The sequence below is a fragment of the Sphaerisporangium cinnabarinum genome (assembly GCF_055567015.1).
Genome location: NZ_JBVHRG010000003.1, coordinates 56,350 through 114,020 on the forward strand (window position 1 = coordinate 56,350; position 57,671 = coordinate 114,020).

Annotated in this window: 45 protein-coding genes, 3 tRNA genes, 1 other RNA gene and 1 pseudogene (2 of these 50 only partly in view); 20 read left to right on the forward strand and 30 right to left on the reverse strand. The window is 75.2% G+C overall.

Annotated elements, in window-relative coordinates; all coding sequences use genetic code 11:
- Positions 1-2,556, reverse strand: partial view of a phosphoenolpyruvate carboxylase gene (locus ACZ4MO_RS05855; RefSeq protein WP_499278642.1) — the 5' portion only. Its footprint begins 198 nt before the window's first position; the window shows 2,556 of its 2,754 coding nt (coding positions 1-2,556); the start codon lies at positions 2,554-2,556; its stop codon lies beyond the left edge, outside the window.
- A gap of 116 nt (positions 2,557-2,672) precedes the next feature.
- Entirely contained in the window at positions 2,673-3,491 is an 819-nt protein-coding gene (thiD, locus tag ACZ4MO_RS05860; RefSeq protein WP_021483778.1) for a bifunctional hydroxymethylpyrimidine kinase/phosphomethylpyrimidine kinase, read from the reverse strand.
- Between the two features lie 122 nt (positions 3,492-3,613).
- On the opposite strand from thiD, the pseudogene ACZ4MO_RS05865 reads away from it, so the two are divergent.
- Positions 3,614-3,763 (forward strand): annotated as a pseudogene (locus tag ACZ4MO_RS05865) (ribbon-helix-helix domain-containing protein); the annotation flags it as partial.
- 155 nt (positions 3,764-3,918) lie between these two features.
- On the opposite strand, the gene rnpB reads toward ACZ4MO_RS05865, so the two are convergent.
- Positions 3,919-4,316, reverse strand: an RNA gene (gene rnpB / locus ACZ4MO_RS05870) — RNase P RNA component class A.
- Between the two features lie 118 nt (positions 4,317-4,434).
- Between rnpB and ACZ4MO_RS05875 the strand changes: the two genes are divergently transcribed.
- Entirely contained in the window at positions 4,435-6,513 is a 2,079-nt protein-coding gene (locus tag ACZ4MO_RS05875; protein WP_175008406.1) for a helicase domain-containing protein, read from the forward strand.
- A 68-nt stretch (positions 6,514-6,581) separates the two neighbouring features.
- Positions 6,582-8,423 carry a DNA helicase RecQ gene (recQ, locus tag ACZ4MO_RS05880; protein ID WP_175008405.1) on the forward strand — a complete coding sequence of 614 codons (1,842 nt, stop codon included), beginning with the start codon at positions 6,582-6,584 and terminating at the stop codon, positions 8,421-8,423.
- A 60-nt stretch (positions 8,424-8,483) separates the two neighbouring features.
- Here recQ and ACZ4MO_RS05885 read toward each other — a convergent pair whose 3' ends face one another.
- A complete protein-coding gene (locus ACZ4MO_RS05885) occupies positions 8,484-8,867 on the reverse strand; it encodes a tautomerase family protein (protein WP_175008404.1) in 384 nt (127 codons plus the stop codon).
- Between the two features lie 86 nt (positions 8,868-8,953).
- Between ACZ4MO_RS05885 and ACZ4MO_RS05890 the strand changes: the two genes are divergently transcribed.
- Positions 8,954-9,796: a peroxide stress protein YaaA gene (locus tag ACZ4MO_RS05890; RefSeq protein ID WP_175008403.1), complete on the forward strand. Its 843-nt coding sequence runs from the start codon at positions 8,954-8,956 to the stop codon at positions 9,794-9,796.
- A 103-nt stretch (positions 9,797-9,899) separates the two neighbouring features.
- A complete protein-coding gene (locus ACZ4MO_RS05895; protein WP_175008402.1) occupies positions 9,900-10,235 on the forward strand; it encodes a TfoX/Sxy family protein in 336 nt (111 codons plus the stop codon).
- A 56-nt stretch (positions 10,236-10,291) separates the two neighbouring features.
- Here ACZ4MO_RS05895 and ACZ4MO_RS05900 read toward each other — a convergent pair whose 3' ends face one another.
- The 3 genes from ACZ4MO_RS05900 to ACZ4MO_RS05910 all read right to left on the reverse strand — a co-directional run bounded on the left by ACZ4MO_RS05900 (position 10,292) and on the right by ACZ4MO_RS05910 (position 13,341).
- The gene (locus ACZ4MO_RS05900) at positions 10,292-11,542 is read right to left on the reverse strand and encodes a bifunctional RNase H/acid phosphatase (RefSeq protein WP_175008401.1); all 1,251 of its coding nucleotides are present in this window, start codon (positions 11,540-11,542) and stop codon (positions 10,292-10,294) included.
- Positions 11,539-12,282, reverse strand: coding sequence for a CT398-like coiled coil hairpin domain-containing protein (locus ACZ4MO_RS05905; protein WP_175008400.1), 744 nt, complete (start codon positions 12,280-12,282; stop codon positions 11,539-11,541). The genes ACZ4MO_RS05900 and ACZ4MO_RS05905 overlap by 4 nt, the downstream gene beginning before the upstream one ends.
- A gap of 81 nt (positions 12,283-12,363) precedes the next feature.
- Positions 12,364-13,341 (reverse strand): Nif3-like dinuclear metal center hexameric protein, encoded by a 978-nt coding sequence (locus ACZ4MO_RS05910; RefSeq protein ID WP_175008399.1) that lies wholly within the window; start codon positions 13,339-13,341, stop codon positions 12,364-12,366.
- A 91-nt stretch (positions 13,342-13,432) separates the two neighbouring features.
- Between ACZ4MO_RS05910 and ACZ4MO_RS05915 the strand changes: the two genes are divergently transcribed.
- From ACZ4MO_RS05915 to ACZ4MO_RS05925, 3 genes are read left to right on the forward strand one after another with little or no spacing between them, the layout of a single operon-like run.
- Positions 13,433-13,879 carry an ArsR/SmtB family transcription factor gene (locus tag ACZ4MO_RS05915; RefSeq protein ID WP_209829645.1) on the forward strand — a complete coding sequence of 149 codons (447 nt, stop codon included), beginning with the start codon at positions 13,433-13,435 and terminating at the stop codon, positions 13,877-13,879.
- Entirely contained in the window at positions 13,876-15,588 is a 1,713-nt protein-coding gene (locus ACZ4MO_RS05920) for a SulP family inorganic anion transporter (RefSeq protein WP_114553951.1), read from the forward strand. The genes ACZ4MO_RS05915 and ACZ4MO_RS05920 overlap by 4 nt, the downstream gene beginning before the upstream one ends.
- Positions 15,589-15,605: 17 nt before the next feature.
- Positions 15,606-16,988 (forward strand): helix-turn-helix domain-containing protein, encoded by a 1,383-nt coding sequence (locus ACZ4MO_RS05925; RefSeq protein ID WP_499278643.1) that lies wholly within the window; start codon positions 15,606-15,608, stop codon positions 16,986-16,988.
- A gap of 76 nt (positions 16,989-17,064) precedes the next feature.
- On the opposite strand, the gene ACZ4MO_RS05930 is transcribed toward ACZ4MO_RS05925, so the two are convergent.
- From ACZ4MO_RS05930 to ACZ4MO_RS05975, 10 genes are all read right to left on the reverse strand, one after another.
- The gene (locus tag ACZ4MO_RS05930; RefSeq protein ID WP_175008397.1) at positions 17,065-18,756 is read right to left on the reverse strand and encodes a bifunctional 3'-5' exonuclease/DNA polymerase; all 1,692 of its coding nucleotides are present in this window, start codon (positions 18,754-18,756) and stop codon (positions 17,065-17,067) included.
- Positions 18,753-20,891, reverse strand: coding sequence for a hypothetical protein (locus tag ACZ4MO_RS05935; protein ID WP_499278644.1), 2,139 nt, complete (start codon positions 20,889-20,891; stop codon positions 18,753-18,755). The genes ACZ4MO_RS05930 and ACZ4MO_RS05935 overlap by 4 nt, the downstream gene beginning before the upstream one ends.
- Positions 20,888-22,087 carry a VWA domain-containing protein gene (locus ACZ4MO_RS05940; protein WP_175008462.1) on the reverse strand — a complete coding sequence of 400 codons (1,200 nt, stop codon included), beginning with the start codon at positions 22,085-22,087 and terminating at the stop codon, positions 20,888-20,890. The genes ACZ4MO_RS05935 and ACZ4MO_RS05940 overlap by 4 nt, the downstream gene beginning before the upstream one ends.
- Positions 22,084-24,591, reverse strand: coding sequence for a DUF5682 family protein (locus ACZ4MO_RS05945; protein WP_186810387.1), 2,508 nt, complete (start codon positions 24,589-24,591; stop codon positions 22,084-22,086). The genes ACZ4MO_RS05940 and ACZ4MO_RS05945 overlap by 4 nt, the downstream gene beginning before the upstream one ends.
- Positions 24,582-25,715, reverse strand: coding sequence for an AAA family ATPase (locus ACZ4MO_RS05950; protein ID WP_175008395.1), 1,134 nt, complete (start codon positions 25,713-25,715; stop codon positions 24,582-24,584). Before ACZ4MO_RS05950 ends, ACZ4MO_RS05945 begins: the two co-directional genes overlap by 10 nt.
- The gene (locus ACZ4MO_RS05955; RefSeq protein ID WP_175008394.1) at positions 25,712-27,133 is read right to left on the reverse strand and encodes a YhjD/YihY/BrkB family envelope integrity protein; all 1,422 of its coding nucleotides are present in this window, start codon (positions 27,131-27,133) and stop codon (positions 25,712-25,714) included. The genes ACZ4MO_RS05950 and ACZ4MO_RS05955 overlap by 4 nt, the downstream gene beginning before the upstream one ends.
- A gap of 36 nt (positions 27,134-27,169) precedes the next feature.
- The gene (locus ACZ4MO_RS05960) at positions 27,170-30,898 is read right to left on the reverse strand and encodes a DUF4132 domain-containing protein (RefSeq protein ID WP_175008393.1); all 3,729 of its coding nucleotides are present in this window, start codon (positions 30,896-30,898) and stop codon (positions 27,170-27,172) included.
- A 139-nt stretch (positions 30,899-31,037) separates the two neighbouring features.
- A tRNA-Val gene (locus ACZ4MO_RS05965) sits at positions 31,038-31,114 on the reverse strand.
- A gap of 69 nt (positions 31,115-31,183) precedes the next feature.
- Positions 31,184-31,681, reverse strand: coding sequence for a redoxin domain-containing protein (locus tag ACZ4MO_RS05970; protein WP_175008392.1), 498 nt, complete (start codon positions 31,679-31,681; stop codon positions 31,184-31,186).
- Positions 31,665-32,078: a DUF3052 domain-containing protein gene (locus ACZ4MO_RS05975; protein WP_076405501.1), complete on the reverse strand. Its 414-nt coding sequence runs from the start codon at positions 32,076-32,078 to the stop codon at positions 31,665-31,667. The genes ACZ4MO_RS05970 and ACZ4MO_RS05975 overlap by 17 nt, the downstream gene beginning before the upstream one ends.
- A 430-nt stretch (positions 32,079-32,508) precedes the next feature.
- Here ACZ4MO_RS05975 and aceE point away from each other — a divergent pair, with 430 nt between their 5' ends.
- Complete coding sequence (aceE, locus tag ACZ4MO_RS05980) at positions 32,509-35,271, forward strand: pyruvate dehydrogenase (acetyl-transferring), homodimeric type (RefSeq protein ID WP_171468065.1); 2,763 nt, start codon at positions 32,509-32,511, stop codon at positions 35,269-35,271.
- Positions 35,272-35,353: 82 nt separating this feature from the next.
- On the opposite strand, the gene ACZ4MO_RS05985 is transcribed toward aceE, so the two are convergent.
- Positions 35,354-36,040 carry a hypothetical protein gene (locus ACZ4MO_RS05985; protein WP_034651756.1) on the reverse strand — a complete coding sequence of 229 codons (687 nt, stop codon included), beginning with the start codon at positions 36,038-36,040 and terminating at the stop codon, positions 35,354-35,356.
- Positions 36,041-36,159: 119 nt separating this feature from the next.
- On the opposite strand from ACZ4MO_RS05985, the gene ACZ4MO_RS05990 reads away from it, so the two are divergent.
- From ACZ4MO_RS05990 to ACZ4MO_RS06010, 5 genes are all read left to right on the forward strand, one after another.
- Positions 36,160-37,359, forward strand: coding sequence for a PucR family transcriptional regulator (locus ACZ4MO_RS05990; RefSeq protein WP_074809664.1), 1,200 nt, complete (start codon positions 36,160-36,162; stop codon positions 37,357-37,359).
- Between the two features lie 176 nt (positions 37,360-37,535).
- The gene (locus tag ACZ4MO_RS05995) at positions 37,536-38,477 is read left to right on the forward strand and encodes an ACP S-malonyltransferase (protein WP_499278645.1); all 942 of its coding nucleotides are present in this window, start codon (positions 37,536-37,538) and stop codon (positions 38,475-38,477) included.
- A complete protein-coding gene (locus ACZ4MO_RS06000) occupies positions 38,474-39,481 on the forward strand; it encodes a beta-ketoacyl-ACP synthase 3 (RefSeq protein WP_175008390.1) in 1,008 nt (335 codons plus the stop codon). Before ACZ4MO_RS05995 ends, ACZ4MO_RS06000 begins: the two co-directional genes overlap by 4 nt.
- Before the next feature lie 164 nt (positions 39,482-39,645).
- A complete protein-coding gene (locus ACZ4MO_RS06005; RefSeq protein ID WP_021482065.1) occupies positions 39,646-39,894 on the forward strand; it encodes an acyl carrier protein in 249 nt (82 codons plus the stop codon).
- A 98-nt stretch (positions 39,895-39,992) separates the two neighbouring features.
- On the forward strand, positions 39,993-41,237 hold the full coding sequence (locus tag ACZ4MO_RS06010; RefSeq protein WP_175008389.1) for a beta-ketoacyl-ACP synthase II: 1,245 nt from the start codon (positions 39,993-39,995) through the stop codon (positions 41,235-41,237).
- A gap of 112 nt (positions 41,238-41,349) precedes the next feature.
- Here ACZ4MO_RS06010 and ACZ4MO_RS06015 read toward each other — a convergent pair whose 3' ends face one another.
- From ACZ4MO_RS06015 to ACZ4MO_RS06025, 3 genes are all read right to left on the reverse strand, one after another.
- The gene (locus ACZ4MO_RS06015; protein ID WP_021481145.1) at positions 41,350-41,850 is read right to left on the reverse strand and encodes a DUF3145 domain-containing protein; all 501 of its coding nucleotides are present in this window, start codon (positions 41,848-41,850) and stop codon (positions 41,350-41,352) included.
- Between the two features lie 168 nt (positions 41,851-42,018).
- The gene (gene def, locus ACZ4MO_RS06020; RefSeq protein ID WP_074809896.1) at positions 42,019-42,504 is read right to left on the reverse strand and encodes a peptide deformylase; all 486 of its coding nucleotides are present in this window, start codon (positions 42,502-42,504) and stop codon (positions 42,019-42,021) included.
- Between the two features lie 67 nt (positions 42,505-42,571).
- Positions 42,572-43,378 carry a DUF1206 domain-containing protein gene (locus ACZ4MO_RS06025; RefSeq protein WP_255437085.1) on the reverse strand — a complete coding sequence of 269 codons (807 nt, stop codon included), beginning with the start codon at positions 43,376-43,378 and terminating at the stop codon, positions 42,572-42,574.
- 142 nt (positions 43,379-43,520) lie between these two features.
- Between ACZ4MO_RS06025 and ACZ4MO_RS06030 the strand changes: the two genes are divergently transcribed.
- Positions 43,521-44,639, forward strand: a complete 1,119-nt coding sequence (locus ACZ4MO_RS06030; protein WP_209829654.1) for an acyltransferase family protein — start codon at positions 43,521-43,523, stop codon at positions 44,637-44,639.
- On the opposite strand, the gene ACZ4MO_RS06035 is transcribed toward ACZ4MO_RS06030, so the two are convergent.
- Positions 44,612-44,971, reverse strand: a complete 360-nt coding sequence (locus tag ACZ4MO_RS06035; protein ID WP_175008387.1) for a DUF488 family protein, N3 subclade — start codon at positions 44,969-44,971, stop codon at positions 44,612-44,614. The genes ACZ4MO_RS06030 and ACZ4MO_RS06035 overlap by 28 nt on opposite strands.
- Positions 44,972-45,022: 51 nt before the next feature.
- Positions 45,023-45,096: transfer RNA gene (locus ACZ4MO_RS06040), tRNA-Ile, on the reverse strand.
- 58 nt (positions 45,097-45,154) lie between these two features.
- Here ACZ4MO_RS06040 and ACZ4MO_RS06045 point away from each other — a divergent pair.
- Positions 45,155-45,670: a hypothetical protein gene (locus tag ACZ4MO_RS06045; protein ID WP_175008386.1), complete on the forward strand. Its 516-nt coding sequence runs from the start codon at positions 45,155-45,157 to the stop codon at positions 45,668-45,670.
- A 55-nt stretch (positions 45,671-45,725) separates the two neighbouring features.
- Positions 45,726-45,798: transfer RNA gene (locus tag ACZ4MO_RS06050), tRNA-Asn, on the forward strand.
- A gap of 195 nt (positions 45,799-45,993) precedes the next feature.
- On the opposite strand, the gene dnaG is transcribed toward ACZ4MO_RS06050, so the two are convergent.
- Both dnaG and ACZ4MO_RS06060 read right to left on the reverse strand, forming a co-directional pair.
- Positions 45,994-47,940, reverse strand: a complete 1,947-nt coding sequence (gene dnaG / locus ACZ4MO_RS06055) for a DNA primase (protein ID WP_209829655.1) — start codon at positions 47,938-47,940, stop codon at positions 45,994-45,996.
- Between the two features lie 9 nt (positions 47,941-47,949).
- Positions 47,950-48,912, reverse strand: coding sequence for a helix-turn-helix domain-containing protein (locus tag ACZ4MO_RS06060; RefSeq protein WP_175008384.1), 963 nt, complete (start codon positions 48,910-48,912; stop codon positions 47,950-47,952).
- Between the two features lie 96 nt (positions 48,913-49,008).
- On the opposite strand from ACZ4MO_RS06060, the gene ACZ4MO_RS06065 reads away from it, so the two are divergent.
- On the forward strand, positions 49,009-49,461 hold the full coding sequence (locus tag ACZ4MO_RS06065) for a VOC family protein (RefSeq protein WP_175008383.1): 453 nt from the start codon (positions 49,009-49,011) through the stop codon (positions 49,459-49,461).
- A gap of 21 nt (positions 49,462-49,482) precedes the next feature.
- Here the strand turns inward: ACZ4MO_RS06065 and ACZ4MO_RS06070 are convergent, their stop codons facing one another.
- Positions 49,483-50,772, reverse strand: a complete 1,290-nt coding sequence (locus ACZ4MO_RS06070) for a deoxyguanosinetriphosphate triphosphohydrolase (RefSeq protein ID WP_255437102.1) — start codon at positions 50,770-50,772, stop codon at positions 49,483-49,485.
- 113 nt (positions 50,773-50,885) lie between these two features.
- Here ACZ4MO_RS06070 and ACZ4MO_RS06075 point away from each other — a divergent pair, with 113 nt between their 5' ends.
- Positions 50,886-51,317 (forward strand): hypothetical protein, encoded by a 432-nt coding sequence (locus tag ACZ4MO_RS06075; protein WP_009862091.1) that lies wholly within the window; start codon positions 50,886-50,888, stop codon positions 51,315-51,317.
- A gap of 8 nt (positions 51,318-51,325) precedes the next feature.
- Here the strand turns inward: ACZ4MO_RS06075 and ACZ4MO_RS06080 are convergent, their stop codons facing one another.
- From ACZ4MO_RS06080 to ACZ4MO_RS06095, 4 genes are all read right to left on the reverse strand, one after another.
- The gene (locus ACZ4MO_RS06080; RefSeq protein WP_175008381.1) at positions 51,326-53,176 is read right to left on the reverse strand and encodes a glycoside hydrolase family 13 protein; all 1,851 of its coding nucleotides are present in this window, start codon (positions 53,174-53,176) and stop codon (positions 51,326-51,328) included.
- Between the two features lie 4 nt (positions 53,177-53,180).
- Positions 53,181-54,092, reverse strand: coding sequence for a sugar ABC transporter permease (locus ACZ4MO_RS06085; RefSeq protein ID WP_175008380.1), 912 nt, complete (start codon positions 54,090-54,092; stop codon positions 53,181-53,183).
- Between the two features lies 1 nt (position 54,093).
- A complete protein-coding gene (locus tag ACZ4MO_RS06090; protein WP_074809725.1) occupies positions 54,094-55,740 on the reverse strand; it encodes an ABC transporter permease subunit in 1,647 nt (548 codons plus the stop codon).
- A 150-nt stretch (positions 55,741-55,890) separates the two neighbouring features.
- Positions 55,891-57,123, reverse strand: coding sequence for an extracellular solute-binding protein (locus ACZ4MO_RS06095; RefSeq protein WP_175008379.1), 1,233 nt, complete (start codon positions 57,121-57,123; stop codon positions 55,891-55,893).
- A gap of 264 nt (positions 57,124-57,387) precedes the next feature.
- On the opposite strand from ACZ4MO_RS06095, the gene ACZ4MO_RS06100 reads away from it, so the two are divergent.
- On the forward strand, positions 57,388-57,671 hold the 5' end (the start) of the coding sequence (locus tag ACZ4MO_RS06100) for a substrate-binding domain-containing protein (protein WP_186810386.1). The gene runs 793 nt beyond the window's last position; 284 of the gene's 1,077 nt are visible here — the first part of the coding sequence; its start codon is at positions 57,388-57,390; its stop codon lies beyond the right edge, outside the window.

Genomic DNA, 57,671 nt, shown 5'->3' on the forward strand with positions numbered 1-57,671 from the left:
CGCGTTCTCCGTCACCGCGAGGACCTGCTCGCGCGTGAGCCGCAGCTCGTCGAGGATCGCCTGCGCGAGGTCGTCGCGGTCCCCGAGCGCGAGGTAGCGCTCCGCGATGCGCTCGTCCGTCTTGGCGAGCGACATCTCGACGTTGTCCAGCAGCGTCGCGAAGAGCGGCCACTCGCGGTGCGCCTCGCGCAGCAGCTCGAGGTCGCCGAACTCGCGCAGCGCCGTGCCGAGCCCGTACCAGCCCGCGAGGTTGATGCGCGCCTGCGACCAGGAGAAGACCCACGGGATCGCGCGCAGGTCGTCGAGCGACGAGACCGACAGCCCGCGACGAGCCGGACGGGAGCCGATCGGCAGGAGGCCGACCTCCTCCAGCGGGGTCACCTGCGAGAACCACTGCGGGAACCCGTCCGCGCGCACCAGCTCGTGGAACCGGCGGCGCGACGACTCGTCGAGCGCGGCCGCGAGGTCACGGTAGCGCTCGGTCGCCTCGGCGTTGCGCTTCTCGGTCGACGGCGCCGACGCGAGCAGCGTCGCCGCGGCGACCTGCTCGATGTGGCGCGACGCGATCGTCGGGTCGCCGTAGCGCGCGAGGATGACCTCGCCCTGCTCGGTGAGCTTGAACCGGCCGTCGACCGAGCCCGGGGGCTGGGCGAGCACGGCACGGTTCGCCGGGCCGCCGCCGCGGCCGAGGGCCCCGCCACGGCCGTGGAACAGCGTGAGCGTGATGTCGTGGCGCTCGGCCCACTGCGCGATGCGGCTCTGCGCGTCGTGCAGGGCGAGCGTCGCGGAGACCGGGCCGACGTCCTTCGACGAGTCCGAGTAGCCGAGCATGACCTCGACGCGACGCCCGTTCTCCGCGAGCCGACGCTGCACCTGCGGCAGCGTGAGCATGGACTCGAGGATGTCGACGCTCGCCCGCAGGTCGGCGAAGGTCTCGAACAGCGGGATCGCGTCGACCACGGGCGCCTCGTCGGAGCCCTCGAACGCGAGCTCCGCGAGCTCGTACACCGCCGCCAGGTGCTCCGGCTTCTGCGTGAACGACACGATGTAGCGACGGGCGGCACGGATGCCGTAGCGCTGCTGGACCGCGCCGAGCGCGCGGAACGTGTCGAGCACCTCGCGCGTGCGGTCGGAGAGGTCGCCGTGCAGGCCCTTCTCCGCGATCTCGGCGAGCGCCCCCTCGTGGACCTGGGAGTGCTGGCGCACCTCGAGCTCCGCGAGGTGGAAGCCGAACGTCTCGACCTGCCACACGAGCTGCTGCAGGTCCCCGTACGCCGCGCGGGGCGCGCCCGCTGCGACGAGGGACTCCTGGACGACGCGCAGGTCGGACTCGAGCTGCTCAGCGTTCGGGTAGGCGAGGTCGGCGTTGCGCGCCCGCGTCGCGGCGATGCGGTCCGCGACGACGAGCAGCACCGCGCGGTGCGGCTCGCGCGGCGACGCCTCCGACGCGGCGACGGTGACCGCCTCCGAGAGCCGGCGCTGGCGCTCCCACAGGGCGCGCAGGCCGTCCGACGGCGGCGTGCCGTCCTGGTCGAGCGTGAGCTTGCGCCCGACGGCGCGCGCCTGCTGCTCGAGCGCGGCGAGCGCGTGGTCGGCCGCGATCGCCGCGGCCTGGCGCGTCACGTCGGCGGTGACGTTCGGGTTGCCGTCGCGGTCGCCGCCGATCCACGTGCCCAGGCTGACGAACGGCCGCACGAGCGGCTCCTCGCGCCCCGCCTCGTCACCCAGCAGCCAGTCGTCCAGGCGGCGGTAGACGGTGGGGAACGTGTCGAACATCGTCGCGTCGAACACGCCGAGCGCCGTCTTCACCTCGTCGAGGACCGACGGCTTGTGCTCGCGGATGGGGGCGGTGCGCCACATCGTGTCGATCTCGGCGAGGAGACGACGCTCGTTCTCCGCGAGCGACGTGCCGCCGAGGCGCTGCGCGTCCCGCTCGTCGAGGAGCGTCGCGATGCGCCGCACCGCGCCGGAGACCGCACGACGGCGCGCCTCCGTGGGGTGCGCGGTGAGCACGGGGCGGAACTCGAGGCGACGCAGACGTCGCAGCGCCTCCTCGCGCCCGACCTCGCCGACGAGCTGCTCGAACGCCTCGGGCAGCGAGTCGTCGGGCGTCGTCGCGCGCGTCGCGAACTCCGCCTCGCGCTCCCGCAGGACGCGCACGCGGTGGTACTCCTCGGCGAGGTTCGCGAGGTGGAAGTAGCACGTGAAGGCCCGCGCGACCTGCTCGGCGCGCGCCATGGACAGGCCCTCGACGAGCGCCTCGGCCTCGGCGAGTACCGCGCCCGACCGGTCGTCGTACGCACGGATCGAGAGCTCGCGGAGGCGCTCGACGTCGTCGAGCAGGTCCTGGCCGCCCGTCTCGCGCAGCACGGTGCCGAGGAGGCCGCCGAGCAGGCGGACGTCGTCGCGCAGCGGGCCCGGGACGTCGTGGCGCGCGAGGCCGCGCCCGGCGTGCCCGGTGTCGTCGGGGAGGCCGGAGACGTCGGCGGAGACCCGGTCGGGGCCGTCGGCAGCACCCGGGGACGGGGACAGTTCCGAAGGGGAGAGGTCGTTCACGGTGACGAGAGTATTCCTTGACCGTCAGGGGACGTCGAGACGTCCGAGGGGTGATCGCTGGTCGAGCACGGGTCGGCCCGGGGTCGCGAGGCGCGGCCCGGGCGCACCGCAGGAGGTCAGCGGCGCGCGCCGACCCGTACCGCGTCGAACGGCGCGTTCGACGCCACGCGGTCCTCGATGGAGGCGGTGACGACGTCCTTGGCGACGCGCGCGGCGTCGAGCACCGAGGCGCCCTTGGCGAGCTCCGCGGTGATCGCGGCGGCGAACGTGCAGCCGGCCCCGCTCACGCGCTCCTCGCCGATCTTCGGGGTGCGCAGCACGTGCACCTCATCACCGTCGACCAGGACGTCGACCGCGTCGGGGCCGGGCAGCTCGACGCCGCCCTTCGCGACGACGGCGCGCGGGCCGAGCGCCTGGACCTTGCGCGCCGCCTCGACGAGCTCCTCGACCGTCTCGATCGACTCGACGCCCGCGAGCGTGCGCGTCTCGAAGAGGTTGGGCGTGACGACCGTCGCGAGCGGGAGGACCTGCGCGCGCAGCGCCGTGTCGGTGTCGAGGGCGGCGCCGGGCTCCTGGCCCTTGCAGATGAGCACCGGGTCGAGCACGACGTGCTCCCACGTGCGCGAGCGCAGCGACTCGGCGACGACGTCGATCGTCGCGGGCGTCCCGAGCATGCCGATCTTCACGACCGACGGCTCGTGCGTGACCGTCGCCGCCTCGAACTGGTCGGCGATCACCTGCGGGTCCACGGGGACGAAGCGGTGACCCCAGTCGTTCTTCGGGTCGAACGAGACGATGCACGTGAGCGTCCCGACGCCGTAGGCGCCGAGCTCCTGGAACGTCTTGAGGTCGGCCTGGATACCGGCACCGCCGGTGGCCTCGGAGCCGGCGATGACGTAGGCGAGCGGAGGCGTGTGCGAGTCGTGGTGCGACATGGTGCTCCTCGGCACGAGTAGGACGGGGTCCGTCCTCCCGGTGGTGCCGGGAGAGGCGGACGGACGAGCCGGCGGACCGGCGTCTCCGCGGCGGGCGCGGCACGACAGCCTAACGCCGCACCGTGGCTCGCACGCCGTCCCGCCGTCCCGCGGCCGGCGACGGCCGAGGCAAGCCCGTCACGGTCCGCCTCGACGAGCAGACCCTGACCGCGGCCCGGGAGCGCGCCGAGCAAGAAGGTCTGGCGAACGAGTCGGAGGCGATCCGCGCCGCCGTCCGCGCCTGGGCCCACGTCGCGTGGGCTCCACGAGTCCGCACGGAAGCACGACACGCGGGACCGACCCGCTGGAGAAGACCCCCAGCCGTCTCGTGGCCCTCGTGCGACCGAGGGCAACCCTCCTGCGACGCCGCAGGTCGGGCGGTGGGATGCGGACGAGCCGGTCTGTACGCCGGGTTCTGTTCCCGCGCGAGGTCACCCTCGCGCGGGCGACGGTCATCCATCTAGGCCCTGCGTTACCGCAGGGCTCGAGCGGTCTACCCAGGAGCTCAGGCGGGCAGCCCTCTGACGCTCCCTGTCTGACCTTGCTCCAGGTGGGGTTTACCGAGCCGGACCGGTCACCCGGTCCGCTGGTGGTCTCTTACACCACCGTTTCACCCTTACCGCACCGGTCGGGGCCGGAGCCCTTCCCGACGCGGCGGTCTGTTCTCTGTGGCACTGTCCCGCGGGTCACCCCGGGTGGGCGTTACCCACCACCTTGCCCTTCGGAGCCCGGACGTTCCTCGGCGGGAGGCACGAGGCCTCCCGACGCGACCGTCCGACCGACTCGTCCGCGCCAGCAAGGCTACCGCTCCCGGGCGGCTCGGCGGACCAGCGACCGGCCCGCCGGCGGGTGATGGCCCGTAGGATGTCCCGCCCCCCTCGAAGACTGCTCCCGGAGGTCTGTCGTGCCCGCCACCGCCGTACCGTCCGCCCCCGACGCACCGAGCGCCGCACCCGCCGACGACACGTCGGGCGAGCTCGCCCGGGAGCAGGAGTTCCTGGCCGACGCCCGCACGCAGCTCGCCCGCATGCGCGAGCTGGCCGGGTCGCTCGACGCCCTCGCCGGGGACCGGGTCAGCGCTGAGCATCTCGAGGCCGCGCTCGCCCGTCGGCTCGCCCAGCTCGCCGACGACCCCGAGGTCCCGCTCTTCTTCGGCCGCATCGACCTCGACGGGACCGACCACGAGCCCGCCGAGGTCTTCCACATCGGGCGCCGCCACGTCTCCGACCCCGAGGGCGACCCGCTCGTCGTCGACTGGCGCGCCCCGGTGAGCACGCCCTTCTACCGCGCCACCCGCACCGAGCCGATGGGGGTCGCCGTCCGCCGCCGCTACGGCTTCCAGCGGGGCGCTCTCACCGGCTTCGAGGACGAGACGCTCACCGCCCCGGGTCCCGGTGCCGAGCCCTCCGCGATCCTCGAGGCCGAGATCGAGCGTCCCCGTACCGGGCCGATGCGCGACATCGTCGCCACCATCCAGCCCGAGCAGGACGTCATCGTGCGCAGCGGTCTCGACCGGACCGTCGTCGTGCAGGGCGCGCCCGGCACCGGCAAGACCGCCGTCGGGCTGCACCGCGCCGCATACCTGCTGTACTCCCACCGGGAGCGGGTGAGCCGCGCCGGGATGATCGTCGTCGGGCCCAACGCGAGCTTCCTGCGGTACATCCGCGACGTGCTGCCCGCGCTCGGCGAGGTCGACGCGACCCAGACCACCGTCGAGGAGATCGTCACGGCGCACGGCCGCCTGCGCGGCACGGAGTCCGCAGAGGTCGCGCGGCTCAAGGGCGACGGGCGCCTGGCCGAGGTGCTCCGACGCGCCGTGTGGTCGCACCTCGTCGAGCCGTCCGAGGCGCTCGTGCTGCCGCGCGGCGCGCGCCGCTGGCGCGTCGCCGCGCACGAGGCACGCGAGTGCGTGGCGCAGGTGGTCGGCCGGGAGCCGCGCTTCGACGCCGGTCGCGACCACCTGCGGCACGCGCTCGCGCACCGGATCCTCGTGCAGATCGAGGAGTCCGGGGAGGCCCTCGACGAGCGAGCCTGGGACGCGCTCGCGCGCACGCGCCCGGTCCGGGACTACACCGCCGCGGTGTGGCCGAAGGTCACGCCGACGGCGCTGCTGCACCGGCTCCTCGTCGACCCCGCGTTCCTCGCCGCGAGCGCCGACGGCGTCCTCACCGCCGCCGAGCAGGAGCTGCTGCGCCCGGCCCGACCTTCCCGGACGCCGGGCACGGCCCGCTGGACGCTGGCCGACCTCGTCCTGCTCGACGAGGTCGCGGACCTGCTGGCCCGCGGCGCGTCGGTGGCGCACGTCGTGGTGGACGAGGCGCAGGACCTGTCGCCGATGATGCTGCGCGCTCTCGGGCGCCGGGCGCGCACCGGCTCGCTGACGGTGCTGGGCGACCTGGCCCAGGCGACGACGCCGTGGGGCGTCTCCTCGTGGACCGACGCGCTGACGCACCTCGGCAAGCCCGACGGCCATGTGGAGCAGCTCACCGCGGGCTTCCGCGTCCCCGGCGACGTCATCGAGTACGCGGCCCGACTGCTCCCCTCGATCGCGCCGGACCTCGACCCGCCGGTCGCCGTCCGCCGGGCGCGGGGCGAGCTCGTCCTCACCACGGGGCCGCTCGTGGAGCTGGTCCGCGCGGCGCTCGACCGGGAGGGGTCGGTCGGGCTCATCGTGCCCGACGCCGGCACGGACGTCGCACGCACGGCGCTCACCGCGGCGGGCCTCGCCTTCGCGGTCGTCGGCGAGGCGACGGACGACGCGGGCACGGTCGAGTTCGACGCGCGCCTCGACCTCGTGCCCGCGTCGCTCGCGAAGGGGCTGGAGTTCGACCACGTCGTGCTGGACGACCCGGAGGGCGTGGTCCGGGGCGAGCCCGACCGGGTCACGGGCCTGCGGCGGCTGTACGTCTGCCTGACCCGCGCGGTGACGTCCCTCGCCGTCCGCCACCGGGACGACCTGCCCGCCGAGCTCCGCCGTCCGTGACGGGCGCCCCGGCGCGTGGACGGACGGGCCGGGACCGTCGTGTCGGATCTCCTCGGTAGGGTGCCTGGGTGGCCACAGCGACTGCGACCGACACTGCGACGGACACCGCGCTCGACGTGCTCCGGCGGGTCTTCGGGTACGACGCGTTCCGGGGCGAGCAGGCTGCCATCATCGACACCGTCGTCGGCGGCGGCGACGCCCTGGTGCTCATGCCCACCGGCGGGGGCAAGTCGCTGTGCTACCAGATCCCCGCGCTGGTCCGCGCGGGGACCGGTGTCGTGGTGTCACCGCTCATCGCCCTCATGCAGGACCAGGTGGACGCCCTCGCGGCGCTCGGCGTCCGCGCGGCGTTCCTCAACTCCACGCTGTCCCCCGAGGACCGCCGCGCCGTCGAGCGCGCGCTCGTGGCGGGCGAGCTCGACCTGCTGTACGTGGCACCGGAAGGACTCCGCAGCCGCGCGACCCTCGACCTGCTCGACCGGACGCCGATCGCGCTCTTCGCGATCGACGAGGCGCACTGCGTGTCCCAGTGGGGGCACGACTTCCGGCCCGACTACCTCGAGCTGTCGGTGCTGCACCGGCGCTGGCCCTCCGTCCCGCGCATCGCGCTGACGGCGACGGCGACGGCGGCCACCCGGGCGGAGATCGCCCAGCGCCTCGACCTGGAGGGCGCACGGCACTTCGTCTCCAGCTTCGACCGCCCCAACATCACCTACCGGATCGTGCCCAAGGACCGGCCCGAGAAGCAGCTGCTCGACCTGCTGCGCACCGAGCACGCCGGGGAGGCGGGGATCGTCTACTGCCTCTCGCGCGCGTCGGTGGAGAGGACTGCCGCGTCGCTCGTCGCGAACGGGATCCAGGCGCTGCCCTACCACGCAGGGCTCCCCGCGTCGGTGCGCGCCGCGAACCAGTCCCGGTTCCTGCGCGAGGACGGCCTGGTCATGGTCGCGACGATCGCCTTCGGCATGGGCATCGACAAGCCCGACGTCCGGTTCGTCGCGCACCTCGACCTGCCCAAGTCCGTCGAGGGGTACTACCAGGAGACGGGGCGGGCCGGGCGTGACGGGCTGCCCTCCACCGCCTGGCTGGCCTACGGCCTCGCCGACGTCGTGCAGCAGCGCAAGCTCATCGAGACGTCCGATGGCGATGCCGCGCACCGGCGCAACCTGGGCCAGCACCTGAACGCGATGCTCGCCCTCTGCGAGACCGTCGAGTGCCGTCGCGCCCAGCTCCTCGCCTACTTCGGGCAGGAGCACCCCGGGGGCTGCGGGTCGTGCGACACCTGCCTCGCCCCGCCCGAGGCCTGGGACGGGACGGTCGCCGCGCAGAAGGTGCTCTCGACGGTGTTCCGTCTGGAGCGCGAGCGCGGGCAGAGCTTCGGCGTCGGGCAGGTCGTCGACATCCTCCTCGGCCGGGACACGGAGAAGGTCCGCCGGTTCCGGCACCAGGAGCTGTCGGTGTTCGGGGTCGGCAAGGACCTGTCCGAGGACGAGTGGCGGGCCGTGGTGCGTCAGCTCCTCGCGCAGGGGCTGCTCACCGTCGAGGGCGCGCACGGGACGCTCGTGCTCACTGCGGGGAGCGGGGAGGTCCTGGCCCGGCGACGCGAGGTCCGGATGCGGCACGAGCCGGCTCGTCCGGTGCGGGCGGCGAAGGGACGGAAGGCGGCGGCCGCCGCCGAGCTGGCCGAGGCCGACGTCCCGCTCTTCGAGGCGCTGCGCGCCTGGCGGGCGGGCGAGGCGAAGACCCAGGGCGTGCCCGCGTACATCGTGTTCGGGGATGCGACGCTCCGCGGGATCGCGACCGCCCGGCCCGGCTCGCTCGAGCGGCTCGCGCAGGTGAGCGGCGTCGGCGAGAACAAGCTCGCCCGGTACGGCGACGCGGTGCTGGCCGTCGTCGCCGAGGCGGGTTGAGCGGCCGCGCGCCAGGCTCCGGACCGCCCGCTGCGCCCGAGGCAGGGGACGCGATGCGTGTCAGACGTCGACGCGGTACGACAGCGCGAGCTCGTCGCCGCCGACCCCGCGGATGCCCCAGTTCTCGCGCGGGCTCTCCAGGACCACGAGCTCTACGTCGTCCGCGGTCAGGCCCAGGGCGGGCGCGACGTCGTCGTACAGCGCCGCGACCAGCGCGCGCTTGGCCTCGCGCGTGCGTCCGGTGAAGCAGACGACCTCGACGACGAGGTACGCATCCGAGCGCGGGGCGACGAGGTCGTCGTCGTCCAGGAGCAGGAAGCGGTGGAACCGCTTGTCCGGCGGGAGCTGCCACGTGCGCACGAGCGCGTCGTGCAGCGCGTCGGACACCTCCCGGCGCCGCTCGCCCCACACGCTGCGCCGTCCGTAGATCTTCACCTGGGCCACGGGGCGAGCGTAGCCGTGACGCACCCCACGCCGTCGGTCCCGGTCACCCGCGGCGGCGACGTCGCGCGCGCTCGTAGAGTGACCCGGTGCTCGTGCTGCTCCCCCCGTCCGAGGGCAAGACCCCCGCGCCCGACGGCGCCCCGCCCGTCGACCTCGACGCCCTGACCTCCCCCGCGCTCACCGCGCACCGCGTGACGGTCCTCGACGCGCTCGCCGCCGCGAGCGCCCGGCCGGACGCGCACGACGTCCTGGGCACGACACCGGGGCTCGCCGAGGAGGTGCGGCGCAACACCGTGCTGCGCACGGCCCCCGCCGGTCCGGCGGCCGACGTGTACACGGGCGTGCTGTACGGCGCCGCGGACCTCGCGGGCGCGCTCGCCGCGGGCGGGGAGCCCGCGCGTCGGGCCCGCGAGGACGTGCGCGTCGTGTCGGGGCTGTGGGGCGCGCTCTCCCCCGCCGACCGGGTCCCGGCGTACCGGCTCTCCATGGCGGTGGACCTGCCGGGCGTCGGGAGGCTCGCCACGGCGTGGCGGCCGCACCTCGCCCCCGTGCTCGACGAGCGCGCGGCGGGCGACGTCGTCGTGGACTGCCGGTCCGCGACGTACGTGGGCGCGTGGAAGCCGCGGGCGTCGGGTCCGTCCGCGGCCGAGTGGGTCGCGGTGCGGGTCGTGCGCGAGCACGCCGGGAGGCGCACCGTCGTCTCGCACAACGCCAAGCACACGCGCGGCGTGCTCGCCGGGCACCTCGTGCGCCGGGAGGCGGCGGCGCCGTCGTCCGCGGCCGGGCTGCTGGACGCGGCGCGCGAGCTCGTCGGCACGGTGATCGGGACCGAGGTCGGCTCGGGCCTCACCTACCGGTTGATCGAGGCGACCCTGCACGACGCCACGACCCGCAGCGGGCCGCGCACGCTCGAGCTCGTCATCTCCTGAGCGGTCCGGACGAGCAGTCCGGACGAGCGGTCCGGCGCGGTCGTCGGCCCGGCCGGCGCGGCGCGCCGCTGCGCCGGGACGGGCGGGGGTCCACAGTGGACCCATGGCCGTCAGCCAGGACCTCGCCGACCGCGTCCGCGCGGTGCTGGCGCCCCGCGCCCCGTTCGAGGAGCGGACGATGTTCGGCGGCCTCGCGTTCCTCGTGGACGGGCGCATGGCGGTCGCGATCACCGGGGACGCCCTCATGGTCCGGGTCGGCACGGGCGGACGCACCGCCGCCCTGGAGGACGGTGCCCGGCCGATGACGATGGGCACCCGCACGGTGGCGGGGTGGGTCGTCGTCGACGGTCCGCGCCTGGCGGACCCGCGCGACCTCGACGCCTGGGTGGGTACCGGTCTCCAGGTCGCCCGCACCGCGCCTCCGAGGCCGCCGAGGTAGAGCCGTGGTCGCGACCACGGCTCTACCTCGCGCCACGGGGAGTGTCGCTCGGGGGATCAGAGGTCGCTCGGGACGCCCTGGGCGGTGAGCTCGCTCGTGCCGTCGGCCCACAGCCGCAGGATGCTCACCGACGCCGGAGGGACGCGGACGCGCGACCACTGCTCGGGCGGCGCGCCCACGGCCGTCCCGATCGCGGCCCGCACCTGGACGGCGTGGCCCACGACGACGACGGTGCAGCCCGCGGGTCCGGCGCCCGGCAGCATCGTGTCGACGAGGTCGCGCAGCCCCTGCCGGACGCGCGCGCCGACGTCGGCGGCCGACTCGCCCCCGGGGGCCGGAGTCGTCCCGGTCGTGTACCAGGCGGCCAGCAGGCCGGGCCACCCGGCGTCGACCTCCGCGGCCGTGAGCCCCTCCCACGCGCCGAAGTCCACCTCGGCGAACCGGTCGTCCGTCGTCACGGGCACCCCGAGCCGTCGGCTGACGGCGCGCGCCGTCTCCTGGGCCCGGACCATGGGCGAGGCGACGACGGCCGACGGGCGCGGCAGGTCGGGCCACGCCTGGCGCCCGATCCGGAACACCAGGTCGGCGGCCTGTGCGGCCTGTGTCCGGCCGCGCGCGGTGAGCGACGGTCCCGGCACCGACGAGCCGCTGAACGCGCCCGCGACGGTGAGCGGCGTCTGCCCGTGCCGCACGAGGACGACCGTGAGCGCGGGCGCGTCGTCGAACCGGACGGTGGCGCCCGACGGCCGGGCTGCCGTGTCGAGCGCCGCGCCCTCCGGGACGGCGGGGAGCGTCGTCGGCACGCCCTCGGGGTCGGCCGCGGTGTCCGGCACGGGGTCGGCCGCCGCCCCCGACGGGTCCGCGGGCTCGTGGTCGCGCACGACGGTCCCGCGGGTGTCCATCGCCTCGTTGGCGAGGGCGTCGGCCGCCGCGTTCTGCGCGCGCGGCACCCACTCGTAGGTGACCTGCGCGGCCGGGAGCACCGTCGCGGCCTCGGCCGCCAGGCGGCGCATGTCGTCGTGCTTGATCTGCCAGCGCCCCGACATCTGCTCGACGACGAGCCGCGAGTCCATCCGGACGGTCACGCGCGCGTCGGGGTCGATCTCCGCGGCGGCGCGCAGCCCGGCGACGAGGCCCGAGTACTCGGCGACGTTGTTCGTCGTCGTGCCGAGGTACGCGGCCCGCTCGGCGAGCACCTGGCCGGTCGCGGCGTCGCGGACGAGCGCCCCGAAGCCCGCGGGCCCCGGGTTGCCGCGGGAGCCGCCGTCGGCCTCGACGACGAGCTGCCGACCTCTCGCCCCGCTCACGCGCCGGCGCCCTCCGGCCGCACCACGATGTGACCGTAGTCCTCGAGCCGCACCACCTGGTCGGGCGCGGCCGACGTGATCGCCGCGAGCTCCGCCGGGCTCAGCGAGACGTTGAGCCCGTCGACGTGCTGGCCGCGCAGCGCGACGACGCCACGGCCGCCGTTCTGGTCGCACACGCGCTCGTAGAGCGCGAGCAGGCCCGCGTCGAGGCCGGCGACGGCGTCCGTGCGGCGGGAGGCGACCTGCGCGGCCTCGGCGTCGAGCTCCGCGTACCGGGCGTCGCGCGCGGCCACGACCTCGGCCTTGGCGGACTCGAGCTCGGCGTGCGCCGACTCGAGCTTCGCGAGGGCCTCCTCGTGCGCCTCGAGCCGCTCCATGACGTCGAGCTCGACCTCCTCGAGGACGCCCTGCCGACGCGCGAGCGACTCGAGCTCGGCGACGAGCGCCTGCGCGTCCTTCGCCCCGACCTGGCCGGAGTCCAGCCGCGACTGGTCGCGCGCGGCGCGCGTCCGCACCTGCTCGACGTCGCCCTCGGCCTTGGTCAGCTCGCGCCGGAGGTCGCTCACCGCGGTCCGCGACTCCACGAGCTTGCCGCGCAGGTCCTCGAGCTGGGCGTCGAGCTCGGCGATGCGCGCGTGCTCGGGCAGGTTCTTGCGCTGGTGCGCGAGCTGCTGGGCACGCGTGTCGAGCTCTTGGACGTCCAGCAGGCGGAGCTGGTCGGCGGGCGGTGCAGTGGCCACGGGTGGTTCCTTTCGTGGGCCCCGGGTGGGGGCCGGCGTGCGGGTCGGTGGGGACGGGTGCGGGTCGACGCGCGGCGGGCGTCAGCCCTGCGCGGTGTCGCGGGGCGGTCCGGCGTCGGCTCCGGGGTCGGCGGGTGCGGACGGGAACCGCGCCGTCCACGGGTCGGTGACGAGCGTGCTGACCCGCGTCTCCACGGCGGCGCCGGAGCGCGCGAGGACGCGCACGAGGTCCTCGGCAGCGTAGCGGAGCCACGGCCACTCCGAGGCGTAGTGCGGCACGTCGACGAGGAACGGCGTCCCGGCCCCGCCGCCGTCGAGCCGCGCGCGCTCGCGCAGCTCGGACACGGGGTGGTGGCGCAGGTCGGACGTGAGGTAGACGTCGGCCCCGCTCGCCCGCACGGCGTCGAACAGCGAGTCGCCGGACCCGCCCACGACCGCGACCGACTCGACGCGCGCGTCGAGGTCGCCCGCCACGCGCACGCCCTGCACCGTCGGGGGCAGCACCTGCGCGACGCGCTGCGCGAAGGCGCGCAACGTCGTCGGCTCCGCGAGCCGGCCCACGCGGCCGGTGCCGGTGCGCGCCGCCTCGTGCGGCGACGGCGCGGGGTGCGGCACGAGGGGGACGCGCTGGAGCAGGTCGAGCGCGTCGGCGAGGGCGTCCGCGACCCCGCGCTGCGCGGCGTCGGCGTTCGTGTGCGCGACGTACAGCGCGCACCCGCCCCGGATGAGGCGGTGCACGAGCGAGCCCTTGAAGGTCGTCGCGGCGACGGAGTGCACCGGCCGCAGGAACAGCGGGTGGTGCGTGACGAGCAGGTCGGCGCCCCACGCGAGGGCCTCGTCCGCGACCTCCTCGACGGGGTCGACGGCGAGCAGCACCTTGCGCACGGGCGCGCCCGGGTCGCCGGCGACGAGGCCGACGGCGTCCCAGTCCTCCGCCGTCGACGGCGGGTACAGCTCGTCCAGCGTCCGCACCACGCGGCCGAGCGTCGGGTGCCCCGCGCCCTCGGCCGCCGGGTCCGCAGGAGAGGTGTCGGTGCTCGGGTCGGGCGCGGCGGTCATGGCGGCAGGCTATCCCGGGCGGGCCGCCGCACGCCGCCCGCCATGGTTTGATGGATTGCGCAATCCATCATCCCGCTGCACCGGAGGACCCGTGCCCCGCCCACCCCGACCCGACGACGACGCCCCCGGCACCGACGAGACCGCTCCCCTCTACCGCATCAAGGCCGAGCTCTTCCGGTGCCTCGCGCACCCCACACGCATCCAGGTGCTCGAGGTCCTCGCCGCCGACGCCGACCACACCGCGCCCGTCTCCGTGCTGCTCGACGTCACCGGGTGCGAGGCGTCCCAGCTCTCCCAGCACCTCGCGGTGCTGCGCCGAGCGGGCGTCGTGACCTCCACGCGCAGCGGGAACGCCGTCGAGTACCGCCTCGCCGAGCCGCTCGTCGCCGAGCTCCTCGTCGTGGCGCGAGCGTTCCTGCTGTCGAACCTCGCGGGCGCGTCCGACCAGCTCGAGGCCGCGCGTCGGCTCCCGGCCCTGCCCGGCGCGTCCGCGCGCGCCGTGCTCGACGCGACCACCGCGTCGTCCCCCTCGGCATGAACCGCCTCGCCGCCGTCCGCGACCTGCTGCCCCGGCGCTCCGACTACGACCTGCGGCCCCGGACCCTGCGCGCCGACCTCCTCGCCGGCGTCACCGTGGGCGTCGTCGCCCTCCCGCTCGCGCTCGCGTTCGGCGTCAGCTCCGGGGTCGGGGCCGCCGCCGGGCTCGTCACCGCCGTCGTCGCCGGTGTCGTCGCGGCGGTCCTCGGCGGGTCGAACCACCAGGTGTCCGGGCCGACCGGAGCGATGGCGGTCGTGCTCGCGCCGGTCGTCGTCACGCACGGCCCAGGATCGGTGGCGCTCGTCACCGTCCTCGCCGGGCTCGTGGTCCTCGTCGCCGGGCTCGCCCGGCTCGGGCGGGTCGTCACGTACATCCCGTGGCCGGTCGTCGAGGGGTTCACGCTCGGGATCGCGTGCATCATCTTCCTCCAGCAGGTCCCGGCCGCGGTCGGCGTCGAGGCCGCACCCGGCCACAACACCCTGGTGTCCGCCGTGGAGGCCGTGCGCGCCGCCGTGACCGACGTACCCGCCGCCCCGGTGCTGTGGACGCTCGGCTGCGTCGCGCTCGTCGCCGCGACGATGCTGCTGCTCCCCCGCCTCCACGCGGCGGTCCCCGCGTCGCTCGTCGCGGTCGTGCTCGCCACGGTCCTCGTCGAGGTGCTCGGCGCGCCCGTCCCACGCATCGGCGCCCTGCCGTCGTCGCTGCCCGCGCCCGTCCTGCCCTCGGTGACACCCGGCGCGCTGCGCGACCTCGGCGGCGCCGCGCTCGCGATCGCCGCGCTCGCGGCGATCGAGTCCCTGCTGTCCGCCCGCGTGGCGGCGACCATGGTGCAGTCCGGGCCCGGCGGTGGCTCCGTCTACCAGCCCGACCGGGAGCTCGTCGGCCAGGGCGTCGCCTCCGTCGCCAGCGGCCTCTTCGGCGGCATGCCCGCCACCGGCGCCATCGCGCGCACCGCGGTCAACGTGCGCTCCGGCGCCCGCACGCGGCTCGCCGCCGTCGTGCACGCCGTCGTGATCCTCGCGGTCATGTACCTCGCCACCGGTCCCGTCTCGCGGATCCCGCTCGCCGCCCTCGCCGGCGTCCTCATGGTCACGAGCTTCCGGATGATCGGCGGACGCACGATCCGCTCCGTCGTCGGCGCCGGGCGCTCCAGCGCGGCCACCTTCGCCGTGACCGCCGTCGTCACCGTGGCGTTCGACCTCGTGCAGGCCATCGAGATCGGCATCCTCGTCGCCGCGTTCTTCGCGCTGCGCACCGTCGCCCGCGCCTCGGGGGTGCACCGTGACCCGCTCCCCGGCCCCGCCGAGCCGGGCGACGAGCACGTCGCGCTCTTCCGCCTCGAGGGCTCCATGTTCTTCGGCGCCGCGGACCGGGTGCTCGCCGAGGTGTCCGACGCCTCGGCGCACGACGACGTCCTGGTCGTGATCCTCCGGCTCTCCCAGCTCCGCATGGTCGACGCGACCGGCGCGAGGGCGCTCGGCGAGCTCGTCGAGGGCCTCGAGGCGCGCGGCGTGACCGTCCTCGTCAAGGGGGTGCAGGACCGGCACCGCGCGCTGCTCACGAACGTCGGCGCGCTCGCGGAGCTCCGGCACGAGAACCACCTCTTCGACTCCCTCGACGACGCGATCGAGCACGCGCGCTCCCACGTGCGTCGCGCGGCCACCGGCACGGACGTCCCGCAGGTGCGCGGGCTGCGACCGTCGAGCTGACTGCCTAGCCTGGAGCGGTGCACGAGTACGTGCGGGCCCTGCCGCCGACGCTGCCGCCCGGCGTCGTGTCGATGGTCGGGTACCGCCTGCGGACCGCGACGACGGACGGCACGCCGTCCGTCCATCGCGGCCTGCCGTCGCCGTGGCTCACGCTCGTCGTGAGCACCGCGGGCGTCGTGCCGACGGCGGTCGGACCGGACGCGGCGCCGACGCGGTACGCGTCGCTCGTCGGCGGCCTGCACACGCGGCCCGCGTACATCCACCAGCCGCCCGAGCAGGCGGGCGTGCAGCTCGCCCTCGACCCCCTCGCGTGCCGCGAGCTGCTCGGTGTCCGGGCCGGCGACCTCGGCCTCGTCGAGGACGCGGACGCGGTGCTCGGACCCGTCGCCGAGCGGTTGCGCGAGCAGGTGGCCGAGGCGGGCTCGTGGGCCGCGGCGTTCGACGTCGTGCGGGCGGCGCTCGCGACACCCGGCGGGGCCGCACCGGGCGGCTCCGCCACCCGGTGCGACGGCGTGCGCCCCGAGGTCGCGGAGGCGTGGCGGGTGCTCGTGCGGACGCGCGGGCGCGCCCGGGTCCGGGACGTCGCGCGGCACGTGGCGCTGGGCGAACGCCGTCTGGAGACCCTGTTCCGGGCAGAGCTCGGGGTGTCCCCCCGCGCCGCACGCGGGCTCGCGCGGTTCGACGCCGCCCGTCGCGCGGTGCAGCGCCTCGCCCTCGGCCGCGGTCCCCGCACGCTGGCGGACGTCGCCGCGAGCGCCGGGTACGCCGACCACTCCCACCTCGTGCGCGACTTCCGCCGGTTCGCCGGCACGACCCCGACGGGGTGGGTCCGCGAGGAGGTCGGGAACATCCAAGCCGGGGCCACACCGACGGCCCAGGCTGGGACCATGAGCATCCACGAGAGCACCCGGGACACCGCTGACCACGCCCCCGCCGCCGTGACGGCCGGGACTCCGACCGGGACGCCGACCGGGACGCCGCCCGGGACGCCGAGCCCCCAGGTCTGGCCGACCCTCCAGGCGCGCGACGCCCGCGCGCTCGTCGCGTTCCTCACCGACGTCGTCGGGTTCGTCGCGACGGCCGTCATGGCGGGCGACGACCGCGACGTCGCGCACGCCCAGCTCGACTGGCCGCACGGCGGCGGGATCATGCTCGGCAGCCACTCCCCCGAGCGGGAGTGGTCACGCGAGCCGGGGACGTGCGGCACGTACGTCGTCGTGCCCGACGACGCCGCGATCGAGGCGCTGGACGCCCGGCTGCGCGAGCGCGTGCCCGGCACGGGTGGCCGCGTCGTCGTGCCGCTGCGCGAGACCGACTACGGGAGCCGCGAGCTCGTGCTCCAGGACCCCGAGGGCAACCTCTGGTCCTTCGGCACGTACCGCGGGGAGCCGCGGCGGTGACGGCGTCGGGCGTGCTGCCCGCCGCGCGCCACCGGTCGGGCGCGGTACGCCCGGCCTCGGCTCGCCTCGCCGCGCCTCACTTCGCCTCGGCGTAGTGGTCGACGACCGCGACGGTCAGCGGGAAGTCGACCGGGAAGTCGCCGAACAGCAGGCGTCCCGCCTCGGCCGCCGCGGCGCGGACCTCGTGCGCGACCGTCTCGGCGAGCTCCGCCGGCGCGTGCACGACGACCTCGTCGTGCAGGAAGAAGACGAGGTGCGCACGGTCGGCGAACGGGGCGGGCGCCGCGCCGGGGGTCGCGGCGAGGGGCAGGTCCCACAAGCGCCGCCGGATCGACGCCAGCCAGCACAGCGCCCACTCGGCCGCGGTGCCCTGCACGACGAAGTTGCGCGTGAACCGGCCCCACGCCCGCGTGTACGACCGGGCCCGCGCCTGCGCGTCGGCCCCGGACGCGGCGTCCTCGGTGGCACCGGCGTCCTCGACCGCGTACGCCCCGTCCTGGGCGGCGTGCCACGACTCGCCGGGCCGCGGGGAGCTGCGGCCGAGGAGCGTCGAGACGACCTCGCCGCGCTCACCCGCCTGGGCGGCGCGCTCCACGAGGCCGATGGCGTCGGGGAACGCCTTCGCGAGCCGCGGCAGCACGAGCGCGCTGTCGCCCGTCGTGCCGCCGTACATCGCGCCGAGCATCCCCACCTTCGCGTGGTCGCGGGTCGCGACGGCGCCCGACGCGACGATCCCCGCGTACATGTCGCCGCCACGCCCTGCGGCGGCCATCCGCTCGTCGTGCGCGAGCCCGGCGAGCACGCGCGGCTCGAGCTGCGCGGCGTCGGCCACGACGAGCCTCCAGCCCGGGTCTGCGACGACGGCGCGCCGCACCTGCTTCGGGAGCTGCAGCGCTCCCCCGCCGCTCGACGCCCACCGACCCGTGACGACCCCGCCCACGACGTACTCGGTCCGGAACCGGCCGTCGTGCACCCAGGTGTCGAGCCACGCCCAGCCGTTCGCCGTGAGGAGCCGCGCGAGCTTCTTGTACTCGAGCAACGGCTCGACGACGGGGTGGTCCGTGCGCTCGAGCTCTCCCTTGCGCAGGGACCGCACGCCGACGCCCGCGTACTGCAGCGCCTTGAGCAGGTCGGGGTGGGAGTCGGGGTTGAGCGTGGGTGGCGCGTCGAGCGCGGCGCGGATGCGCGCGACGAGCTCCTCCATGCGCGCGGGCCGCTCTCCCGGCCGGGGCCGCGGCCCGAGCTCGCCGCTGAGGATCGCGTCGTGCACGTCGGCGCGCCACGGCACGCCCGCGTGGTGCATCTCGGCGGCGACGAGCGCGCCCGCGGACTCGCCGGCGAGCAGCAGGCGCAGCCGTCCGGCCGCGTCCGGGCCCTCCGCGGCGGCGACGGTCGCGAGCTGGTCACGGAGCTCCGCGACCGGGTCGAGCCGCACGCTCGGGCCGTCCTGCGCGCCGAGCTCGAACAGCCCGACGGGCTGCGGCGGCATGGACGGGTCGCGCCCGGCCGGCACCGCGGCGAGCTCGTCCCACGGCCCGGGGTCGCGCCGCGCGAACGGCGTGCCCGCGACGAGCCGCGAGCGCCGCAGGAGCACGTGGGACAGACGCAGGTCGTGCGACCGCTCCACGCGTCGCCCGGCCGCGAGCAGGGGCGGGTACCACCGGTTCGTGTCGTCCCAGGTCTCGCGGACCGGGTCCGGCGGCCCGTCCGCGACGTGCTCCACCCGGGCCCGTCCCGGCGAGCCGACGTGGACCGCGTACGCGCTCACGCGCCCGCCTCCCGCGCTCGGGGCCCAGGGTCGGGCGCGGCGGCGACGGCGCGCGCGAGCGTCCGGCCCCGGGCGGCGACGAAGCCGGCACGCAGGAGCCCGGCCGCGTCGGGCGCGTGCGCGACGAGCCCGACCGTGGTGGCGAGCGTCGTCGCCCCGAGATCGTCCGCGGTGCGCGCGGCGCGCGCGAGCGCGCTCGCCTGGTGCGGCGTGAGGTGCCGACGCCCCGTCGCGGCGAGCGCCACGACCGTGTCGAGCAGCGTGTCGCACACGTCCTCGACGGGCGTGGGCACGACCACGTCCCGCGCGTGCGTGCCCGCACGCCCGCGCAGCGACCGGGCGCGCGCCCGGAGCCGGGCCCACGGGGGCGACCACGCCCGGTGGTCGTACGCCGGCGTCAGCGTCGGGACGACGACGTCGAGGCCCTCGCCCGGGCGGTCGACGAACAGGCCGACGGCCTCGTCACGCCGCGACGCCAGGTCGCGCTCGAGGGCGACGGCGACCACGCGCCGGCTCCCCGCCGCGACCCCGAGCAGGGTGTCGCACGCCGCCTCGTCCGCGGCGTCGACGCGCACGACCGTCTCCGCGCCGTCCGCCGCGACCAGCGTCCAGGTGAGCTCCTGCGCGACCTCGTCGAGCCCGATCGCCCCCGCCTCACGCACCATGACGACCCGCACGACGGCGGGCGTCCGCCCGAACCCGGCCTCGGCCCGCGGCGGGGTCGTCGCGGTGCGGGCCGCGACGTCGCGGAGCTCGTCGGCGTCGAGCACCCCGAGCGGCTCGACGGCGGGCCCCTCGCCCGCGCGCAGCCCCGTGCCCGCGCGCTCGGTCGCGCCGCGGAGCGCGAACGGGCCGCGGCACAGCGCCTCGACCGACCGGCCCCAGACGAGCGGGAGGTCCCACGAGCGCCGGAAGGTCGGGTCGGCGCCCGGCGGACGGCCGGTGGTGACCGACCGGACGCGCCCGGCGTCCGCGTCCCACAGGTGCACGGTCACCCCGCGCGCGCCCGACGCCGCGACCCACCAGCGCGCACCGAGCGGCACGACCCGGGCCAGGTCGGTCGTGCGCTCGTCGGGCGTGCCGGCGTCGGGCGGCGGGTCCGCCTGCACGTACGCCCACAGCTCGGCCAGGGCCAGGAGGCAGTCCGTCTCGTCCACCGCGTCGCGGCGGTCCACGAGCGCCTCGAGCCGTCCGACCGCGGACGTGACGAGGCGCTGGACCGCGGGCCGTCGGCCGAGCCGCGCGACCACGCCCGCACCGCGCAGCTCCTCCAGGTCGTCGCGGCCCACGTGCGAGAGCCCGGCGTCGAGCAGCCGCTCGACCGCGCGCACGACCTCGTCGGCCACCGCTCGTGCCTCCGGGACGCCCGTGGCGCGGGGCGCGGTCGCGGCCCGCTCGGGCCAGGGCCACGGACGGTCGTGCGCGCGCCACACGTGCGCGAGCGCCTCCAGCCGCCAGCGGCGCTCTTCCGCGTCGCTCCACGCCGTCCCCTCGCGGGCCACGAGCATGCCCGCGAACCCCGCCCCCACGACGTAGGTGACGCGTGGCGCGCCCGGCCACGAGACCACCGCGCGCGGGCCGTCGACCACCACCTCCACGGGAGGGCCGCCGACCGCCGCCTCCACGAGGAGACCTTCGACCGCCGCCTCCGTGGGGAGACCGTCGACCGTCGCCCCCGCGGGAGGGCGGGGCGCCGTCTCGGCGACCGCCCGCACGACGGCGGCGCCCGCGGCGCGGTGCACGACGCGCGGGTCGAGCGCGAGGATCTCGGCCACCGGGTCCGGGGCGGGAGCGGACGCCGCCGCGCCGTCACCTGCCGCGGCGGGAGTCTCCGCGGGCGCGGAGCCTGCCTCCCGCACCCACAGGCTCGCGGCCACGACGTGCTGGCACGCGCCCGGCGTCGGGCACGCGCACCGCGCCTCGGCAGGACCACCCGCATCGAGCTCGACCTGCATCCCGCCCACGGACACCGCGACGCCGTCGGGGCGCGCCTCGACCGGCTCGACCCGCCCGGCGGCGACGTCCTTGCGGGCGCGCCGGACGAGGCCCGGGCTCGCGAGGGTGGCGAGCGCGGCGTCGTCGTACCCCAGGTACACCGCGGCCCACGCACCGAGCCCGGCGGCGTCCCCGCTCACGGGAGCACCTCGCCCAGCCACCCGGCGAACCGCTCCGGCGTCAGCGCCGCGATCTCCATGCCCTGCTCCGCGAGCCTGCGGGCGACGCCGCGGTCGTACGCCGGGTTCGCCTGCCCGTCGAGGGCCGCGACCCCGAGCAGCCGGACGCCCGACGCGTGCAGGCGCCCCACCGCGGACACGAGCTGGGACACTGAGCCACCCTCCTCGAAGTCGCTGACGAGCGCGACGACGGTGCGCCGCGGGTCGCGCACGTGCTGCTCCGCGTACCGCACGGCGCGCGCGATGTCGGTCCCGCCGCCGAGCTGCGCGGTGAGCAGCACCGTCACCGGGTCGTGCGCGAGGTGCGACATGTCGACGACCGCCGTGTCGAACAGCACGAGGCGGACCGTGATCCCGGGCAGCCCCGCGAGGATGCCCGCGCTCACCGCGCTGTAGAGCACCGAGGCCGCCATGGACCCCGACTGGTCGACGAGCAGCACGACGTCGTACGACAGCGCTCTGCGCCGCCGCGCCGAGAACCGCAGGTCCGTGACGAGCAGGCGCTTGCGCTCCGGGTCCCAGCGGCCGAGGTTGGCGCGGACGGTCCCGGCGGCGTCGAACGTACGGCTCGACCGCACGAACGACCGGCGGGACCGGTCCCGGCGACCGTCGACGGCCGTCACGAAACGGGGGCGCAGGCGGCGCACCACGTCGTCGACGACCCGCGCGACGATCCGTCGCAGCCCGTCCTGCACCTGCGGCCCGAGCCTGCCCCGCACGCGCAGGAGCGCCGACGCCAGCTCCGTGCTCGGCTCGACGGCCTCGACCGCCTGCGGGTCGGCGAGCAGCTCCGTCATGCCGTACCGGCCGACCGCCTCGACCTGCATGCGCTCGAACGTCTCGCGCGGGAACAGCTCGCGCGCCGACCCCAGCCAGTCGAGCCCCTCGACGACCGACCCTCCGCGGCCACCTCCGCGGCCGCTCCTCCCACCGCCGTCCGGCCCGCCGCCGCTGCCGTGCCGGTGGCCGCGCGCGGTGTACTCGCGGTCGTAGAGGTGCCCGAGCGTGCGGTCGATCGCCTGGTCCGACGGCGCCACGGGCAGGGCGTCGCCCGCGTACCGGCCCAGCACGAGCCGCCAGCGCCGCGCGGCCTCCCGGTCGTCCGCGCGGACGTCGGCACGGACGTCCGCGCCGAGGCCGTCGCCGACCGCGGTCACGAGACGCTCCCGCGCGCCCACGCGCCGAGCCCGTCCCGCTCGAGGACCGCGACGAGCTCGCGCTCCACGACGAGCCCGGCCCGCAGGTCGTCCTCCGACACGTCCACGCGCCGGTCGAGCGCGTCCGCGCGCGTCCCGGTCCGGGCGGCGACGCGCTCGGCGAGCCGGTGCGTCTCGGTGGGCCGCAACCACGCGAACGCGCGGCGCAGGTCCGGCAGGACCGCGCGGAACGCGTCCTCGTCGAGGCCGCGCAGACCCTCGTCGACCGCGTCGAACAGCTCGGGCGTGTGGAGCAGCAGGTCCGGGGCCGCGCGCAGGACCCCGCCGAGGAACGCCGTCGCGGCCACCGGGTCCGCCCCCGGCGCCAGCTGGGCGCGCACGCGCTCGACGAGCCCGTTCTCGCCGGGCCGGTCACCCAGCTCGTCGTCGACGGCGGCGAACGCGGTGAGCGCACCGCGCACCGCCGGGGAGGCGTCGGCGTCCTCGCGCACGCGCGCGAGCGCCTGCCCCACCGCGGTGGGCGCCGAGCCCGGACCCTCCCGGCCCGCGCCGCGCACGTCGCGCACCAGAGACCGCAGCGCGACGAGGCACGCCAGCGCGTCGTCCTGCGTCGTCGCGTCGGCCGCCGCGAGGTCCGGGACCAGGTATGCGGACGTGGCCAGCCCCTGCTCCGCGAGGTCGAGCAGGGCCTCCGCGTGGTCGCCCAGCTCGAGCTCGACGCGTGCCCGCCACAGCCCCACGAGCCGCCGCATGCCGGCGACGACCGACGCGAGCGACGGGTCCACGTCGAGCGTCGACCGCACGAGCGCGACGAGCGGGTGCAGACGATCCGGCAGCCCGACGACGACGCACTGCGCGACGAGGCGTGCGACGGCGTCGCTCGAGCGCTCCTCGCGCGCCCGGTCGCGCGCGTCGTCGAGCAGCGCGACCGCGACCGCCTCGAGCGTCGCGCCACGGTGGGAGAGCTCGACGAGGCGCGCCTCGACGAGCGGTGTCCAGGCGTACGTCCACTCCTCCAGCACGAGGCCCAGCCCGCGGCCCGCGACGTGGTCGGGGCCGGACACCCGGCGGGCGAGCCCCAGGTCGAGGAACGCGCACAGCGCGAGGAACCGGCGCCGGTGGCGGTGCGCGGCACGACGGCGGGCGTCGAGCCGCACGGTGCGCGGCACGGCGTCGGACACGTCGAGGCGCAGCGCCCGCGCACGTGCCCGTGCCTCCTCGACGAGCGGCGGGGCCGCGCCGCCCGGGGCGACGTCCCCGAGCGCGCGCCCGGCGAAGATCTCGGCGACCGCGAGGCCGAGCGGGCGGTCGCCCGCGGCGTCCAGGTCGTCCGGGTCCTTCACGTAGCAGGAGGTGATCGCGTCGAGCAGGTCGGTGCGGCACGGCCAGGGCCGTTCGCGCAGGACCGCGAGCCGGTGCGCGTGCTCGACGGCGGCCTGGGACTGCGCGACGCTCACGAGCGCCCCGCGCTCCGACGCCCCACGCCCGACGTCGACGAGCACCCCGGTCGCGGCGGCAGCGGGCCCGGCCGCGTCGTGGTGCGCGGACCAGAGGCGGTCGTAGTAGCCCGGCGCGGGCATGCCTGCGCCGTACCCCCGCAGGGCGTCGAGCCGCTCGTCGTCGTAGCGGACGAGCCACGCGGGGGCCTCGGCGAGCGCGCCGTACCCGTCCGCGGGGCGCCGCGCCGCGACCGCCGCGCCGTGCTCGCTCCCGACGAGCGCCTCCACGAGGGCGAGCGTGTGGAACGCCCCCGTGACGACGACGACCGGCCCGTCCGCGCGCGCCGCGTGCTCCGCGACGCGCGCGGACATGCGCGCCTCGCGGTCGAGCGAGCCGTCGGCGGCGAGCGCCTCCTCCTCGTAGTCGAGCCGTGCGAGCGCGGCCCACGCGAACACGTCGTCGACGAGCTCGCGCCAGTCCTGCAGGCGCGCCGTCTCGCGCGCCTCGAAGAGGTGGTCCCACAGCTCGTCGTGGTCGCGGCACCCGAGCCGCTCCGCGAGCCGGGCGACCGTGCGCGAGTACGCGAGGTGGCGCTCCGCGAGGACGGTGCGCGCGGCGGCCTCCCGCTCGTCGTCCTCCTCGGCCGCCCGCTCCCCCCACGGGGAGTCGACGAACGCGAGCTCCGCCCCCGCCGCGTGGCCCGCGCGCAGCGCGACCCACTCCGGCGAGTACCGCGCGAGCGGGTAGAAGCCCGCGGCCCGCGCGCCGCCTCCCGCGGCGTCCGCGGGATCGCCCGCGAGGCTGAGGACCGCGACGGGCGGGACCGTCCGCTCGTCGAGCAGCGCGGGCAGCAGGCGCGTGTACTCCTCGGGTCCCTCGACGAGCACGACGGACGGCCGGACCTCGGCGACGAGCGCGGCCACCGCGACCGCGCACGCAGGGCTGTGGTGGCGCACCCCGACGAGGTGCACGCCGTCGCGCTCGCGCAGCAGCGCGAGGTCGTGGGCCGCCTGGCGCAGCCGCGGCGGCGCGGCGTCCCACGCGGCGCGCAGGGCTACCGCCACAGGTCGCCCGCCGCCGTGAGGAAGTCCTTCCAGCGCGCGTCCGACCGCGCACGTTCCCGCACGACGTTGTCCACGTAGTGCCGCAGCCGCCGTGCGTCCTCCTCGTCGCCCTTGAGCGCGACCCCGCCCACCTGGCGAGCGACCTGCCCCGCCGTGACCGTGCCGTCGCCGAGGTAGCGCGCCTCGAGCGACGCCGCGATCGCGACGTTCACCGCCTCCGCCGTCGACATGACGGTCTCGGGGCGCTTGACCGGTGCGCCGCTCGCCGTCGTGCCGGTGCGCAGGTCCTGGAACACGGTGACGAGCACCTCGAGCACGTCGCGGTCGAGCACGGGCCGGTCGGCGGCGGGCCCGAGCTCCGCGGTGAGGCGCGTCTCGACGAGCTCGATCTCGAACGCGCGGTCGCGGATCGGCGCGACCGTCTCGAAGTTGAAGCGCCGCTTGAGCGCGGCCGACATCTCGTGGACCCCGCGGTCGCGGAGGTTCGCGGTGGCGAGCACGTTGAACCCGGGCCGCGCCGCGACGCGGGCGTCGGCGCCGAGCTCGGGGACCATGAGCTGCTTCTCGGAGAGCACGGACACGAGCGTGTCCTGGATCTCCGGGGCGCAGCGCGTGATCTCCTCGAACCGCGCGACGCGCCCGCTCTCCATCGCGCGGTAGACGGGCGACGGGACGAGCGAGCGCTCGCTGGGTCCCTCCGCGATGAGGAGCGCGTAGTCCCACGAGTACCGCACGTGGTCCTCGCTCGTGCCCGCGGTGCCCTGCACCGTGAGGGTCGACGTGCCGCTCGCGGCCGCCGCGAGCAGCTCGGACAGCAGGGACTTCGCCGTGCCGGGCTCGCCGACGAGCATGAGGCCCTGCCGGCCGAGCAGCGACACGACCGCGCGGTCGACGAGCGGGTCGTCGCCGAAGAACTTGCGGCTCACGCCCAGCTCCCGGTCGCCCACGACGAACGCCCGCACGGCGCGCGGGCTCAGGCGCCAGCCCGGCGGGACGTCGGCCCCGCGCCGGGCGTCGGCGTCCGCGAGCGCCGCGAGCTCGTCGGCGTACCGGACCTCCGCCGGCGGTCGCAGCTCCGCGAGCGCCGGGGGCGCCTGCTCGTCACCGGTGGTCGTGCTCGTCACCCGGGCTCCTCCTCGGTCCGGTCGCGGGCACCGTGCCCGTGGTCCTGCAGGTCAGCGTAGGAGCCGCGTCCCACACGGCCGGCGCCGGTGCGCCGGGGACGGTCGTCGACAGGTCCGGCGGGCGCGGCCGACGTCGTGGCGCCCTGGCCGCCGGCCCACGACCCGCCCGTGGCCCGACCCGCCGGGACCACGCGGTGCGGGTCGGCCTCCGCGTTCACGACGCCGCCCACGAGCACGACGATGCTCGTGAGCCAGCCCCACAGGACCCCGGCGAGGACGAGGCCGAGCATCTGCCCGGCCGCCTGGACGACCGCCGTCGTCCCGGCCTCCGTGCCCGGCGCCGCCGGTCCCGCGAGCCGGACGTAGAGCCCGAACCCCCACGACACGAGCAGGACGCCGCCCGTCCCGACGGCCGCGCCCGGCAGGCACCGCCGCCACGACGTGTCGACGTTCGGTGCGTACCGGTAGAGCAGCGTGAGGTACGCGCCGCACACGAGCACCACCGTCGGCCAGCGCAGCACGTCCCACGTCTGCCGGAACGCGGCGTCGAGACCGAGCCGCTCGGCCAGGTCGGTCCCGTCGCCCAGGAGCGGGCCGACCACGACGAGCGCGACGACGGACACCGCCGTGACGATCGCGCCGAGGGCGAGCGCGACCCCGAGCACGTACTGCGCCACGACCCCGCGGCGCCGCTCGACGCCGTACGCGTCGTCCAGCGCACGGACCGCGGCGCGGAAGACGCGGCTCGCGAGCCAGAGCGCCACGAGGAAGGACCCGACGGCGAACCCGGTGCGCTGCTCGTCGAGCAGGCTGTCGACGAGCGGCGCGACGACGGAGGTCGACACGTGCTCGGCGAACACCGTGGTGAGCCCGCCGACGATCGACGAGCGGATCGAGTCGACGGTGTCGTCGCCGAGGAGCGGGCGCAGGAATCCGAGGCTGGACCCGACCGCGGTCGTCAGCGGGATGAGCGAGATGAGCCCGTAGTAGGACATCTCGGCGGCGAGACCCGTGACGCGGACCCCGGCGACGCGGAACGCCGAGCGGGCGGCGACGTCGGCGACGCGCACGCCCCGCACGCGCGGTCCGGTGCGCGCCGCGGCCGCGAGCACGCGGTCCTGCCACGGCACGCGGCCCGCCGCGCGCTCGCGCCGCCGCACCATCCACGGGCGGACCACCGCGCGCGCGCACCACGTCCCCGCCGCGACCGCGCCGGCCGCGGCGGGCACGCTCGCGAGCGCGCCGAGCGCCCGCGCCCCGCCGTCGTCCGCGGCGACGGCCACCACGACGACGACCGCCCCGACGCCCGCGAGGGCGAGCAGCGTCGACGTCGCCGTGCTCACCGTGGACCGGACTGTCGGCGACCGGCGCGCGAGCACGGCCACGAGCAGCCAGGCGAGCGTCGCGACGACGATCACGGGGCGGCGCCGTCGCTCACGGGAGCGTCCGCCGGGTCACCACTGGCTCTTCCGCTCCCAGTCGGGGTCGAACGACCCCGCCCCGGCCACCGCCACGTAGTCGCGGTACGCCTCCGCGACGAGGACGGGCGGCAGGTCCGCGATCCGCGCGGTCCCCCGCCCGGAGCCGCGACCCGTCCGCTCGAACGTCAGCGCCGTCACCGCGGCCGGGATGTTCTCCTCGGGGACGAACGACCCCGTGAACTCGATCTGCACGACGATCCCCGCGCTCGTGAAAGCCTTGGTGTACGCGCTGAACCACCCGGCGTCCTCGGCCTGCGAGCGGGAGTAGCCGCGCTTCGTCGCACGCCCGCGGATGGAGAAGCTGTCGGAGAACCAACCCTTGTGGTCGTCGATCGCCGTCGCTCCCGCGGGGACGTCGGGCGTCGCGACGTCGAGCTGCGCGAAGAGCGGGGCGACCTCGTAGTCCGACAGGTGGGCCGTCCAGGCGGCCGTCGCCTCCGGACCGAGCAGGACGGCGTGCGCGAGCCCGACCGTCGACCCCTCCCCGAGCTCCACGTCCTCGTCGTCGGCGTCCACGAGCGCGCCGCCGTCGGGCCGGAACGGGCGGGCACCCTCCGTCCCGGGGTTCTCGACCCAGACGAGCCGCTCGACGAGCCGCGACATCACGGGGTGACCGAGGAGGTACTCCTGCCACTCCGAGGCCGTCCAGGTGCGGCCCACGCACATCGCCTCGTAGAGCCGCTGGGTCTGCAGGGCGACGACGGCCTTGAGCTCCTTGCGACTCGCGGTGAGCTGCTTCTTGGCGGCCGCGACGAGCTCGGGGTCGTCCTGCGCCCGGGGTGCCGGGAGCGCCTTGACCACCTTCCCGGCGTCGCTCGTGAGCTCGAGCGTGAACGCGGGGGTGATGCGCCCGAGGTACTCCCGGGAGCCGAGGTCGAGGTGGAGCAGCCCGTCGTCCTCGAAGCCGGCGGTCTGGACGGTGCGGTCGGCGAGCTGGTCCGCCGTCCAGCCGCGCCGCTCCGCGAGCTCGCCCGCGAGCCGCTGCGCGGTCTCCTGGACCGTGGCCTGCCGGAACCGCCGCGAGACGGCGAGGAGCTCCTGGATCGCGGCCGGCTGCCCGTTGGCGGCGAGCGCGTGCACGAGCGCCTCGGTCTGCGCGCGGCGCCCGACGTGCGCCTTCGCGTAGCGCTGGAACGTCGCGGCGAGCTCGGCGCCGGGCATCGCGACGGTCAGGGCGAGCAGACCCTTGTCCTTGACCGCCGAGCCGACGTACGTGGCCTGGTGCTCGCGGTACAGGTCGCGGTGATGGTCCTCGACCGTCTTGGACGCCTCGACCGAGTAGTGCTCGGGCGAGCGCTTGGCCCACGCCTGGTACTGGTCGTACCGCAGCTGGGCACCGGCCGTCGCGTACGCGTCGCTCTCCTGCGGCGAGGGGTTGCGCGTGTCCTGCGCGACCCACGCCGCGAGCACGTGGCTGCCGAGCCGGGCGCGGTCCTCCTCCTGGAGCAGCGACAGGTACCGCTCCAGCAGCCCGGCACCGCTCGGGTCCTTGAGCTTGACCGCGAGCACGACCCACCAGCGCAGGACCGTCGGGTCCACGGGCGAGCCGTCCGCCGCCCAGCGGGCCGCGGGCAGCGCGTCGAGGTCGAACCACGCCATGCTGACGGGCTTCTTCGCGCGCAGCCCCTTGGTCGCCTCCGCGAGCAGCGCGTCGGGCGCGAGGTCGGCGGAGATGTCCTCGCCGAGCGCCTCCAGCGCCGTGAGGAGCGCGGCGCGCACGACCTCGCTGCGCTCCTTGCCCAGCGCGGCGCGCAACGCGGGCACCGCCTCGACGTCGCCGAGCCGGGCGAGCCACTCCGCCGCGCTGCGGCGCACCTCGGACCGGCCGTTGCCCAGGCCTTGCTCCGCCAGCCCTCGCACTCCGGGGTGCGTGCTCAGGGCCGCCTGCGCCGTCGCGCGATAGGTACGCCCCTCGCCGAGCGCGAGCTCGGTCAGGCGCGGCAGGAACCGGCGCGGGACGTGCGGGAGCTGCGCGAGCACCGCGAGCGCCCGGGCGGGCTTGGAGCTGCCGTACGTGCGCTCGCGGTCGTCGAGCGCCGCGGCGAGGCGGTCGAGGTGCCCCGCGTAGTAGGGCCACGCGTTCTCGGGCGTCACCGTGTCGGTCGCCCACCACGTCGAGAAGTACAGCTCGTCGACCAGCGCCCCGGCGTCGTCGCGTCCGACGCGCCGCAACGCCTCGTCGAGGACGCGCAGGTCGACGTCGAGCAGGTCGCCCTCGTGAAGCCGGTACCAGCCGAACCGCTCGTTGCGACCGCGCCCCTCGTTGCCCTGCAGCCGTAGCCGGTGCAGGAGCGTGATGTCCGGGAGGCGCGAGAAGACGCCCGGCGCGGACAGCCGCCGCATCGCGACGCCGCCGGGGCGCCGGGTGCTCGTCCCGGAGAGGAACGCCGCGAAGGCCCGGATGTCCTCGTCGGTGATGCCCGGCAGCTCCTTGAGGTCCTGCTCGACGGTCAGACGGCGCCACCGCGGCCACCCGTCGTCGTCCTTCTTCCCTGCGTGCGCCGCCTGGTCGGCGCGGGCGCGCTCGAGGACGGTGTCGATCGCGGACCGCGCAGCCCGCACGACCTCGTCGCCGAGCACGGTCTCCGGCAGCGGCTCGAAGGGCGGCACGTCGATCTCCGGCTCGTCCTCCTGTGCGGCGTCGAGCACACGGGCTCGCTCGACGGTGTCGCGCAGCAGCGTCGCCCGGGCGCCCGTCGACCGCTCGGCCGCGTCCTCCAGGGCGGCCAGGCCGCCGTCGACCTGGGCGAGCCGCGTGACCACGGCACCGAGCCGCGAGGCCGGGAGCGACGTGAGGAGAGGGGCGAGGAGCTCGCGCTGCTGCGCCGCGGGGAGCGGGACGAGCGCGGCGACCGCCGCCTCGCGCACCGTCTTGCTCGTGTCCGCGGCGAGCACGGCGAGCAGCGGGGCGAGCGACTCCGTCGCCGCCGGGTCCGCCGCGACGAGGGCCACGAGCTCGCCGCGCCCCGCGGCGCTCACCCCCGGCAGCACCTGCGTCGCGAGGTCCAGGTGCGCGACGACGAACTCTCGCGCCGGGTCGCCCAGCAGCGCCGGGCCCAGGTGCCGCGACGCCCAGCCGGCCGACGCCGGCCGCTCGAACAGCTCGCGCAGCACGACCGCCGGCGCGTCCGCCTCCGGCACGCCGCCCTCGACCGCGAGGGTCACGAGCAGGTCCGGCGTCCAGCGGTCGGGCGCGCCCTTGCCGTTCTTGCCGTGGCGGCGCTCGTTCGCGCGCCGCGACATGTCGTTGACGAGCGTCGTGAGCCAGCGCGGGTCCGACGACCGCTCACGGTCCACCTCGGACGAGACCGCGCTGAGCACCCTGCCGAGGCGCACGAGCTCCGGGACGGTGACGGAGTCCGACAGCGTGTAGAGGTTGGAGCGCGCGGTGACCGCCTTGGCGGACGTCCACCCCGGTACGGCGGCCTTCAACCGGTCGTCCTGGGTAGGGGTCGTCCACGAGTAGACCCCGGACTGGCCGGGACGGCCGAGGAGGGCCTCGACGTCGCCGCCCCGCAGCGTCTCCAGCTCGAGCAGCACCTCCGGCCCCTCGCCCCGGTGCACGTACGCGACCGCACGGTCCGCGAGCTCCGGCGACGCGACAGCGAGCACCTTCAAGGCGTCGACGAGCCGAGCGCTCGGGCGGTCGACTCCCGTCTGCCCCTCGTCACGCCGGAACAGACCCTTGACCTTCTCGAGCACCCTCTACCTCACCGTCACGTCGTCGCTGCTGGTGGGCCCGATGCTAGGGGTGGCCGCCGACATGGCGCGCTGCCCGCCTCCGGGCGACGCGCGCCCCGTCCGGGCGAGGCACGGGCGTGCCCGGCGGGCAAGGGAGGGGTGGTGGGCCCGGAGGGACTCGAACCCCCGACATCCACGGTGTAAGCGTGGCGCTCTAACCAGCTGAGCTACAGGCCCTGGAACGGCGGAGCACAGCCTACCGGGTCGGTACCCCGCCACCTGCCACGACCGCCGGGCTCCCGGGGCTCAGAGCTGTTCCAGCGCCCGCCGGTAACCGTCGAGGTCACGGCGCTGCCCGCGCGGGTTGACGACCGACCAGCGGACGATCCCGTCGGCGTCGAGCAGGAACGAGCCGCGCAGCGCGAGGCCGTTGTCCTCGTCGAGGACGCCGTAGGCCCGCGCGACGTCGCCGTGCGGCCAGAAGTCGGAGAGCAGGTCGAACTCGAAGCCCTCCTGCGCGGCCCACGCCTTCTGCGCGAACACCGAGTCGCACGAGATGCCGAGCAGCGTGACGCCGGCCGCCTCGAACTCCTCGAGGTTGTCGCGCAGCTCGCACAGCTCGCCCGTGCAGATCCCCGAGAACGCGAACGGGTAGAACACGAGGAGCACCGGCCCTCCGCGCAGGTCCGCGAGGTGGACGGGGGTGCCGTGGGTGTCCGGCAGCGTGAAGTCGGGCGCCGGGTCGCCCGGACCGGGCGGCGTGGTGCGCCCGGTCGTCGAGGCGTCGTCAGCGACCGCGGCCACGGGTCCCGAGCTTCGTCGCGGACCAGTCGGGCGCGATGGCGAACGTGCTCGTCGCGTGCAGCCCGGCCGTGTTCGCGGCCTCCTGGATGTCGTTGTGACCCACGTGTCCCGGCCGCCCGGGCTTGGGGGTGAGCACCCAGATGAGGCCGCCGTCGTCGAGCACGGTCTGGACGTCCACGAGCAGGTCGGTGAGGTCGCCGTCGTCCTGGCGGAACCACACGACCACGCCGTCCGTGACGTCGTCGTAGTCCTCGTCGACGAGCTCGCCGCCGACGAGCTCCTCGAGCTCACCGCGCAGGTCGTCGTCGACGTCGTCCGCCCAGCCGAACTCCTGGACCACGTTGCCGGGCGCGAACCCCAGTCGGTCCGCCCCGCTGGGCCCTACGGTGTCGGTCACTGTCGTGTCGTTCCTTTCCTCGTCCTGTCCGTGCGGTGGCCGTCGCGCGCACCCGGGCGGGCGCCCGCGCGCACGACGACCTGCCGTGTCTGGCAAAGGTAGCCCACCGCAGGGTGCGGTGCTTGGCAAGGCACCGCCCACGGACAGCCGTCCCGCGGGTCGTTCGCCGTGGTCGGGCACGGCCGGGCCGCCCTACGACGGCGGCGCGCACGCCGTCCGGCCCGTGTCGCCGAAATCACGCCCTCTTGACCACCCGATGGTGTGACTTACGCGCGCGTTGTGAACACAATGGGTAGACCACCCTGGTCTCGTGAAGAGGCGCGGTCGCCACCAGCGGCCGCGGCCGCGTGCCCGGAGTGGGCCCGAGACGGGTGTCGGCCGTGTACCGCGCGGCCGAGTGCCCGGCATCCGACGAGATATGAGGTTGCTGGTGGCTTCGTACGACGAGACCGGACCGCTGATCAACGGTCTGCTCAGCCAGGTTCCGGACTTCGACCCCGCCGAGACCGGCGAGTGGGTCGAGGCCCTCGACGGCCTGATCGACGACCGCGGGGGCCCGCGCGCCCGCTACGTCCTGCTGAACCTGCTCAAGAGGGCCCGGGAGCGCAACGTCGCCGTCCCGACCTCCCTGACGACCCCCTACGTGAACACCATCGGTGTGCACGAGGAGCCCTACTTCCCCGGCGACGAGGCGCTGGAGCGTCGCTACCGCTCGTGGATCCGCTGGAACGCCGCCGTCATGGTGACGCGGGCGCAGCGGCCCGGCATCGGCGTCGGTGGCCACATCTCCTCCTACGCGTCGGTGGCGACGCTGTACGAGGTGGGCCTGAACCACTTCTTCCGCGGCAAGGACCACCCGGGCGGCGGCGACCAGGTCTACTTCCAGGGCCACGCCTCCCCCGGCGTGTACGCGCGCGCGTTCCTCGAGGGCCGGCTCTCCGCGGACCAGCTCGACGGGTTCCGCCAGGAGAAGTCGCACCCGGGCGGCGGCCTGCCGTCGTACCCGCACCCGCGGCTCATGCCCGACTTCTGGGAGTACCCGACCGTCTCCATGGGTCTCGGCCCGGCGAGCGCGATCTACCAGGCGTGGACGGACAAGTACCTGCACAACCGCGGGATCCGCGACACGGAGCAGCAGGACGTGTGGGCTTTCCTCGGCGACGGCGAGATGGACGAGCCCGAGTCGCGCGGCATGCTCCAGCTCGCGGCGCAGCAGCAGCTCGACAACCTGACGTTCGTCGTGAACTGCAACCTGCAGCGCCTCGACGGCCCGGTGCGCGGCAACGGCAAGATCATCCAGGAGCTCGAGGCGCAGTTCCGCGGTGCGGGCTGGAACGTCATCAAGGTCATCTGGGGCCGCGAGTGGGACGTCCTGCTCAACGCGGACAAGGACCGTGCCCTGGTCAACCTCATGAACGTCACGCCCGACGGCGACTACCAGACGTACCGTGCGGAGTCCGGCGCGTTCATCCGCGAGCACTTCTTCGGCCGCGACCCGCGGACGAAGGCGCTCGTCGAGAACATGACCGACGACGACATCTGGAACCTCAAGCGCGGCGGCCACGACTACCGCAAGATCTACGCGGCCTACGCGGCGGCGCGCGCCCACACGGGCCAGCCGACCGTGATCCTCGCGCACACGGTCAAGGGCTACGCGCTCGGGCCGTCGTTCGCGGGCCGCAACGCGACGCACCAGATGAAGAAGGTCGGCCTGGCCGACCTCAAGGCGCTGCGCGACTCGCTGCGGATCCCGATCACGGACGAGGAGCTCGACGCCAACCCGTACGAGCCCCCGTACTTCCACCCGGGCCCGGACGCGCCGGAGATCCAGTACCTGCTGAACCGTCGCCAGCAGCTCGGCGGGTTCGTGCCCGAGCGCCGCTCGTCGCCGAAGCCGATCACCCTGCCCGGCGACAAGTCCTACGAGATCCTCAAGAAGGGCTCGGGCCAGCAGGAGATCGCCACGACGATGGCGTTCGTCCGCCTGCTCAAGGACCTCATCAAGGACAAGGAGTTCGGCAAGCGCGTCGTGCCGATCATCCCCGACGAGGCCCGCACGTTCGGCCTGGACTCGATCTTCCCGTCGGCGAAGATCTTCAACACCCAGGGCCAGCACTACCTCGCCGTGGACCGTGAGCTCATGCTGAGCTACAAGGAGTCCGAGGCCGGGCAGATCATGCACACCGGCATCAACGAGGCGGGCTCCGCGGCCGCCTTCCAGTCGGTCGGCACGTCCTACGCCACGCAGGGCGAGATCATGGTGCCGTTCTACATCTTCTACTCGATGTTCGGCTTCCAGCGCACCGGCGACCAGTTCTGGGCGGCGGGCGACCAGCTCACGCGCGGCTTCATCATCGGCGCGACCGCGGGCCGCACCACGCTCACGGGCGAGGGCCTGCAGCACGCCGACGGCCACTCCCCGCTCCTCGCGGGCACGAACACCGCGATCGTCCAGTACGACCCGGCGTTCGGCTACGAGATCCGGCACATCGTGCGCGACGGCATCGAGCGCATGTTCGGCCCCGGCGAGCACGGCGTGGGCGCGGACGGCCGCGACCAGAACGTCATGTACTACCTCACGGTGTACAACGAGCCGATGGTCCAGCCGGCCGAGCCGGAGGACGTGGACGTCGAGGGCATCCTCAAGGGCATCCACCGCATCGCCGTGGGCGAGGGCGACGGGCCGCGCGCCCAGATCCTCGCGTCGGGCGTCGGCGTGCCGTGGGCGCTCGAGGCGCAACAGCTCCTGCGGGAGGACTGGGGCGTCGCGGCGGACGTGTGGAGCGTGACGAGCTGGAACGAGCTGCGGCGCGACGCGCTCGCCGCCGACCAGGCCGCGTTCCTCGACCCGGCCGCGCCCGCGCGCGTCCCGTTCGTCACGGAGAAGCTCTCCGGCGCCGAGGGGCCGTTCGTCGCGACGAGCGACTACGACCACCTGGTCCCCGACCAGATCCGCAAGTGGGTCCCGGGTGACTACGAGGTGCTCGGCGCCGACGGCTTCGGGTTCTCGGACACGCGCGCGGCGGCCCGCCGGCACTTCAAGATCGACGGCCCGTCCGTCGTCGTGCGCACGCTCCAGGCGCTCGCCAAGCAGGGCAAGGTCCCCGCGGACGCGTCGGCGCGCGCGATCGAGAAGTACCGCCTGATGGACGTCACCGCCGGCACGTCCGGCAACGCGGGCGGCGAGGCCTGACCCTCACCGCCTGAAGACGACGGCCGGTCACCCCGCGGGGTGACCGGCCGTCGTCGTCTCCGGAGGTGCCCGACGCCGCGGGTCAGGTCCCGGCGCGGTGCTGCTCGGCCTGGGCGACGGCGCGCTCGAGGTCGGCGCGCAGCGGCGCGACGCCCCGGGGGTCGCCGTACTCGACGAGCGACTCGAGGTGGTGGCGGGCGTCGAGAGGCCGGTCGGCCTCGATGGCGGCGAGGACGAGCTGGCGCCCGACCTCGGCCTCGTGCTCGCGGGCACGCCAGTGCCCGACGCCGAGGCCCAGCGCCTCGACCGGCAGACCAGCGGTGCGCAGCACCTCCATGGACTGCGCGAGCGCGTGCCCCGAGGGGTCGCGCTCGGCGGCCGTCGCGAAGCGGCGCAGGGCCGCCTCCGGGTCGTCGTCGAGGGAGAGACGGCCGAGCTCCACGAGCGGGTACCACCCGCGGGGGTGCCCCGCGAGCTCCTCGGCGAGCGCCCAGACCGCGAGGTCGGCGGCGCGCTGCTTCTCGGTCTCGTCCGCCGGGGCGGCCAGGGGGTCGTCCGTGGTCGGTCCCTCGGCGGCCCGACGACGGACCAGCTCGGCCAGCGCGCGGAAGGCCCGCTCGTCGTTCGGGTCGTCGACGAGCATCGCCCGCAGCGCGTCCTCGTGGACCGTGTCGCCACGCTTCTCCCCGGACCGTGGGCGGCGCGTGCCGACGGTCGACGCGGACGTCGGCCGACGCATGAGCTGTCGAAGTCGGGGCATGAGTGCCATTCCCCGACCCTAGCGGGTCGTCCGGGTGCTCACCCAGCGACCCGGTCCCCCGACGACGCGCCGGCCGTCGCGGCGCGCGCTTTGTGGACTGTCCACAACACCGGCCGTATGCTCGGCGCGTGACGGCCACCCCCAGGACCCCGGCGACCGCGCCGGCCCCGACGAGCCCGGCCGGCAACGCGGACAACCTCCAGCGCCTGCGCGACGGCAGCGGCCTGCTCATGTCCGCCGCGCTGCGCCGCCTCGACGACGAGATCCGCTGGTACCGCGAGCTCCCGGCCGAGGACCGCTCCTACGTGGGTCTCGTCGCGCAGTCCGGCATCACGGCGTTCGTCACGTGGTACGCGGACCCGCAGGCCCCGCCGCACGGCGTGAGCGACATCTTCGCCGCGGCCCCGCCCGAGCTCACGCGCTCGATCTCGCTCCAGAACACGCTCCAGCTCGTCCGCATCGTCGTCGAGGTCGTCGAGGCGTACTCCGACCAGCTCGCGGCGCCGGGCGGGGAGCGCGACCTGCGCGAGGCCGTGCTGCGCTACTCCCGGGAGGTGGCGTTCTCCGCGGCCGAGGTCTACGCCCGCGCCGCGGAGGTCCGCGGCGCGTGGGACGCGCGCCTGGAGGCCCTCGTCGTGGACGCGCTCATCCGCGGCGACGGCGACGACTCCCTGCGGTCGCGCGTCTCGGCGCTCGGCTGGGGCGGCCACGGCTCGACCCTCGTCATGGCGGGGACGATCGCCGCGACGCTCGACGAGGTCCGGACGGCGGAGCTGCGCCGCGCGACGCGCCGGGCGGCGGGCGACGCGCTCGTGGGCATCCACGGCGACCGGCTCGTGCTCGTGCTCGGCGGCGAGGGCGACCTCCAGGCCGCGGCGGCGTCGCTCCTGCCGCGCTTCGGGCCGGGCCCGGTCGTCATCGGGCCGACGGTCCCCGGGCTCGAGGAGGCCGCGCGCTCGGCGCAGGCCGCGCTCGCGGGGCTGCGGGCCGCGCCCGCGTGGCCGCAGGCCCCGCGCCCGGTGCTCGCCGACGACCTGCTCCCCGAGCGCGTCCTCACCGGCGACACCACGGCGCGGCGCACGCTCGTCGCCCAGGCGTACCGCCCGCTCGCCGAGGCGACGGGCTCGGTGCTCGAGACGCTGTCCGCCTACCTCGGCACGGGCCGGTCGCTCGAGGCGGCGGCCCGGTCCCTGTACGTGCACCCGAACACCGTGCGCTACCGCCTGCGCAAGGTCTCCGAGATCACCGGCTGGGACCCGCTGGACGCCCGCGAGTCGTTCGTGCTGCAGGTCGCGCTCGCGCTCGGGCAGCTCTCGACGGTCCGCTGAGGAGCCGGGCCCGTCCGACGACCACCGGGGCACTCCGCCGTGCCGCCTTGTAGGTTCGGCACAACCACCCTCCGCAAGGTTGGTGCGCGTCGTGACGTGGCGCACGGGCCTCGCGTTGGCACAGTTGACGGGTGCTCGCCGTCTTGTGCCCTGGACAGGGCTCCCAGTCCCCCGGAATGCTCGCCCCCTGGCTCGAGCTGCCCGGCGTCGCCGACCAGGTCTCCGCGTTCGGCGAGGCCGCGGGCCTCGACCTGCGTGCGCACGGGACGGAGTCGGACGCCGACACGATCCGTGACACGGCTGTCGCGCAGCCGCTCATCGTCGCGTCGTCGCTCGTCGCGCTCCGCGTGATCCTCGACGGGCGCGACACCGCCGACGTCGTCGACGTGACCGCCGGGCACTCGGTCGGCGAGCTCGCCGCCGCGGCCGTCGCGGGGGCGCTGACGGACACCGGCGCGGTCGGGCTCGTCGCGCACCGCGCGCGCGCCATGGCCGCGGCCGCCGCCGCGACCCCGACCGGCATGAGCGCCGTCGTCGGGGGCGACCCCGAGGAGGTCCTCGCCGCGATCGAGGCGGCCCACCTGTGGCCCGCGAACGTCAACGGCGGGGGGCAGGTCGTCGCCGCCGGCGCCCTCGACCACCTCGCCGCGCTCGCGGAGAACCCGCCGGCGAAGGCGCGCGTCATCCCGCTCCAGGTCGCAGGTGCGTTCCACACGCCCTTCATGCAGCCGGCGCTCGAGGAGTTCGAGCCGGTCGCCGCGTCGTGGGACGTCACCGACCCGCGCCTGCCGTTCCTCTCGAACGCGGACGGCGAGTCCTACGGGACGATCGACATCGAGGGCAGCACCTACGGCAAGGCGCGGGACGTCGTCCGCCGCCTCACCGCGCAGATCGCGGCACCCGTGCGCTGGGACCTGTGCCAGGAGACCCTCGCGGAGCTCGGCGTCACCGCGCTGCTCGAGCTCGCGCCCGGGGGCGTCCTCACGGGCCTCGCCCGCCGCTCGCTCAAGGGTGTGGAGGCGGTGGCCGTGAAGTCGCCCGACGACGTCGAGGCGGCCCGCGACCTCGTCGCCCGGCACTCGGTGGCGGCCGGCGCGGCCCCGGGCGTCGACGCGTGAGCGGCGCGACCCTGCGCCAGGCCACGGGCCCGGCGCACTCGCGCATCCTCGCGATCGGCGGGGTGCGCGGCGAGAACATCGTGACGAACGACGACATCGCCGGCCCGATCGACTCCTCCGACGAGTGGATCCGCCAGCGCACCGGGATCGTCACGCGCCGTCGTGCGGGCGCCGACGTGGACGTCCTCGACCTCTCCGAGGCCGCGGCGCGCGACGCGCTCGCCCGGGCGGGCCTGCAGGGCGCCGACGTCGACGCGGTGATCGTCTCGACGGTCACGTACTTCCACCAGACCCCCGCCGCCGCGGCGGTGCTCGCCGAGCGCCTCGGCGCGACGCCCGCCGCCGCGTTCGACGTGTCCGCCGCGTGCGCGGGCTACGCCTACGCCATCGCGCAGGCCGACGCCCTCGTGCGCGCCGGCATCGCGACCCACGTGCTCGTGGTCGGGGCGGAGAAGATGAGCGACTTCATCGACCCGACCGACCGCTCGATCTCGTTCCTCCTGGGCGACGGCGCCGGCGCCGCGATCGTCGGGCCGTCCGACACCCCGGGCATCGGCCCGACGGTGTGGGGCTCCGACGGCGGCAAGGCGCAGGCGATCCGCCAGACGCACGCGTGGTCGGACCTGCGCGAGGACCCCTCGCTCGGGTGGCCCACGCTGCGCCAGGACGGTCAGAGCGTGTTCAAGTGGGCCGCGTTCCAGATGGCCCCCGTCGCCGCCAAGGCGATGGCCGAGGCCGGGGTCGCCCCGGCCGACATCGGCGCGTTCGTGCCGCACCAGGCGAACATGCGGATCATCGACCAGATGATCAAGCAGCTCGAGCTCCCCGCGTCCGTCGCGGTCGCCCGGGACATCGCGGAGACCGGCAACACGTCGGCCGCCTCGATCCCCCTCGCGACCCGGCGCCTGCTCGACGAGGGGCAGGTCCGCTCCGGCGACCTCGCCCTCCAGATCGGGTTCGGCGCCGGGCTCGTCTACGCGGCGCAGGTGGTCGTCCTGCCGTAGGGGAGAATCACCCTGGACGGACGGCCGCCCTCCTCGCGGGGAGGACCCACGCCGTCGGCGGACCCGTCCGTCGCGCGCACCCGTCTGACGAAGTACCGCCCGGCACACCCACCGGGCACCGCCACCGGGACCGGTCGCCGCCGGCCCCACGACAAGGAGAAACCATGGCCTACACCGAGCAGGAAGTCCTCGCCGGCCTCGCGGAGATCGTCGCCGAGGAGACGGGTCTGCCGACCGACGCCGTCGCGCTCGAGAAGTCCTTCACCGACGACCTCGACATCGACTCGCTGTCGATGATGACGATCGTCACCCACGCCGAGGACAAGTTCGGGGTCCGCATCCCGGACGACGAGGTCAAGAACCTCACGACGGTCGGCGACGCCGTGTCCTTCATCACGGGCGCCCAGGCCTGAGCACGCCCCGCCTGCCTCGCAGGCCTGCGGGCGGGCCGGCGTCACCCACGCCGGCCCGCCCGTCCTCCCCGCCCCCGCCGCAACCCCCGAGGAGCACCATGTCCGCCGCTACTGAAGTCGTCGTCACCGGCCTCGGCGCCACCACGCCGCTCGGCGGCGACGTGCCCTCCACCTGGGCCGCGGCACTGGCCGGCGAGTCCGGCGCGCGCACGCTCGAGAACGACTGGGCGGAGCGCTACGAGATCCCGGTGACGTTCGCCGCGACGATCAAGGTCGACCCGGCCGAGGTCCTCGCACGCCCCGAGATCAAGCGCATGGACCCCTCCACGCAGTACGCGATCATCGCCGCGCGCGAGGCGTGGGCGGACGCGGGCAGCCCCGAGGTCGACGGCGACCGGCTCGGCACGGTCGTGTCGTCCGGCATCGGCGGCATCTGGACCACGCTCGACGGCTGGGACACGCTGCGGGAGCGCGGCGCGCGCCGCATGCTGCCCATGACGGTGCCCATGCTCATGCCGAACTCCCCCACCGCGTACGTCTCGCTCGAGCTCGGTGCGCGGGCTGGTGCCCACGCCCTCGTCTCCGCGTGCGCGTCCGGCGCCGAGGCGATCGGCTACGGCGTCGACATGATCCGCGCGGGCCGTGCGGACGTCGTCGTCGCCGGCGGCACCGAGGCCACGATCCACCCGATGCCGATGGCGGCCTTCGCCGCCTCGCGCACGCTCTCGCTGCGCAACGACGACCCGCAGGGTGCGTCGCGCCCGTACGACGTCGACCGCGACGGCTTCGTCATCGGCGAGGGCTCGGGCGTCGTCGTCCTCGAGAGCGCGGAGCACGCCGCGGCCCGCGGGGCCCGCGTCTACGCGCGGCTCGCCGGCGTCGGGCTGTCCTCCGACGCCTACCACATCACCTCGCCCGACCCGGAGGGCCGGGGCCAGGTCGCGGCGATGCGCCGCGCGCTCGAGGAGGCCGGGGTCACCGGTCGGGACGTCGTGCACGTCAACGCGCACGCGACCTCGACCAAGGTGGGCGACCTCACCGAGACGCGCTCCATCCGCTCGCTCCTGGGCGACGACGCCGACCACGTGCTGCTCTCGGCCACGAAGTCGATGACCGGCCACCTCCTCGGCGGTGCCGGCGCGCTCGAGTCGATCTTCACGATCAAGGCCGTCGCCGAGCGCCTCGCTCCCCCGACGATCAACGTCGCGAACCCCGACCCGGAGCTCCAGGTGCCGCTCGTGCGCGACACGCCCGCGCCGCTGCCGGGCGGCGACGTGGTCGCGATCAACAACTCGTTCGGCTTCGGGGGCCACAACGTCGCCCTCGCCGTGGCCAGCGTCTGACCAGGCGCCACGACGACGCGAAGGGCGCCTCCCGGGTCTCCGGGAGGCGCCCTTCGTGGTCCCTGCCGACGGGCGTGCGTGAGCAGTCCCCGCGGCGCGGCGTCGGTGGGCGTCAGCCGACGCGGTGCAGCCAGCGCACCGGCGCGCCGGCACCGGCGTAGCGGAACGGCTCGAGCTCGTCGTCCCAGGCCTTGCCGAGCGCGAGGTGGAGAGCGTCGCGCATCGCCCACGGCTCGCTCACCTGCTCGAGCGCGGCGCGGATCCGGTCCTCGGGCACGACGATGTTCCCGTGCACGTCCGTCTGGGCGTAGAAGATGCCGAGGTCGGGCGTGTGGGACCAGCGACCGCCGTCGACGCCGTGGCTGGGCTCCTCGGTGACCTCGTACCGCAGGTGGGACCATCCGCGCAGCGCGGAGGCCAGCCTGGCGCCCGTCCCCTGCGGCCCCTGCCACGAGTACTCGGCCCGGTAGAGGCCGCGCGCGGCGGGCTGCTCGGTCCAGTCGAGCGACACGCGCACGCCGAGGACGTTGCCCGCGGCCCACTCCATGTGCGGGCACAGAGCACGCGGTGCTGAGTGCACGTAAAGAACACCGCGGGTGATGGCACCGGCCATGTCTGCCTCCCTAGGTCGAGGTTTCGTCTTCCCCAACGTCCTCACCCAGGGCGGGTCCACAGCGCTCGCACAGGTGTCGCGGCGTGTCTCGTGCTCATCTTGCACGACATCGCGCGTGCGCGCGAGAGATCGGGCGGGCGTGCCCGGGACCGACCGGGCACACCCGTGTCAGAGGTGCTCGCGCAGCTCGCGCATCGCCTTCTTGCGCACGGCCCGGTCGAGGCGGTCCAGGTAGAGCATGCCGTCGAGGTGGTCGCACTCGTGCTGGAGGCACCGGGCCATGAGCTCGGTGCCCTCGACCACGACCTCGTTGCCGTCGAGGTCGGTGCCCACCACGCGCGCGTACCAGGCGCGGCGCGTCGGGTACCAGAGGTCGGGGACCGAGAGGCAGCCCTCGTCGCCGTCCTGGTAGTCGTCGGACAGCTCGACGATGCGGGGATTGAGCACGTACCCGATCTCGTCGTCGATGTTCCACGAGAACGCCCGGAGGTTGACGCCGATCTGGTTGGCGGCGAGCCCCGCGCGGCCCTCGTGGTCGACCGTCTCGACGAGGTCGGCGACGAGAGAGCGCACCCGGTCGTCGATGGTGGTGATCTCGTCGCAAGGGGTGCGGAGCACGGGGTCCGGGATGGTCCGGATCTCTCTCATCGCCATGGTCACCATTCTTCCATGCGCGCGGCGTCGTCCGGCCGTCGTCCCCAGCCCCGCACCGGGGCGCGTGTCACATCCGCGCGTACCGCGCCCGCGCGAACGAGTAGAGCCCGTAGGCCGCGAACCCCAGGCCGACGGCGACGAGGAGGACGACCCCGAACGGCTGCGCCGCGAGCGTGGCGAACGCGCTGTCGAGACCGCCCGCCTGCTCCGGGTCGTGCTGGACGGCGGCGACGACGAACAGCACCCCCAGCACGCCGAGCGCGACGCCCTTGGCGATGTACCCGACCTGCCCGAGCGTCACGACGGCGCGTCCCAGGTGCCCGCCGGTCCCGCCCTCGAGGTCCTCGAGGAACTTCTTCCGCCATCCCTTGAGGACGTGGTAGACGCCACCGGCGACGATGCCGACGCCGACCGCACCGACGAGGAGCACACCGCCGGGCTTCTCCATGAGGGTCGCGGTCATGCTCTCCTCCTGGCCGGAGCCACCGGCGGACCCGGTCACGACCTGGAGGGCGATCACCCCGAGCGCCAGGTAGAGGACGGCCTTGCCCGCCGCCTTGAGCCGGTCGGACGTCTCGCCCGCGCCGCTCAGCGCGACGGTGATCTGCCACAGGGCGAGCGCCGCGAACGCGACGACGGCGAACCAGAGCAGCGCGGTACCGCCCGGCGTCTGCGCGATGGCCGTGAGCGCACCGGTCTGGTCGGCCTGCTCGCTGGAGGCCGAGCCGGTCGCCACCTGCACGGCCAGGACGCCGACGACGAGGTGGAGCAGACCGCTCACCGCGTAGCCCGCGCGGGCCAGGAGCTCCAGGGTCTTGCTACCGCGTGCGCCGCGTGCTGCCGCCTTGCCGGTCGAGCTCATGCTCGCTGCCACAGGACCTCCTCGGTCGTCGGGACGCCGCCCCCACCGCGCCGCCGGGTTCTCCGGCCCGCACACGGTGCCAGAACTGCGGGCGCTGCGCACGCCGGGCGCCCATCTCGGGCCTCGTTGATCACGATTCGGTAACGTGCCCCGGATGCCGACGCAGACTCCTCGCCTCGCCGTGCTCGACGGACTCCGGTTCGCCGCCGCGGCCGCGGTGCTCGTGTACCACTTCGTCGCCGTCAACCACCACGCGTGGGGCGAGCGCACGAGCACCTCCCTCCCCGGCGCGCAGGCTGTCACCGCCTACGGGTCCTTCGGGGTCCAGCTCTTCTTCGTCGTCAGCGGCTTCGTCATCCTCATGACCGCCTGGGGCCGCGACGTGCGCGGCTTCGTCGCGTCGCGCGCCGGGCGGCTCTTCCCCGCCTACTGGGCCTCGGTGCTGCTCACCGTGGTCCTGCTGGCGCTCGTCGTCCCCGGGCGGCGCGACGTCGACCTGCCGCAGGCGGCGGCCAACCTCACCATGGTCCAGCGCGCGTTCGGCATCCCCGACCTCGAAGCCGTCTACTGGACGCTCTGGTCCGAGCTGCGGTTCTACGTCCTCGTCGGCGTGCTCGTCGCCGTCGGCCTCACCCGGGCGCGGGTCCTCGCGTTCGTCGTGCTGTGGCCCGTCGCCGGCGCGATCGCCACCCAGACCGGCTCCGAGCTGCTCGCGACGGTGCTCGTCGCCCCCGACGCCCCGCTCTTCGCGGGCGGCATGGTGCTCTACCTGCTGACCCGCGAGCGCCGGTCCCCCGTCCTCTGGCTCGCGCTCACGCTGAACGTGCTCCTCGGTGCGGCGCTCTCCGGCCGGATCCAGTCCGGGCGCATCGAGAACAGCACCGACGTCGTCGTCTCGCCCACCGCATGGTGGGTCGCGATCGTCGTGTGCTTCGCGCTCGTCGCCGCGGCGACGCTCACGCCGCTCGCCCGCGTCTCCTGGGGCTGGCTCACCGCGCTCGGCGCCCTCACGTACCCGCTCTACCTCGTGCACTCGTCCTGGGGGCGGTGGGTCATCGAGTCCGTGCACCCGTACCTCTCGCGCGCCGCGACCCTCGCGGTCGCGGTCGCGGTGTGCCTCGCCCTCGCCTGGGTGATCCACCGCGCCGTCGAACGCCCGCTCGGGCCCCGGCTGCGCCACGCCCTCGACCGCGACCTGCGCCGCGACCTCGACCGCCCGTCCCGCGCCGCCGCCGCCGGGAGCGCTCAGGGTGAGCCGGTCGCCGCGAGGTAGTCGCGCAGCACCACCGCCTGGTTGTGCTCCTCGTCCTTCGCCCCGTACACCAACGTCACCACCGGGTGCTGCCCGACGACGTCCCGCAGCTCCGCGACCGCCTCGCCGTGGGCGTCGAGCTCGGCGCGGTACCGCTCGGCGAACTCGTCGAACAGCCCTTCCTCGTGGTGGAACCAGCGCCGCAGGTCCGTCGACGGCGCGACGTCCTTGAGCCACAGGTCGACGTGCGCCGCCTCCTTGCTCACGCCGCGCGGCCACAGGCGGTCGACGAGCACGCGGAACCCGTCCTGCTCCTCGGCCGACTCGTACACGCGCTTGGTCCGTACCGTCATGAGGCCATGACACCGCGCGCACGCTCGCGCCGCACGCGCGACGCGGGAGGGTGCCCCGTGCAGGACTTGAACCCGCGACCGAGAGATTATGAGTCTCCTGCTCTGACCAGCTGAGCTAACGGGGCGCGCGGGCGAGCATACCGCCCGTGCGGCAGGCGGTCGGAGAGCCGCTACGGTGGGGACGTGTCCTGGTTCCGCCGTCCCGCGCTGCCCGACCCTGTCCGTCGTGCGCTCGACCTCCCGGCCACCGACCGCGTCCTCGCGTCGGCCGAGCTCGCCGACGGTTCGTGGGCCGTCGCGACGCGGGCCGGGCTCCTCACGAGCGACGCCGGAGGGACGACCGTCGACCGGCACCTCTGGTCGGACGTCGACCGGGCGGGGTACGACCCGGAGAGCGCGACGATCACCGTCACGTGGGTCGACGGCGCCCCTCCCCTGGCCCTGCGCCTCGCCGACCCGCGCCGCACGTCTCTCGCGCAGACGCTGCGCGAGCGCGTGCAGTCGTCGGTCGTGCTCTCGGAGACCGTGACGTTCGCCGCAGGCCTCACCGCGCGCGTCGCCGTGCGGCGGGACGCGGACGGCGAGCTCTTCTCGCAGGTCGTCGCCGACCCCGGACTGGACCTGACGGACCCGGAGGTCGAGGCACGGGTCGACGCGGCCGAGGGTCGGGTCCGGTCGGCGTCCGGACTACCCCTCTGAGCCTGCTAGAGTTTTCCCCGGTCGCTGCGGTGCACACCGCGACGGCCGTGGTCGATCCCGCGTAGCTCAGCTGGCAGAGCATCCGACTGTTAATCGGACGGTCGTAGGTTCAAGTCCTACCGCGGGAGCCCTCAGGTTCGGCCCCGGATCGCGCAGCGGTCCGGGGCCGAGCCTTTTGCGTCTCCGGGACGGACCTCCGTCCGGCGCGAGACCGTCCGACCTCTCCGAGCACCCGTCGCCGCGTCCGCGCCGCTTGCGCGGGTCGGGCGTCACCGAACGCCTCCGTCCACGGAGGAGGACCCGGACCGACCGAGGCCGCCGGGTCAGGCGATCTCGCCCTCGCGCAGCGTGCGGCGCTCGGCCTCGACGGCGAGGAGGGCGGCGAACGCCTCCTGGTACGCGGCGAGGTCGACCGACGGGTCGAGGCGCTGGAGCCGGCTCTTCGCGTCGGCGACGCGGCGGGTAAGGCCCAGGTCGACGAGGCCGCGCACGACGCCCGCGACGTAGCCGCCGACGACGTTCTCCCGGTCCTCGGGCAGGGGTGCGACGGCGAGCTCGGTCACGAGGCCGCGCACGGGCTCGGCGGCCTGCTCGACGACGGCCTCGACCCAGTGCCCGGCGCCGAGCGACCTGCCTTCGCGCACGCCACCCGCGGCGCGGATCGCGGCGTGGACGGCGCGCCAGGCCGGGACGGCGAACGCGTCCTCGCCCAGGTCGTCGAACATCGGCGGCACGTGCTGGGGGTACTGGAGGACGGCGACGAGCGCGAGACGTTCCCGGCGGGCGACGGGGTCGCGCGGGTCGGGCAGGGGCAGCGCGGGGACCTCGGGCTCGGGCGACCGGGGCTCGGCACCGGGGCGGGCGTCGTCGGACCGCGTGGTCCGCACGGGCCCGGGTGCGCTGCCGCGCTTGGCGGCCGCGGCGACCTCGCGCCGGACGCGCTCCGCGTCGGTGCCGATCCAACCGGCGAGCATGCGCGCGTACTCGGGCCGCAGCGCCGTGTCGCGGATGCCGGCGACGACCGGCGCGGCCGCTCGCAGGGCGCCGACGCGCCCTTCGGCGGTGTCGAGGTCGAACGACGCGAGCGTGGTCCGGATGACGAACTCGAAGAGCGGCTGGCGACCGTCGACGAGCGCACGCACCGCGTCCGGCCCGCGCGCCATGCGCAGCTCGCAGGGGTCCATGCCGCTCGGCTCGACGGCGACGAACGTCTGGGCGTAGAAGCGCTGGTCCTCGCCGAACGCCCGCACGGCCGCCTTCTGGCCCGCGGCGTCGCCATCGAACGTGAAGACGACCTCTCCCCCGACGGACGCGCCCGACGCGAGCTGCATGCCGCCGCCCGCGGTCGTGTCGCCGAGGAGGCGCCGGACGATGCGCGCATGGTCCGAGCCGAACGCCGTACCGCACGTCGCGACGGCGGTCGTCACGCCGGACAGGTGCGCGGCCATGACGTCCGTGTACCCCTCGACGACGACGACGCGCTTCTGCTTCGCGATCTCGCGCTTGGCCAGGTCGATGCCGTAGAGCACGTGCGACTTCTTGTAGAGCGTGGTCTCGGGGGTGTTGAGGTACTTGGGGCCCTGGTCCTCGTCGTAGAGGCGGCGGGCACCGAACCCGATGATCTCGCCCGTCACGTCGCGGATGGGCCACATGAGGCGACCGCGGAACCGGTCGTAGATGCCGCGCTGGCCCTGGCTCATGAGGCCGGAGGCGACGAGCTCCGCCTGCGTGAAGCCGCGGCCCTGGAGGTGGCGCTGGAGGTTGTCCCAGCCGGTGGGCGCGTACCCGACGCCGAAGTGCTCGGCGTCGGCCCGCTCGAAGCTGCGCTCGGCGAGGAACGCGCGCGCGGCCTGGGCGCCCGGGGCGAAGAGCTGCTCGGAGAAGTACTGGGCAGCGACGCGGTGCGCCTCCAGCAGCCGCTGGCGGCGGCCGGGCTCCTCGCGCGGGCGCTGCGGGCCGCCGGAGTCCTCGTAGCGCAGCTGGATGCCGATGCGGTCCGCGAGGTACTCGACGGCCTCGACGAAGGTCAGGCCGTCGATCTTCTGCACGAACGAGATGACGTCGCCGCCCTCGCCGCACCCGAAGCAGTGCCAGCGCCCGACGCCGGGGCGCACGTGGAACGACGGCGAGCGCTCGTCGTGGAACGGGCACAGGCCCTTGAGCGAGCCGACGCCGGCGGTCTTGAGGGTGACGTGCGCGGAGACGATCTCGTCGATCCGCGCGCGGTCGCGGACGGCTTCCACGTCCTCGCGTCGAATCAGGCCTGCCACGAGGCGAGTCTATGCGCCCCGGACCGGCCCGGCGGGTGCCCCGGCGGCGGCGTCCGTCACCTCCGTCCCGGTCCCCGCCGTCGCCCCCACGAGGGCCGCGCGCGACGCCGCGCAGCGGCGCGCGTACGCGCCCGGGGTGACACCGGTCGCGCGCGCGAAGTCCGCCCCGAGGTGGGCCTGGTCGTAGTAGCCGACGGCGGTAGCGAGCGCCGCGAGGTCCTGGCCCGGGTCCGCCGCCAGGAGGTCCGCGGCGAGGTGCACGCGGTGCCGCTGGAGCACCCACTTGGGGCTCACGCCGACGGACGCGGCGAACAGCCGCTGCAGCGAGCGTGCGGACGTGCCGACGACGTCCGCGAGGTCCCCGACGCCCGCCCCCGGCCCGAGCTCGCCGCCGACGAGCGCGGCGAACGCTCGCGCCACCCGGTCGAGGTCGCGCGTCGCACGGGGTGTGCGGACCCGCTCGGCCCGGGCGCGCAGCAGAGGCTCGACCGTCCGCACGGCCTCCTCGTCGCGGCCCGCGACCGCGAGGGCGAGCGCCGCGGCGCCGGTGCGCTCCGCCGTCGGGCCGAGCAGCGCCGCGGCCGGGACCTGCACGCCCGGACGCACGGCGTCCGGGTGGCCGAGCAGCACCCGGAAGGCGCCCGGCCGGAGCTTGGTGCCGACGACGGCGCCCGACCCGGTCAGGGTGCGCTCGAACAGCCCGGGCGGGATGCCGTGCGCGACGTACCCCGGCTCCTCGGCGACGACGTTCGCGACCGGGTGGGGCACGAGGACCTGCGTGAACTCCGCGCCGGGCGGCAGGTCCCACCGCACGACCCAGTGCCGCTCCACCAGGTCCGCGAGGTCGGCGGCGGGCTCGACGCGCACGAGCTCGAAGCCGCGGCGCGCGGCCGCCGGGTCGACGAGACCGCGGACGGACGTCGTCGGGCGCCGGGGCCCTACGGGGGCACCGGGACCGGCGGGTTCGAACACCTGTCGCATTCCTCCAAGACTGGCACGGCCCGCCGACACGAGCATGGGGGGACGGCCCGCCCCCGGTGGGCGGGGAACCACGAGGAGGAGGACACCATGGAGATGTCGGCACTGCACCCCAACGTCACGGTGAGCGGCGCGCGCGAGGCGATCGCGTTCTACGAGGCCGCGCTCGGCGCCGAGGTGGTCGACACGATCACGGCGGGCGACGCCGTCATCCACTCCGACCTGCGGCTCGTCTCCCCCGCGGGGACCAGCACGTTCACCGTCGCGGAGGCGTTCCCGCCGGACTCGGTCGCGCCGGAGCCCGGCGCACCGACGCACGCGTCGTTCACCGTCCCGGTCGAGGACGCCGACGCCGCGTACGCGCGGGCGCTCGCGGCCGGCGCGTCGAGCCTCGCGGAGCCGTCGGACTGGTTCGAGGGGTTCCGCCAGGCGGCGGTGCGCGACCCGTTCGGGCACCGCTGGTACTTCGCGACCGTCGCGGACTCCGTCACGGCCGAGGACGTGCAGCGCGCGAGCGACGCGTGGGTCGCGGAGCGCGGCTGACCCGGCCCGTGCGCCCGTCGGTCAGGCGGGCGGGCGCACGAGCCGCGCGTGGAGCTGCATAGCGGAGACGTCGGTGAGCGACGCGACCTGGTCGATCACCACGCGCAGGCGGGCGGCGTCGTCGGGCGCCGCCTCCCAGTCCGCCGCGAACGACGGCTCGAGCGCGACGGGCGCTCGGTCGCCCAGGACGTGCACCAGGTCGGCGATCACCTCGCGCTGGCGCTGATAGAGCGGCTCCTGCTCGCGCGGCGCCATGACGTACGCGACCGCGACGCCCTTGAGCACGAGGATCTCGGCGACCGTCTCGTCCGGCACGACGAGACGCGCCGCGTACCGCGTCAGCGGGCCGTCCCCGAACAGCGCGCGCGTCGCGTCCTGGGCCGCACCCGTGAACCGGCCGATGAGCTGGCTCGTCGCGTCCTTGAGCGCGGCGAGCGCGCGGCGCGACCCGTCGAACCCGGTCACCAGGTGCCCGGTGGCCTGGAGCCGCGTGATCGCGGCGTCGAGCGCCGCCTCGTCGTACGCGGTGCCGTACCAGGAGTGGACGGCACGCACGACGCGCGCACGCTCGTCGGGGTCGTCGAGCACGGCGAGCTCGATGCGCCCGCCGACGACGGCGTCCTCGACGTCGTGCACGGAGTACGACACGTCGTCCGCGAGATCCATGACCTGCGCCTCGAGGCACTTCACCTGGGCGGGTGCCCCGGCGCGCAGCCAGTCGAACACCGGGCGGTCGTCCTCGTAGACGCCGAACTTGTGGGTGGGCCGGCCGTCCGCGCGCAGCGGCGCCTCCCCCGCGCCCCACGGGTACTTGACGCTCGCGTCGAGGCTCGCGCGCGTGAGGTTGAGCCCGTACGACCGGCCGTCCTCCACGACCTTGGGCTCGAGCCGCGTGAGGAGGCGCAGCGTCTGCGCGTTGCCCTCGAACCCGCCGACGTCGACCGCGAGGTCCGCGAGCGCCCGCTCGCCGTTGTGCCCGAACGGCGGGTGCCCGAGGTCGTGCGCGAGGCACGCGGTGTCGACGATGTCCGGGTCGCAGCCGAGCGCCTTGCCGATCTCGCGGCCCACCTGCGCGACCTCGAGCGTGTGCGTGAGCCGGGTGCGGACGAAGTCGTCGCTGCCCGGCCCGAGCACCTGCGTCTTGGCGCCGAGGCGGCGCAGCGCCGACGAGTGCACGATGCGGGCGCGGTCGCGCTCGAACGGTGTGCGGGCCCGGGACTTCGCGGACTCGACGAACCACCGCTCGGTGTCGGCGTCGGAGTACGACGCCGTGCCCTCCTCGCCGCGCGCCGGGCGCGGGCCGGTCCCCACGACCGCGGGGTCGAACGCCTGCTGCTCGAACGTCTGCACGGGCCCCAGCGTAACGACGCCGGTCACGACGTGGCGGACGGCGTGCGCGCCGTCGCGGGCGTACCCTCCCGCGTATGGGTGCAGCGCGTGCGCTCGAGCTGCGGGCCGTCACCGTCGACGGCCTGGTCGAGGTCGTCCCGTACGTGGACGGCCGGTCGCTCGTGGACGTCGTCGGACGGTTCGAGTCGGCGCGCGGGTACTCCCCCGCGGGCGCGTACGGCGGGCTGGTCCCCGCGTTCTTCCGCTACGGCGACGCCGCGCACCAGTGGTACGGGCGGGGACGCGTGCCCGCGGGCGGGCGGGCGTGGGTGCTCGCGTGCGACTGCCACGAGGCGGGCTGCTGGCCGTTCGAGGTGGCCGTGGCCGCCGACGCGACCACCGTCACGTGGCGCGACCTCACGCAGCCGTTCCGCCCCGAGTGGGACTACTCCGCGCTCGGCCCGTTCACGTTCGACCGCGCGCAGTACGACGACGCGGTGCGCGCGGTCGCGCACCTGTTCGGCTAGGTGCGTGTCTAGGGCAGCCGCCACACCCCGACGGCCGGACCGTCGCCCGAGAGCCGCGCGCCGCCGTCGTGCGGGGCGAGGTCCAGCGCGCCGTGCAGCCGCTCGGGCTCCCCGCGCCCCACGAGCGCGGGGTGCAGCGTGACGCCGTCCCACGGCGCGCGGGCGAGCGCGACGAGGACGCGCTCCTCGGGCGTCTCCCGGAGGTAGACGAGGGCGTCGTCGGCGACGTGCACCCAGCGCAGGCCGCCGCGGCGCAGCGCGTCCGAGCCGCGCCGCACCGCGATCAGCGCCCGGTACAGGTCGAACGTCGCGCCGTCCCAGCGCGCGCCGCCTGCGCCCGTGGCGCCCCCGTCGTCCCACGGCATGGTCGCGCGCGCGTGCTCGCCGTTGAGACCGGTGAGCCCCACCTCGTCGCCCGCGAAGACGACGGGCGTGCCGGGGTAGGTCAGCAGGAGCGTCGCGGCGACCTCGACCATCTCCCGCGAGCCGACGATCGACCGCAGCCGCGGGGTGTCGTGCGAGCCGAGCATGTTCCACTGCGACGCGGTCACGCGCCAGGGCAGCACGGCGTCGAACTCGCGCATCGTCTCCACGACCGCCGGTCCGGCCCGGCGCGGCGTGCGCACGGGCAGCCCGAGGTAGGGCACGGGCGAGTGCGCGGGAGACAGCCAGGTCCACGCCGGGCGCGTGAACGCCGAGTAGTTCATGTTCGCGTGCCAGCCGTCGCCCGCGAGGTCGCCGGACGCGTCGTGGAAGTGCTCGGCGACGAGGGCGGCCTCCGGGTTCACGCTCCGCATCGTCGTGCGCAGGCGCCGCGCGACGTCGAGCGTGCGGTCCTCGGCGCCGAAGCGGCCGGTCATGTTCGCGACGTCGATGCGCCAGCCGTCGAGACCGAACGGCTCGCGCAGGTAGCGCCCGACGACGGACCCGGGCCCGTCGATCATGCGCGCCCCGAGCTCGGCCGACCCGTACGACAGCTTCGGCAGCGACGCGTGCTCGAGCCAGCCCACGTAACCGGGCTCGCCGTCGGTCCAGTAGTAGAAGTCACGCTCCGGCGCGCCGGGGTCGGCGAGCGCCCGCGCGAACCACTCGTGCCCGGCGCCCGTGTGGTTCGTCGTGAGGTCGCCCATGACGCGCAGCCCGCGCGCGTGCGCGGCGCGGATCAGCGACGCGTACGCCGCGTCGCCGCCGAGCAGCGGGTCGACGTGGTCGAACGAGCTCGCGTCGTAGCGGTGGTTGGAGCGCCCCGGGAAGACAGGGGTGGTGTAGAGGGTCGTGACGCCGAGCGCCACGAGGTGGTCGAGCCGCTCCTCGACCCCGGCGAGGTCGCCCCCGTAGTACTGCGTGCCGACGTCGGGCCCCGCGCCGTGCGGCTCGTCGTCCCAGGCCGCGGGGACGGCCCACTCGGGGAGCGGACGCCCGTCGGCCGCGGCCGAGCGCGCGAACCGGTCCGGGAAGACCTGGTACACGACGCCGTCGCGCATCCACGCGGGCGCGCCCTCGTGGACGGTGAGGCGGAAGTCCGCGGCGTCGGGCACGTCGCGGTCCCACACCCCGCGGCCGTTGAGCCAGCGGTAGCCGCGCTCGCCCTCGTCGAGGAAGAACCGGTACCCGGTCTCCGGGTTGTGCACGAGCACCTCGGCGACGTACCAGTCCTCGTGCTCGTCCGAGCGGTCGAGGCGCGCCGGGGCGAGGCGCGGCTCGCCGTCGCGCACGGTGCGCAGCCACACGTCGCGCACGCCGGCCGACCGGGGCACGCGCACGCGGACGGGGACCGTGTCCCCGAGGGCGGGGACGCCCTCGGGGACGTACAGCGCCGAGCCGTCGTGGTGCGGGACGGGACTCACGACGTCGTGCACGCGGTCAGCCCTTCACGGAGCCGGCCGTGAGGCCGCCCACGATGTACTTCTGCAGGTAGAGGAACAGGGCGAGCACGGGCAGCGCCGAGATGACGGCACCGGCCGTGAAGAGGCCCCAGTTGGCCTCCTTGAGCGACGACACCCACCCGTACAGCCCGACGGCGAGGGTCCAGTTGCTCTCGGACGACAGGACGATGCGCGCGATGATGAACTCGCCGAACGTGCTGATGAACGACAGCAGCGCGACGACGGCGAGGATCGGCGCGACGAGGCGCAGGATGATCGTCCAGTAGATCTGCGTGTGGGTCGCGCCGTCGATCTTCGCGGCCTCGTCGAGCTCGCGCGGCACGGTGTTGAAGAACCCGTACATGAGGAACGTGTTCACGCCCAGGGCGCCACCGAGGTACACCGCGACGAGCGCGATCTTGCTGTTGAGGCCGAGGACCGGCACGACGTTCCCCAGCGAGATGAGCAGCAGGAAGATCGCGACGAACGCGAGCATCTGCGGGAACATCTGGATGATCAGCAGGGACGTCAGTCCGGCGCGCCGGCCGCTGAAGCGGAACCGGGAGAACGCGTACGCCGCCGCCGCGCCCATGAGCACGGTCCCTACCGACGTCGCGACCGCGATGACGAGCGTGTTGCCCATCCACGTCCAGAACATCGTGGTGCCGAGCTGGGCGTAGTTCGCGGTGCTCACGTCGGAGAAGAGCGAGTTGGAGCCGGTGAGCGTCCCGTTCTCCGACAGCGACGCCGACAGGACGTACACGAGCGGGAACGCGGCGTAGACGACGGCGATCACGCCGACGACGTGCCGCCAGCCCAGCTCGGAGAACCAGCGCCCCGGGCGCATGCGGTTCCGGGGCGCCGGGGCGGCCGTGCCGCCGACGACGGGGGGTGCCTGGGTGGTCGCCATGTCAGCTGATCTCCTCGAACTTGCGCGTGCTGCGGAAGGCGATGGCCGAGATCGTCCCCACGATGACGAAGATGACGATCGACAGGGCGCTCGCGAGCCCGAAGTCCTTCTGCGCCGAGCCGTCGACGCCGGAGATCGAGTACACCATCGAGATGAGGATGTCCGTGTGGCCGAGCGGCACGGACGCGTCGGCGAAGCGTGGCCCGCCCCCGGTGAGCATGTAGATGAGGGTGAAGTTGTTGAAGTTGAAGGCGAACGACGAGATGAGCAGCGGCGCCGTCGAGATGAGCAGCAGCGGCAGCGTGATCGCGCGCCACGTGGTCCAGCGGCCGGCGCCGTCGATCTTCGCGGCCTCCATGACGTCTGACGGCAGCGACTGCAGCGCGCCCGTGCAGATGAGGAACATGTACGGGAAGCCCAGCCACAGGTTCACGCCGAGCACGGACAGCTTGGCCAGCCAGGGGTCGGTGAGCCACGGGATGTGCGCGCCGCCCAGGATCACCTCGTTGATGAACCCGAACCGCGTGTTGAGCAGCCCGGACCACAGCAGCGCCGCGAGGAAGCCCGGGATCGCGTACGGCAGGATCATCAGCGTCCGGTAGACCTTGCGCCCGCGCATCCGCGTGTCGTTGAAGACGATCGCGAGGAACAGGCCCAGCAGGAACGTCGTGGCGACCGAGCCGATCGCGAACACGAACGTCCACAGCAGGATCTTGACGAACGGCTGGGCGTAGCGGGCGTCCGAGAACGCGGTGACGAAGTTGTCGAGGCCGACCGGGACGCGCCAGCCGACCGCGAGGGTCGAGCCGTCGGGCGCCTGGAACTGGCCCTCGTCGTTCGGCGTGTAGACCGTGCCCGTCGTCGTGTCGGTCATCGTGTCGGCCGCCGCGTCCCACTCGAGGGCGGACGTGTACACGTAGCCGGTGCGCGCGTCGGTGGTGCGGATCGAGCCGTCCTCGGGGTCGTCCGAGACGGGGACGCGCAGCTCGGTCACCTCGGCCTGGCGCTGCAGCACCTGGTCGCGTGGCAGGACCGTGTAGCCGGGGACCTCGGTCGCGCGGCCGTCCTCGACCGTCGCGCCGTCGACGACCGACAGCGGCCGCTCGGCGGTGCCGGCCTCGACCTCGCCGTCGTCGGTGACGACCGCGAAGCCGAGCGCGTCGCCGTCCTCGACGACGGTCAGCGCGGACGACGCCGAGCCCTCGACCCGGCGCTCGTTCTGGATGAGCAGCGCGGAGACCGCCTGCTCCTTCGTGGAGTTGTGGCCCGTGCCGTAGTTGGTGAACGCCACGTAGCCCGTGTACCCGACGACGAAGATCTGGTAGACGAGCAGGAAGATCAGGCCGGGCAGGATGTACTTCAGCGGCAGGGACCGCTTGGAGAAGTACACCCAGTTGGCCGCGACGAGCATCGCGAGCGTCGCGGCGAGGATGCCGTACGAGCCCGCCGTCCACGCGGACCAGACCACGTACACGCCGAGCGCGTCCACGACCGCCATGAGGGCGAGCTTGACGAAGAACCCTGGCCCGTAGTCGCGCGCGTGCGACGCGTCGCGGGCCCGCAGGCGGCGCGCGTCCCGCGGCGGCGGGCCGTCGGCTCCGGAGGTGCCGACGCGCTCGTCGCCGGCCGTGGTCTGAGGGGCGGACATCGTGGTGCCTCCGAGGTCGTCGGACGCGCGGGTGCTGCGTCTTCTGGAGTGTCGTCGTGCTGCGTCGCGGCCCGTTCCGGGCCGGAGGGCGGGACGCGCCGCCGCGGTGCGCAGGAGCCCTGCGCACCGCGGCGGCGGGCTGCACCCGGATCAGGCGTCGATCGCGCCCTGGATGTCGGCGATCATCTTGTCCCAGCTCGAGACCGGGTCGGCACCGGCGACGATCGCCGCCTCGGTGACGCCCCAGAAGCTCCACACGGAAGCCATCTCGGGGATCGACGGCATCGGCACGGCCTCGGCACCCACGGCGCGGAAGCCCGCGACGATCGGGTCGTCGGCGGCCGCGGCGTCGGCGGCGGCGGTCAGCGCCGGCGGACGGTTGCCCGCCTCGTACAGCGCGAGCTGCGCGTCCTCGGTGGACAGGAAGTTCACGAGGAAGTCGTTCGCGACGATCGCGTTGTCGCTCTCCGCGCTCAGGTAGAAGCCCTGGACGCCGACGAACGGCTGCGCGGGCTGGCCGCCCGCGGTCGGGATCGGGTCGATCGACAGGTCGAGGCCCTCGAACGAGTCGATCATCCACGGACCGCCCACGATGAACGGCGACTGCCCGTTCTTGAACGCCTCGACGGCGATGTCGTAGGTGGTGTCCTGGCTGAGGACGCCGGCCGCACCCTGGGCGCCGAGCCACTGCGCGAACGCCTGGCCCTCGGGGCCGCCCATCGCGAGCTCGGACGAGTAGCTGCCGTCCTCGTTCTGCGCGAAGACCGGAGCGCCGAAGGACGTCTGGAACGGGTAGTGGGTGTAGGGGTCACCCTTGTCGCCGTCCGACTGGACCAGGATCGGGAACTGCGTCCCGGCAGCCTGGCCCGCGGCCACGGCCTCGTCCCACGTGGCGGGGGCGGTCGACGCGAGCGCGGTGTTGCGGATGAGGGCGATGTTCTCGATCGCGTAGGGCAGGCCGTAGACCTGGCCGTCCTGCGTGAACGCCTCGATGGAGACGTCCTCGAACTCGGCCGCCTTGTCCCCGAGCTCGAGCGGCGCCACGACGCCGTTCGTCGTGAGCTCGCCCAGCCAGTCGTGGGCGCCGACGGTGATGTCGGGGCCCTCGCCCGTCGGGACCTGCGCGAGGAAGTCCGCCCGGATGTCCTCGAAGTTCTTGAGCACGACGTCGACCGTCGTGCCCGTCTCGGTCTCGAACGACTCGGCCGCCGCGGTCACGGCGTCCTGACGGGTCTCGTCGACCCAGACGGTCAGCGAGCCACCGGCGGACGAACCCTCGGCGCTCGGCTCGTCGGTGGTCTCGTCGCCCGAGCCGCCGGACGAGCAGGCGGTCAGCGCCAGCGTCGTGGTCAGCGCGGCGGCAAGAAGGATGCTCCGTCGCATCAGTGGTCACTCCAAGCGTGTCGTGATGGGCGGCCCGCTCCGGCGTTGGCACCGGCGCCGGACCCTGATGAGCACGACGGTAGAGCGGGAGGTGGCACGGGTGCAAGTCGTTGCGGTAACTTTCATGCAACGCTTTACAGGGCGTCGACCGGCGCCCACCCGCCTCCTCCGGTCGCCGGGTCCGCGCGCCTCCGCCCGGAGGATCGCGGCTCGCCGACCGGACGACCAGGACGAGGAGGTCCGGTGTCCCCTACGCTGCCCCATGTGCGTACCCGTCTCAGTGATCTCGCCGCCCAGGCAGGCGTCTCCACGGCGACGGTCTCGCGCGTCCTCAACGGGAAGCCCGGCGTCGCGAGCGAGACCCGCCAGGCGGTGCTCGCCGCGCTCGACGTGCTCGGCTACGAGCGCCCGTCGACGCTGCGCACCCGCTCCGCCGGCCTCGTCGGCCTCGTCGTCCCGGAGCTGACGAACCCCGTCTTCCCCGCGTTCGCCCAGACGATCGAGTCACTCCTGTCCGAGCACGGGTACACGCCGCTGCTGTGCACGCA

Bases quoted from the DNA above. Each gene is read 5' to 3' on its own strand.
- ACZ4MO_RS05920 (WP_114553951.1), top strand. From the start codon at position 13,876: ATGAACCGCCTCGCCGCCGTCCGCGACCTGCTGCCCCGGCGCTCCGAC.
- ACZ4MO_RS06010 (WP_175008389.1), top strand. From the start codon at position 39,993: ATGTCCGCCGCTACTGAAGTCGTCGTCACCGGCCTCGGCGCCACCACG.
- ACZ4MO_RS06035 (WP_175008387.1), bottom strand. From the start codon at position 44,971: ATGACGGTACGGACCAAGCGCGTGTACGAGTCGGCCGAGGAGCAGGAC.
- ACZ4MO_RS06015 (WP_021481145.1), bottom strand. From the start codon at position 41,850: ATGGCCGGTGCCATCACCCGCGGTGTTCTTTACGTGCACTCAGCACCG.
- ACZ4MO_RS06085 (WP_175008380.1), bottom strand. From the start codon at position 54,092: ATGGCGACCACCCAGGCACCCCCCGTCGTCGGCGGCACGGCCGCCCCG.
- ACZ4MO_RS05910 (WP_175008399.1), bottom strand. From the start codon at position 13,341: ATGACCGCCGCGCCCGACCCGAGCACCGACACCTCTCCTGCGGACCCG.
- ACZ4MO_RS06030 (WP_209829654.1), top strand. From the start codon at position 43,521: ATGCCGACGCAGACTCCTCGCCTCGCCGTGCTCGACGGACTCCGGTTC.
- thiD (WP_021483778.1), bottom strand. From the start codon at position 3,491: ATGTCGCACCACGACTCGCACACGCCTCCGCTCGCCTACGTCATCGCC.
- ACZ4MO_RS06075 (WP_009862091.1), top strand. From the start codon at position 50,886: ATGGGTGCAGCGCGTGCGCTCGAGCTGCGGGCCGTCACCGTCGACGGC.
- ACZ4MO_RS06095 (WP_175008379.1), bottom strand. From the start codon at position 57,123: ATGCGACGGAGCATCCTTCTTGCCGCCGCGCTGACCACGACGCTGGCG.
- ACZ4MO_RS05985 (WP_034651756.1), bottom strand. From the start codon at position 36,040: ATGGCACTCATGCCCCGACTTCGACAGCTCATGCGTCGGCCGACGTCC.
- ACZ4MO_RS06090 (WP_074809725.1), bottom strand. From the start codon at position 55,740: ATGTCCGCCCCTCAGACCACGGCCGGCGACGAGCGCGTCGGCACCTCC.
- ACZ4MO_RS05995 (WP_499278645.1), top strand. From the start codon at position 37,536: ATGCTCGCCCCCTGGCTCGAGCTGCCCGGCGTCGCCGACCAGGTCTCC.
- ACZ4MO_RS05895 (WP_175008402.1), top strand. From the start codon at position 9,900: ATGGCCGTCAGCCAGGACCTCGCCGACCGCGTCCGCGCGGTGCTGGCG.
- ACZ4MO_RS06065 (WP_175008383.1), top strand. From the start codon at position 49,009: ATGGAGATGTCGGCACTGCACCCCAACGTCACGGTGAGCGGCGCGCGC.
- ACZ4MO_RS06005 (WP_021482065.1), top strand. From the start codon at position 39,646: ATGGCCTACACCGAGCAGGAAGTCCTCGCCGGCCTCGCGGAGATCGTC.
- def (WP_074809896.1), bottom strand. From the start codon at position 42,504: ATGGCGATGAGAGAGATCCGGACCATCCCGGACCCCGTGCTCCGCACC.